45 protein-coding genes and 1 riboswitch (1 of these 46 cut by a window edge) are annotated in these 43485 nt (G+C 72.6%); of the genes, 22 read left to right on the top strand and 23 right to left on the bottom strand.

The window, feature by feature from the left end:
- The first annotated feature begins 204 nt into the window (after nt 1-204).
- Nucleotides 205-486 (top strand): DUF2277 domain-containing protein, encoded by a 282-nt coding sequence (locus C1I92_RS08765; protein WP_111254279.1) that lies wholly within the window; start codon nt 205-207, stop codon nt 484-486.
- A 6-nt stretch (nt 487-492) separates the two neighbouring features.
- On the opposite strand, the gene C1I92_RS08760 is transcribed toward C1I92_RS08765, so the two are convergent.
- The 5 genes from C1I92_RS08760 to C1I92_RS08740 form a co-directional block, all read right to left on the bottom strand.
- Nucleotides 493-915, bottom strand: a complete 423-nt coding sequence (locus C1I92_RS08760; protein WP_111254278.1) for an OsmC family protein — start codon at nt 913-915, stop codon at nt 493-495.
- 12 nt (nt 916-927) lie between these two features.
- A complete protein-coding gene (locus C1I92_RS08755; protein ID WP_146605063.1) occupies nt 928-1926 on the bottom strand; it encodes a helix-turn-helix transcriptional regulator in 999 nt (332 codons plus the stop codon).
- Between the two features lie 3 nt (nt 1927-1929).
- A complete protein-coding gene (locus C1I92_RS08750) occupies nt 1930-2694 on the bottom strand; it encodes a helix-turn-helix transcriptional regulator (protein ID WP_158564050.1) in 765 nt (254 codons plus the stop codon).
- 330 nt (nt 2695-3024) lie between these two features.
- On the bottom strand, nt 3025-4842 hold the full coding sequence (locus tag C1I92_RS08745) for a HelD family protein (protein WP_111254275.1): 1818 nt from the start codon (nt 4840-4842) through the stop codon (nt 3025-3027).
- Nucleotides 4843-4990: 148 nt separating this feature from the next.
- Nucleotides 4991-5740, bottom strand: a complete 750-nt coding sequence (locus C1I92_RS08740) for an 8-oxoguanine DNA glycosylase OGG fold protein (protein WP_111254274.1) — start codon at nt 5738-5740, stop codon at nt 4991-4993.
- 232 nt (nt 5741-5972) lie between these two features.
- Between C1I92_RS08740 and C1I92_RS08735 the strand changes: the two genes are divergently transcribed.
- Nucleotides 5973-7160: an MFS transporter gene (locus tag C1I92_RS08735; RefSeq protein WP_199521077.1), complete on the top strand. Its 1188-nt coding sequence runs from the start codon at nt 5973-5975 to the stop codon at nt 7158-7160.
- A gap of 1 nt (nt 7161) precedes the next feature.
- Here C1I92_RS08735 and C1I92_RS08730 read toward each other — a convergent pair whose 3' ends face one another.
- Nucleotides 7162-7647, bottom strand: coding sequence for a DUF6578 domain-containing protein (locus tag C1I92_RS08730; RefSeq protein WP_111254272.1), 486 nt, complete (start codon nt 7645-7647; stop codon nt 7162-7164).
- A 98-nt stretch (nt 7648-7745) separates the two neighbouring features.
- Here C1I92_RS08730 and C1I92_RS08725 point away from each other — a divergent pair, with 98 nt between their 5' ends.
- Entirely contained in the window at nt 7746-8675 is a 930-nt protein-coding gene (locus C1I92_RS08725; protein ID WP_111254271.1) for a DUF4862 family protein, read from the top strand.
- Between the two features lie 5 nt (nt 8676-8680).
- On the opposite strand, the gene C1I92_RS08720 is transcribed toward C1I92_RS08725, so the two are convergent.
- Nucleotides 8681-9010 carry a nucleotide pyrophosphohydrolase gene (locus C1I92_RS08720; protein ID WP_233506894.1) on the bottom strand — a complete coding sequence of 110 codons (330 nt, stop codon included), beginning with the start codon at nt 9008-9010 and terminating at the stop codon, nt 8681-8683.
- Nucleotides 9011-9020: 10 nt separating this feature from the next.
- On the opposite strand from C1I92_RS08720, the gene C1I92_RS08715 reads away from it, so the two are divergent.
- The 5 genes from C1I92_RS08715 to C1I92_RS08695 all read left to right on the top strand — a co-directional run bounded on the left by C1I92_RS08715 (nt 9021) and on the right by C1I92_RS08695 (nt 14878).
- Nucleotides 9021-9743: a sulfite exporter TauE/SafE family protein gene (locus tag C1I92_RS08715; RefSeq protein ID WP_111254270.1), complete on the top strand. Its 723-nt coding sequence runs from the start codon at nt 9021-9023 to the stop codon at nt 9741-9743.
- 63 nt (nt 9744-9806) lie between these two features.
- Nucleotides 9807-13175 carry a TM0106 family RecB-like putative nuclease gene (locus C1I92_RS08710; RefSeq protein ID WP_111254269.1) on the top strand — a complete coding sequence of 1123 codons (3369 nt, stop codon included), beginning with the start codon at nt 9807-9809 and terminating at the stop codon, nt 13173-13175.
- A gap of 31 nt (nt 13176-13206) precedes the next feature.
- Nucleotides 13207-13827: a nucleotidyltransferase domain-containing protein gene (locus C1I92_RS08705; protein ID WP_111254268.1), complete on the top strand. Its 621-nt coding sequence runs from the start codon at nt 13207-13209 to the stop codon at nt 13825-13827.
- Nucleotides 13824-14213 (top strand): hypothetical protein, encoded by a 390-nt coding sequence (locus C1I92_RS08700; protein ID WP_158564049.1) that lies wholly within the window; start codon nt 13824-13826, stop codon nt 14211-14213. Before C1I92_RS08705 ends, C1I92_RS08700 begins: the two co-directional genes overlap by 4 nt.
- A 17-nt stretch (nt 14214-14230) precedes the next feature.
- Nucleotides 14231-14878 carry a nitroreductase family protein gene (locus C1I92_RS08695; RefSeq protein WP_111254266.1) on the top strand — a complete coding sequence of 216 codons (648 nt, stop codon included), beginning with the start codon at nt 14231-14233 and terminating at the stop codon, nt 14876-14878.
- On the opposite strand, the gene C1I92_RS08690 is transcribed toward C1I92_RS08695, so the two are convergent.
- A complete protein-coding gene (locus tag C1I92_RS08690) occupies nt 14875-15270 on the bottom strand; it encodes a cupin domain-containing protein (RefSeq protein ID WP_111254265.1) in 396 nt (131 codons plus the stop codon). The genes C1I92_RS08695 and C1I92_RS08690 overlap by 4 nt on opposite strands.
- Before the next feature lie 52 nt (nt 15271-15322).
- Here C1I92_RS08690 and C1I92_RS08685 point away from each other — a divergent pair, with 52 nt between their 5' ends.
- The 3 genes from C1I92_RS08685 to C1I92_RS08675 are packed head-to-tail and all read left to right on the top strand — an operon-like array spanning nt 15323 to nt 18554.
- Nucleotides 15323-16312 (top strand): helix-turn-helix domain-containing protein, encoded by a 990-nt coding sequence (locus C1I92_RS08685; RefSeq protein WP_111254264.1) that lies wholly within the window; start codon nt 15323-15325, stop codon nt 16310-16312.
- A 9-nt stretch (nt 16313-16321) separates the two neighbouring features.
- Complete coding sequence (locus C1I92_RS08680) at nt 16322-17788, top strand: NAD-dependent succinate-semialdehyde dehydrogenase (RefSeq protein WP_111254263.1); 1467 nt, start codon at nt 16322-16324, stop codon at nt 17786-17788.
- 28 nt (nt 17789-17816) lie between these two features.
- A complete protein-coding gene (locus tag C1I92_RS08675; protein WP_111254262.1) occupies nt 17817-18554 on the top strand; it encodes an alanyl-tRNA editing protein in 738 nt (245 codons plus the stop codon).
- 3 nt (nt 18555-18557) lie between these two features.
- Here the strand turns inward: C1I92_RS08675 and C1I92_RS08670 are convergent, their stop codons facing one another.
- From C1I92_RS08670 to thiO, 5 genes are all read right to left on the bottom strand, one after another.
- On the bottom strand, nt 18558-19079 hold the full coding sequence (locus C1I92_RS08670) for a DinB family protein (protein WP_111254261.1): 522 nt from the start codon (nt 19077-19079) through the stop codon (nt 18558-18560).
- A 74-nt stretch (nt 19080-19153) separates the two neighbouring features.
- The gene (locus C1I92_RS08665) at nt 19154-19744 is read right to left on the bottom strand and encodes an HAD-IA family hydrolase (RefSeq protein ID WP_111254260.1); all 591 of its coding nucleotides are present in this window, start codon (nt 19742-19744) and stop codon (nt 19154-19156) included.
- A 61-nt stretch (nt 19745-19805) separates the two neighbouring features.
- The gene (locus tag C1I92_RS08660; protein WP_111254259.1) at nt 19806-20591 is read right to left on the bottom strand and encodes a thiazole synthase; all 786 of its coding nucleotides are present in this window, start codon (nt 20589-20591) and stop codon (nt 19806-19808) included.
- A 1-nt stretch (nt 20592) separates the two neighbouring features.
- Nucleotides 20593-20817 (bottom strand): sulfur carrier protein ThiS, encoded by a 225-nt coding sequence (gene thiS / locus C1I92_RS08655; protein WP_111254258.1) that lies wholly within the window; start codon nt 20815-20817, stop codon nt 20593-20595.
- Complete coding sequence (gene thiO, locus C1I92_RS08650; protein WP_199521076.1) at nt 20814-21953, bottom strand: glycine oxidase ThiO; 1140 nt, start codon at nt 21951-21953, stop codon at nt 20814-20816. The genes thiS and thiO overlap by 4 nt, the downstream gene beginning before the upstream one ends.
- A 121-nt stretch (nt 21954-22074) precedes the next feature.
- On the opposite strand from thiO, the gene thiE reads away from it, so the two are divergent.
- A complete protein-coding gene (gene thiE / locus C1I92_RS08645) occupies nt 22075-22719 on the top strand; it encodes a thiamine phosphate synthase (RefSeq protein WP_111254257.1) in 645 nt (214 codons plus the stop codon).
- Here the strand turns inward: thiE and C1I92_RS08640 are convergent.
- Nucleotides 22716-23597 (bottom strand): aminoglycoside phosphotransferase/kinase family protein, encoded by an 882-nt coding sequence (locus tag C1I92_RS08640; protein WP_199521075.1) that lies wholly within the window; start codon nt 23595-23597, stop codon nt 22716-22718. The two genes, thiE and C1I92_RS08640, sit on opposite strands and share 4 nt — an antisense overlap.
- A gap of 38 nt (nt 23598-23635) precedes the next feature.
- Nucleotides 23636-23911, bottom strand: a complete 276-nt coding sequence (locus C1I92_RS08635; protein WP_199521074.1) for a GNAT family N-acetyltransferase — start codon at nt 23909-23911, stop codon at nt 23636-23638.
- Nucleotides 23912-24092: 181 nt separating this feature from the next.
- On the opposite strand from C1I92_RS08635, the gene C1I92_RS08630 reads away from it, so the two are divergent.
- Together C1I92_RS08630 and C1I92_RS08625 are read left to right on the top strand one after the other, a co-directional pair.
- Nucleotides 24093-24728 carry a VOC family protein gene (locus C1I92_RS08630; RefSeq protein ID WP_111254256.1) on the top strand — a complete coding sequence of 212 codons (636 nt, stop codon included), beginning with the start codon at nt 24093-24095 and terminating at the stop codon, nt 24726-24728.
- 3 nt (nt 24729-24731) lie between these two features.
- Nucleotides 24732-25397, top strand: coding sequence for an SIMPL domain-containing protein (locus C1I92_RS08625; RefSeq protein WP_111254255.1), 666 nt, complete (start codon nt 24732-24734; stop codon nt 25395-25397).
- Between the two features lie 9 nt (nt 25398-25406).
- On the opposite strand, the gene C1I92_RS08620 is transcribed toward C1I92_RS08625, so the two are convergent.
- The 6 genes from C1I92_RS08620 to C1I92_RS08595 all read right to left on the bottom strand — a co-directional run bounded on the left by C1I92_RS08620 (nt 25407) and on the right by C1I92_RS08595 (nt 29718).
- On the bottom strand, nt 25407-26186 hold the full coding sequence (locus C1I92_RS08620) for a DUF2705 family protein (RefSeq protein ID WP_111254254.1): 780 nt from the start codon (nt 26184-26186) through the stop codon (nt 25407-25409).
- On the bottom strand, nt 26183-27199 hold the full coding sequence (locus C1I92_RS08615) for an ATP-binding cassette domain-containing protein (RefSeq protein ID WP_111254253.1): 1017 nt from the start codon (nt 27197-27199) through the stop codon (nt 26183-26185). Before C1I92_RS08615 ends, C1I92_RS08620 begins: the two co-directional genes overlap by 4 nt.
- A gap of 121 nt (nt 27200-27320) precedes the next feature.
- Complete coding sequence (locus C1I92_RS08610) at nt 27321-28187, bottom strand: fructosamine kinase family protein (protein ID WP_199521073.1); 867 nt, start codon at nt 28185-28187, stop codon at nt 27321-27323.
- A complete protein-coding gene (locus C1I92_RS08605) occupies nt 28168-28704 on the bottom strand; it encodes a low molecular weight protein-tyrosine-phosphatase (protein WP_111254285.1) in 537 nt (178 codons plus the stop codon). The genes C1I92_RS08610 and C1I92_RS08605 overlap by 20 nt, the downstream gene beginning before the upstream one ends.
- A gap of 11 nt (nt 28705-28715) precedes the next feature.
- Complete coding sequence (locus C1I92_RS08600; RefSeq protein WP_111254252.1) at nt 28716-29147, bottom strand: hypothetical protein; 432 nt, start codon at nt 29145-29147, stop codon at nt 28716-28718.
- Nucleotides 29148-29343: 196 nt separating this feature from the next.
- A complete protein-coding gene (locus C1I92_RS08595; RefSeq protein ID WP_111254251.1) occupies nt 29344-29718 on the bottom strand; it encodes a phage holin family protein in 375 nt (124 codons plus the stop codon).
- Nucleotides 29719-29773: 55 nt separating this feature from the next.
- Here C1I92_RS08595 and hisC point away from each other — a divergent pair, with 55 nt between their 5' ends.
- Together hisC and C1I92_RS08585 are read left to right on the top strand one after the other, a co-directional pair.
- Complete coding sequence (gene hisC, locus C1I92_RS08590; protein ID WP_111254250.1) at nt 29774-30841, top strand: histidinol-phosphate transaminase; 1068 nt, start codon at nt 29774-29776, stop codon at nt 30839-30841.
- Between the two features lie 301 nt (nt 30842-31142).
- Nucleotides 31143-32552, top strand: coding sequence for a helix-turn-helix domain-containing protein (locus C1I92_RS08585; RefSeq protein ID WP_111254249.1), 1410 nt, complete (start codon nt 31143-31145; stop codon nt 32550-32552).
- A 79-nt stretch (nt 32553-32631) separates the two neighbouring features.
- Here the strand turns inward: C1I92_RS08585 and C1I92_RS08580 are convergent, their stop codons facing one another.
- Nucleotides 32632-33597: an EamA family transporter gene (locus C1I92_RS08580; protein ID WP_111254248.1), complete on the bottom strand. Its 966-nt coding sequence runs from the start codon at nt 33595-33597 to the stop codon at nt 32632-32634.
- Nucleotides 33598-33759: 162 nt separating this feature from the next.
- Nucleotides 33760-33992, top strand: a riboswitch (cobalamin riboswitch).
- 162 nt (nt 33993-34154) lie between these two features.
- Here C1I92_RS08580 and C1I92_RS08575 point away from each other — a divergent pair.
- From C1I92_RS08575 to C1I92_RS08565, 3 genes are read left to right on the top strand one after another with little or no spacing between them, the layout of a single operon-like run.
- Nucleotides 34155-36671 (top strand): ribonucleoside-diphosphate reductase subunit alpha, encoded by a 2517-nt coding sequence (locus tag C1I92_RS08575; RefSeq protein ID WP_111254247.1) that lies wholly within the window; start codon nt 34155-34157, stop codon nt 36669-36671.
- Between the two features lie 13 nt (nt 36672-36684).
- Entirely contained in the window at nt 36685-37671 is a 987-nt protein-coding gene (locus C1I92_RS08570; protein WP_111254246.1) for a ribonucleotide-diphosphate reductase subunit beta, read from the top strand.
- A gap of 9 nt (nt 37672-37680) precedes the next feature.
- A complete protein-coding gene (locus C1I92_RS08565) occupies nt 37681-38943 on the top strand; it encodes an Nramp family divalent metal transporter (protein ID WP_111254245.1) in 1263 nt (420 codons plus the stop codon).
- Nucleotides 38944-38946: 3 nt separating this feature from the next.
- Here C1I92_RS08565 and C1I92_RS08560 read toward each other — a convergent pair whose 3' ends face one another.
- Nucleotides 38947-39744 carry a thioesterase family protein gene (locus C1I92_RS08560; RefSeq protein ID WP_111254244.1) on the bottom strand — a complete coding sequence of 266 codons (798 nt, stop codon included), beginning with the start codon at nt 39742-39744 and terminating at the stop codon, nt 38947-38949.
- A 156-nt stretch (nt 39745-39900) separates the two neighbouring features.
- Between C1I92_RS08560 and C1I92_RS08555 the strand changes: the two genes are divergently transcribed.
- From C1I92_RS08555 to C1I92_RS08545, 3 genes are all read left to right on the top strand, one after another.
- Entirely contained in the window at nt 39901-41103 is a 1203-nt protein-coding gene (locus C1I92_RS08555) for a thioester domain-containing protein (protein ID WP_111254243.1), read from the top strand.
- A 351-nt stretch (nt 41104-41454) separates the two neighbouring features.
- Entirely contained in the window at nt 41455-42597 is a 1143-nt protein-coding gene (gene pdhA, locus C1I92_RS08550) for a pyruvate dehydrogenase (acetyl-transferring) E1 component subunit alpha (protein WP_111254242.1), read from the top strand.
- On the top strand, nt 42594-43485 hold the 5' portion of the coding sequence (locus C1I92_RS08545) for an alpha-ketoacid dehydrogenase subunit beta (protein ID WP_111254241.1). The gene runs 86 nt beyond the window's last position; 892 of the gene's 978 nt are visible here — the first part of the coding sequence; it begins with the start codon at nt 42594-42596; the stop codon falls past the right edge of the window. Before pdhA ends, C1I92_RS08545 begins: the two co-directional genes overlap by 4 nt.

Genomic DNA, 43485 nt, shown 5'->3' with positions numbered 1-43485 from the left:
GCGGCTGGGGGATGGGCGACGGGACGATCCGGTGGCGGCTGCTCGAGGACGCCGGCGCCGAGGCCGCGACCGCCGTCGAGCGGGCCGCCGCCGCGCTGGAACCACGGCTCGGAGGCGCGACGATCATCCCGAGCTTCCGGACGCCGCTGGAACGCGAGCTGGCCGCGGGCTGACCCGGGCGCCGTCGCGAATTAGGCTCGGGGTATGTGCCGCAACATCAGACCACTCAACAACCTGGCCCCGCCCGCCACCAACGACGAGGTCTACGACGCCGCGCTGCAGTACGTGCGCAAGCTCGCTGGCACGCGCAACCCGTCGCAGGCCAACCGCGAGGCGTTCGACCGCGCCGTCGAGGAGATCGCACACTCCACCCGGCATCTGCTCGACGCGCTGGTCACCAACGCCCCGGCGCGTGACCGTGAGATCGAGGCGGCCAAGGCGAGGGCTCGCTACGAGGCCCGGATCGCGGCCGGCGCGCCGCGCTGACGCAGGTCAGTCCAGGCTCATCGCGATCGGCGTGCCGATCTCGACGGTCCGGCTCACCGTGCACAGGCGGTCGTGTGACTTCTTGGCGGCGTCGGGCAGCACCGCGCGCGCCGCGTCGCCGTCGTCCCCGGCGGGGAACCGGACCCGGATCGACACCTCGATGTCCTCCAGCCGGTTGCCCTGCTCGTCGCGGATCTTGTTCGCGGTGGTCACCATCTCGAACGACTCGGGCTCGGCGCGGCGGGATGTGATGAGGTCGATGTCGATGGCGGAACACCCGGCGATCGCGGTCAGCAGCAGCTCGACGGGGGTGAAGTCGCCGTCGTCGCCCTGCCCGAACGGCAGCTCGCCGCCGCGGGCGTTCGTGGCGACGTAGCGGCGTTCGCCGACCCGCCGCAAGGAGACCGTGCGTCGTGCGTTCTCAGCCATGCCTTCACCCTGTCACGCGGATGGCGGTGGATCTGCGCTGGCCCCGTGGTGGTGCAGCAGCTCGCGGGCGAGCGTTCGCCCCGCGTCGGCGAGGGCCGGCGGATCGGTGACGAACGCCAGCGGCCCGGCGGTCAGCAGCAGCACGCCGAGCCGGCGGTCGACCGGCGGCAGCAGCCGGATCCGCAGCTTCACCGACTCCGCGTCCTCGGCCAGCAGCTCCGAGCTCTCGGCGAACCGGTCGACGACCCAGCGCGCGTCCTGTGGCACCACCAGCTCGACCCGCTGCTCGAACCGGTAGCCCGACAGCCGGTCGTCGACCTCCGACGGCCGCTGGAACGTCTCGTCCAGCATCGTCGCCTCGCGGATCCCGGTGAGGATGAAGCTGCCGACGACGCGGCCGTCGGCCGACATCCCGGCGTCGACCTCCCAGCCGCGCCGCGTGCGCAGCAGCCGGTACGGCGCGATGCGATGCTCCATGCGGTCGTCGCGCCACACCGGCGTGTAGGAGACGCGCACCCAGCGCCGCAGCCGGATCGCGTCGATGAGGGTGCCGGCCAGCTCGGCCTTCCAGTGGTCGTCGACCGGGCGCAGGCCGGGCAGCATGGTGTCGCCGAGCGTGCGCAGCGCGCCGTCGAGCACGTCGTTGTCCGGCTCCAGCGACAGCAGCGCCTGACCGGCCCGGTAGATGTGGGCGAGCTCGGCCGGCGACGTGTGCCGCACGCCGATCTCGGTGGCCGGCAGGTCCGTCGCCGCGCGCACGACCTCGGCCACGGCCGGGTCGACGTCGTCGGTCTCGCCGCCGGCGTCGAGGAACTCGATGCCGACCTGCCGCTGCGGTCCGCTGTCGGCGCAGTAGTAGGCGACCAGCTCCTCCCGCAGCGTCGGCTCGGCGACGTCGAGCTCGGCCGCGAGCCGGCCGACCGGGACACCGCCGGGATGCATGGTGAGGACGCGGAGCGCGTTCGCCACCCGTTCGAAGCGGCGGAGGAACACGGGTTGAGGAAGGCTCATGGGTCAGTCCAGAAGTGATTCCAGCTCCCGGAGGAGCTCGCTGCGGATGCTCTCGGGCCCCAGCACGCGGACGCGCGGGCCGAGCTCGTAGACGCGGTTGCGGAACGCCGCCCGGTGCGTCACCCGGATGGTCAGCCGGACCACGTCGTCGTCGACCTCGTGGTACGACGGCGTGCCCAGCAGCGTCTCGACCTGGTTGCGGTGCGCGGGTGTCGTCTCGACCGTGACGTCGACCGCCTCGTCGATCGTCCACGCCAGCGGGTCCAGCTCGTCGCGGTACGGCTCGTGCCGCGCGTCGGCCGTCCGCGGCAGGTCGACCCGCACGTCGGACATGCGGTCGGTGACGAACTGCTTGGTCCTGTCGCTGCCCTGCTCGTGGCCGACCAGATGCCAGCCCGCCGTGCCCGGATAGACGAAGTGCGGGTGCACGACCCGCGGCCGGCGCTTATAGACGAAGCGCAGCCGGCAGTGCCGCTCCAGCGCGTAGAGGACCTTGTCGAGAGCGTCGTCGTGCCCGGACGGCGGGACGGTGCGCAGCTCCGGCACCGGCGGCACGTCGCCGTCGCCCTCGAGGCCGGCCCGCTCGGCGAACGCAGTATCGCCGGCGATCAGCGCGGCACGGCTCAGCTCGGCCTGCTGCTCCGGCGTCAGCGCCAGCCGCAGCCGGTTGTCGCCGGCGAACACGCGATAGACCGCGGTCTGCCCGGCCGGCGCTTCGTTGCGAATGTCCCAGCCCGCGCCGTTGAGATCTTCGATCAGCCGTTTCAACTGACGAACGTGGTGTTCTTCGCCCCCTCCGAACGCCGCGATACTCAACAATCGCGGCGTCGGTATGCCCTTCGGCTCGGCCGCGACCAGCGCGGCGAGCACACGTGTCACCCTTTCCAACGGACCGAGTTGGTCCCGCCCACCTGCCATGGCGCCCCTCCACAGCGACATCGGACGATCATGCTATGCCCGGGTCATGAAAAAGGCCAGAGTAGTTGGTCCTTTCTCATTTTGGGGGAAATCACAGAGTGTAGATTGCGGCAAATACCCCTAGAACGCTTGGAATACGTTAGGCACTAGGTGTGGATAGTTTCATTCAGTAAAACTGAGTCAGTCCTCGCGTTCGAGGGAGTCGCGCAGCAGCCGGCGGATCAGCACCTCGACGAGCATGCGGTCGTCGTCGCGCAGGAGCTTGAAGAGGTCGACGAGGTCCTCGGTGCGGGCCGGGCGCGGACGGTGCTCGACCTCGGGCTCGCGCGGCTCCGCGGGGCGCTCCAGGTGCTCCATGCCGGCCGGCAGCGCAGTGGCGTGGAAGATCGCCAGCGACTGCGTGCAGCGGGTCATCGCGACGTAGAGCAGCCGCCGGCCGAGCTCCGTCCCGTCGCCGATCTCGGCCGGCTCGACCAGCGCGACCGCGTCGAACTCCAGCCCGTTGACGAGGTCGGCCGGCAGCAGCGTGACCGCCTGGCCGAGGTCGCCCTCGCGGCCGTCGCCGGCCTTGATGCCGGCCGACTGGCAGTACCGCAGCGTCTCGTCGTACCGCGACGGCGCGACCACGACGCCGACCTTGAACCCGGTGCCGGCGGCCGCCTCGCCCGCGGAGATCGCGACGGCCGCCTCGTCGCCCGGATCGACCCGGCGCACCAGCGGCGTGCCCAGCCCGTCGCGCAGCGAGTCCGCGACCTCGAGCACGCCGCCGCCGGCCAGCTGGCGCCGCGACAGCTCGACCACCGGGCGCGGGACGCGGTAGCCGAGGCTGAGTGTGACCTCCCGCGACTCGGAGCCGAAGTAGCCGGTCAGCTCGCTCCAGTCGTCGTGCTTGCCGGGACCGGTGGAGCAGTCGAGGTCGCCGGCGAGCGTGACGTCGCGGCTGCGCCGGGCGATCGCGCGTGCCTGCATCGGCGACAGGTTCTGCGCCTCGTCGACGACGGCGTGCCCGTAGCGCCGCGCCGGGCGGCCGAGCAGATGCGCCAGCTCGTCCAGCAGCACGAGGTCGTCGACGGTCCACGGCTCGTCGTCGGCGGACCCGGCCGGCTCGCGGTACAGCACGTCGCGCTGGCCGGCCTTGAGCAGGTCGTCGGCGAGCCGCTCCAGCAGCGCCGGGTCGCCGTACAGGCCGCGCAGCAGCTCCTCCGGCGTCTCGCCGGGCCGGTCCGCGGACTCGACCAGCCGGCGCAGCACCATCGCCATGACGGCCGAGCCCTTGACCCGGGCCGCCTCCGGCCTGGCGTCGCGGCCGCGCAGCTGGGCCGGGCCCTCGTACAGCGAGGCGACGTCGGCGGTGACGGCGGCGGCGCCGAGCCGCGGCAGCACGTCGCCGACGTAGGCGCGCAGCGTGGCGTTCGGCACGACGACCAGCAGGCCGCCGGCCCGCGCGCCGTCGTCGTTGGCGGCCAGCCAGGCGGCGCGGTGCAAAGCGGTGATGGTCTTGCCAGTGCCGGGCCCACCCTGGATGACGAGGATGCCGGGCCCGGGCTCGCGGATGATCGCGTACTGCTCGGGCCGCAGGGTCGCGGTCGCGTCGGCGATGGCGCCGGTACGGAACTGCTCCAGCGCGGCGACGACGACCTTGCCGACGACCGGCCGCTGGTCGCGGGACGGGCTGACGTCGCCGGCGGCGCCGCCGGCGATCTCGTCGTGCAGGGCGATGACCTGGCGGCCGCTGACGGTGACGACCCGCTTGAGCGTGACGCCGCCCGGGTCGGTGGCGCAGGCCTGGTAGAACGCGCCGGCCTCGGGAGCGTGCCAGGCGACGACGACGGTGTCGCCGTCCTCGTCGCGGACGTCGGCGCGACCCACGTAGCGCGAGCCGCCGGCGTCGTCGACCCGGCCGAACAGCGGCGGCAGGTCCGGCGCGTCGTCGCTCAGGAAGGCGTACGAGCGGTCGAGCTGCTGCTGCTCGTCGTCGAGAGCAGGGTGTGTCGTCACGTCCGTCCCTCCATCACCACGGTGTGCCGGGATCGACGTCGACAGCTGCGACCTACCCCGCGGAACCTCCCGCGCCGTTGCGGTATTTGACCATGATTGCGCAGATCCCCGTCCAGGTCAGGCGAACGATCGGAAAGATACCTTCCAGTTATGTCAAGGGGGCGCCGCCGTTGTGGTGGAACAGCACGAACTCGATCCGCGCGGCGTCGACATCGACGCCGGCGACCTGCAGTTCGACGGCCCAGCGGTGGACCGTCTCGACGTAGGCGCGGTAGCGGTCGGCCCGCCGGCGCGATCCGGCCAGCCGGGCGGTGCCGCCGATGCGCAGCGTGTCGTTGAGCGTCGCGTACACCCGTTCGTCGAGGGTGAGCGGCTGCCAGTCGCGGCCCGGTGCGTGGCCGGCCAGCGCCCACCATCGGCTGGCGTAGGACTGCCCGACGCCGGGCAGCGACCACCAGCGATGCACCTCCTCCAGCGCGCCGTCGTGCAGTGAGCCGGCGTGCCGCAGCGCCTTCGCCGAGTCGCTGAGCACGCGGAACGCCCGCGCCGGGTCGAGGATCGCCTTGGCGGTGTTGGCCTGGTAGCGGCCGCCGGTCAGCCCGGACGCCCAGGCCATCGTCAGCACGAACGTGCGCAGCACCTCTCTCGTGTCGTCGACGTTCATGGCCGCGCACGCCCGGCGCACCCCGTCGCGGCTCACCGTGCGGTCGTGCGTCTTCGACCCGGGGACGGCGCTGGTGAAGCGGCGGCCGGTCAGTAGTACGCCGGCCGCCAGCGACTCGGGCACCCGGATCAGCGCGTTCTGCCAGGTGCTCGGCCGCAGCCGGGCCGGCGGTTCGCGCACGTCGGCGTAGCGGTCCAGCAGATCGCGCAGCACCGGGGGCGGCGACGTGCTCATGGCGCTCACGCTACGCGGCGGCACCGACAGGATCGGCTTGCGTCGAGGACCCGGCGGCTACAATATCCACGGCCGCTGCAGGACTCCGGCCGACCTGCCCGCACCCCCAAGCCGAGCAGGTCGACCAGAGCGAGAGGACGGTACGACACACCCCGGACAGAACGAGCGCCACGGACCCGGCCGAGCCGGCCGGCGCCCCGAGGACGGAGGCTGCCGCAGTGCAGAACCGGCGTTGACGCCCCGCCAGCAGACCGGCATCTGGTCGATCGGTCCCTCGGTGTACCTCCCGTCGCTGCTGTTCGGCATCGGCCAGGGCGCGATCGCGCCGGTGATCCCACTGTCGGCGCGCGAGCTCGGCGGCTCGGTCGCGGCCGCGGGCCTGGTCGTCGCGCTGCTGGGGGTCGGCAAGATCGCCGGTGACCTGCCGGCCGGCCTGCTCGCGGTCCGGCTGGGCGAGCGGCGGGCGATGCTGCTCGCGCTCGGTGTCGTGCTGGCGGGGCTGGCCGCCTGCCTGGCGGCGCCGTCGGTGCCGGTGCTGGCGGCGGCGGTGGTGCTGATCGGCATCGCGTCGTCGGTGTTCGGGCTGGCCCGGCACGCGTACGTCACCGAGGCGATCCCGTTCGCGCTGCGCGGGCGGGCGCTGTCGACGCTGGGCGGGACGCAGCGGATCGGGCTGTTCGCCGGGCCGTTCCTGGGCGCGGCGGTGATGAGCCGGCTGGGCCTGGCCGGCGCGTACTGGGTGCACGTCGTGGTCGCGGTCGCGGCGGTGGTCGTCCTGCTGGTCGTGCCGGAGCCACCGGTGGCCGGCCGGGCCGCGGTCCCCGCGGGGGCGGGGCGGCCGGACGGCACGGCCCGGATCATCCGGCGGCACCTGCCGGTATTGCGCACGCTGGGTGTCGGCGCGCTGCTGGTCGGGGCCGCCCGGGCCGCGCGGCAGGTGGCGATCCCGCTGTGGGGCGAGCACATCGGCCTCGACCCGGCGACGGTGAGCCTGCTGTTCGGCCTGTCCGGCGCGATGGAGATGCTGATGTTCTATCCGGCCGGCTATGCGATGGACCGCCTCGGCCGCCGCTGGGTCGTCGTGCCGTCGATGCTGCTGCTCGGCCTCTCCCTCGTCCTGCTGCCGCTGACCGGCGGCGTCGGCGCCTACACGGCGGTCGCGCTGCTGATGGGCCTCGGCAACGGGCTGGGCAGCGGCATCATCATGACGATCGGCTCGGACGTCTCGCCGGACGTGAGCCGCGCGACGTTCCTGGGGGCGTGGCGGCTGTTCGCCGACCTCGGGATCGGCGCCGGGCCGGTCCTGGTGAGCGTCGTGACGGCGATGGCGACGCTCGGCGCCGCCATCGCGACCGCCGGCGCCGTCGCGTTCGTCGCCGCCGTCCTGATGGGCCGCTGGGTGCCGCGGCACGGCGGCTGAGTCAGCCGGCGAGCTGCAGATCGACGAGGAACAACGGGCCGCCGGTCCCGTCGACGAACCCGCGCACGTCCTGGAGCCGCCACGTCGACGGGTCGGGGACGAGGGCGTCGCCGTGCTGAACGTATTCCACCACGGCCTCGCGGACCCGGGTGATGCGGCCCGAGGTGAGCGGGACCTCATCGGGGAGAAGACCGTGGTGGTCGTGGGCGAATCGCCCGGTCAGCGGGACGGGGCCGCCGACGGGCAACGCGGGGCCGAACGCCGTCACCCCGGCGAAGGGCCCGCCCTGGACGGTGAGCAGCGCGCCCTCGCGGCCGTGGTCGCTCCCGACCCGCTCACCGGTCACGACGTCGACAGTCACCAGCGCGTCGGGCACCGAGTGGTCGTCCTCGGCCACCGAGAGCCGCCAGTGCACCAGGTCGCCGACGGCGAACGGATCGCCGCAGCAGGCGAATTGCCACTCCTCGACCAGCACCGGCAGAGTCATGCGTCCATCATGCCCGGGGCGGACCCGGCACATCGTTCCATGTTGGCCCGACCTACGCTGAGCGCGACTCGGTCCCACCAGCCAGCGAGGAGATCGGCATGCCCTTCATCGTCGGTGCGTACGCGGCGGCCCCACGCGGCCTCGAACCCGGCACCCCGTTCCGGACCTTCGTCGACGACGTGCTGGCGGTGCCGGCCGTCGACGGGCTGGAGGTGCCGTTCCTGGAGAACGGCTCGCCCTGGAGCGACCCGTCCTACCTGCACGCGACGAGCGCGGCGAGTCAGCACGTGCTGACGATGATCCCGGCGACGATGATGGCGCTGGCCGCGTCGCCGGGCCAGGGCCTCGCGTCGTCCGACGACGGCGGCCGCAAGCAGGCGGTCGAGCAGCTGCGCCGCGCGTACGAGTTCGTCGCCGCAGCGAACGCGGGGCCGGGCGGGCGGTTCGCCGCCGTCGAGGTGCATCCGGCGCCGCGGCACCCGTACACGTCCGCCGATGCGTTCCGGTCGTCGCTGGACGAGGCGCTGACCTGGGACTGGGACGGCGTGCGGCTGCTGATCGAGCACTCCGACGCGCACACCGACACCTACCCGCCGTCGAAGGGGTTCCTGCCGCTGGCCGACGAGCTGGACGTCGCCGACGAGCGTGGGATCGGCGTCGTCGTGAACTGGGCCCGCTCGGTCATCGAGACCCGCGACGCCCACGGGGCGCGCGAGCACATCGCCGCAGCGGTGGCGCGCGGCCGGCTCGGCGGCCTGGTGTTCTCCGGCGTCTCCGACGCGGCCACGCTGGACGGCCCGGCGTGGGCCGACCTGCACCTGCCGATCCGCGACTGGTCCGACGAGCCGGTCGCCGCCGACGCCGCGACCAGCCTGCTCACCGTCGACGAGGTGACGGCGTGCGTGGCCGCGGCCGGCGCGCCGGAGTTCGTCGGCGTCAAGATCACCTCACCGAGCAACGCCACGCCGGCCGAGTGCCGCGACCTGGTGCGGGCGCACGTCGCGATCGTCGCCGCCGCCGTCGGGTGACGCCGTCAGAGCGGCGGGTAGCGAACCTCGACCTCGTCCAGCTTGTGGTGCGCGTTGGCGACGAGGTCGACGTCCAGCGCCATCGCGAGGTGGACGAGGTAGGTGGTGACGTCGGCCAGCTCGGACCGGATCCGCGCGGCCGCCTCCGGGTCCGCCGTCACCACGGCGGCGGACTCCTCCGGCGTCAGCCACTGGAACTCGGCCAGCAGCTCGCCGACCTCGCCGGCCAGCGCCATCGCGAGGTTCTTCGGGGTGTGGAAGGACTCCCACTGACGGTCGGCGACGAAGCGCGTCAGCCGCTCCCGCAGGCCGTCCAGGGTCGAGGTGTCGGTCACGATGGTCATGATGCCGCCCATTGACGTTCTCCTCGTGCTCGCGGTCGCCGTGTTCCTCGGCGCCGCCGTCCAGGGCGCGATCGGGCTCGGCCTCGGCCTGCTCGCCGCGCCGGTGGCGACGCTGCTCGCGCCGGAGCTGATGCCCGGCACGATGTTGTGGCTGTCGATGCTGCTGCCGGTGTTCTCGCTGGCCCGCGAATGGGCGCACGTGGACTGGTGGGGGCTGCGCTGGGCGTTCCTCGGCCGGGTCCCGGCGACGGTGCTGGGCGCGTGGATCGTCTCGGTCAGCTCGCCGCGGCTGCTCAGCGTGCTCGTGGGGCTGGTGATCCTGATCGCGGTCGTGCTGACCGTGCGGACGGTCCGGCTGCCGATGCGCGCCGGCGTGCTGGTGGGCGCGGGTGCGGTGTCGGGCATCTCCGGCACGGCGACGTCGATCGGCGGGCCGCCGCTGGCGCTGGTCTACCAGGGCGAGCTGGGGCCGCGGGTGCGCGCGACGCTGGCGATGTACTTCCTGATCGGCGCCGGGTTCTCGCTGCTGGCGCTGGCCGTCGTGGGCGAGCTGACGATGGAGCAGACGACGGCGGCGCTCTGGCTGGCGCCGGTGCTGGTGGTGGGGTTCGCCGCGGCGTCGGGGCTGCGCAGGTTCGTCGACGGCGGCCGGCTGCGGTACGCGGTGATGGTCGTGTGCGCGCTGTCGGCGGTGACGCTGATCGTGCGGGCGCTGGCCGGGTGATGTCGCGCGCCGATTCTGTCGGAGGCATGCGGCAGGCTAGGGCGTGACGAGAGGAGGGCGCCGATGTACGTCACCGACGGCCGGCTGGTGCTCAGCCCGACCGACCTGGTCGGTCACCTGGAGTGCGCCCACCTCACCACGCTCAACCGCGAGGTGGCGCTCGGGCTGCGGCGGCGGCCGGCCGCCGACGATCCGGGCGCCGACGTCGTCCGCCGTCGCGGCGACGAGCACGAGGCGGCCGTCCTGGCCGAGATGGCCGCCGCGTACCGCGTCGTCGAGATCGCCCGTGGCAGCGGCCCGGCCGACGCCGAGGACCGCACGCTCGCGGCCATGAAGGACGGCGCCGACCGCATCTTCCAGGCGACGTTCTACGACGGCCGCTGGCTCGGGTACGCCGACTTCCTGATCCGCAACGACTCGCGGCCGTCGGATCTGGGCCCCTGGTCCTACGACATCGCCGACACGAAGCTGGCGCGGCACGTCAAGGCGGCGGCGCTGCTGCAGATGGCGGTCTACGCCCAGCGGCTGGAGGAGCTGCAGGGCGTGCCGCCGCAGACGCTCACCGTCATCCTGGGCGACCGGCAGCAGGTCGCCGTCCCGTACGTCGACGTCGCGGCGTACGCACGGCACGCGATGCGCCGGTACGGGCAGTGGCTGGCCGAGCCGCCGCCGACGTACCCGATCCGGGTGAGTCACTGCGCGATCTGCCCGTGGAAGGAGACCTGCGCCGGGCAGTGGCGCGACGACGACGATCTGGTGCTGGTGCCGTTCCTGCGGCGCGACCAGCGCGACGCGCTGCACGCGGCCGGCATCGACACCGTCGAGCAGCTGGCCGCCGCCACGCCGGGCGAGCTGGACGCCGTCGCGCGGGTCGGCGGCGGCACGAAGCGCAAGCTGGCCACCCAGGCCAGGCTGCAGGTCGGCGCGCGGTCGCAGCCGCTGCCGCCGTACGAGCTGGTCACGCCGGTCGAGATCCGCCGCGGCCTGGCGCTGCTGCCCGAGCCCGACGCGGGCGACCTGTTCCTCGACCTCGAGGGCGACCCGTTCTTCGGCGACCACGGGCTGGAGTACCTGTGGGGCATCTCCGACGCCGGCGACGGGTTCACGTCCTGGTGGGCGCACGACCCGCCGGCCGAGCGGCTGGCGTTCGAGCGCGTCGTCGACCACATCATGGCCGCCTGGCGGGCCCGCCCCGGCATGCACGTCTACCACTACGCGCCCTACGAGCCGGCCGTGCTCAAGCGGCTGTCGCAGCGCTACGGCACCCGCATCGACGAGGTCGACGCGCTGCTGCGGGGCGAGCGGCTGGTCGACCTCTACGCCGTCGTCAAGCAGGGGCTGCTGATCGGGACGGAGTCGTACTCGATCAAGGCGCTGGAGCGGTTCTACTCGCCGGACGGCCGGGCCGGCGCCGCGGTCAAGGACGCCGGGGCCAGCATCGTCGAGTACGAGCGCTGGCTGGCCGAGCGCGACCAGCGGATCCTCGACGACATCGAGTCCTACAACCGCGACGACTGCGTCAGCACCCGGCAGCTGCGCGACTGGCTGGAGGACCGCCGGGCCGAGGCGCTGGCCGCCGGGCACGCCGTACCGCGCCCCGACGACGTCGACGACCAGGCCGAGCACCTCAAGGATCGCGACCCCGAGCTGGTCGCGATCGAGGCGCGGCTGCTCGACGGCGTGCCGGCCGACCCGGCCGCGCGGACGCCGCGGCAGCGGGCCAACGCGCTGCTGGCCGGGCTGCTGGAGTGGCACCGGCGGGAGAACCGGGCCGAGTGGTGGGAGTACTTCCGGGTCCGCCGGCTGCTCGTCGACGAGCTGGTCGACGACCCGGCGACGCTCGGCGGGCTGCACTCGCCGGAACTGCTGCGCACCGAGAACCGGTCCGGCGTGTGGCGCTACGCGGTGCCGGCGCAGGAGAGCCGGCTGCGCCCCGGCGACCAGTGCGGGCACGCCGGTCCCGACGGCGGCACCAGCAAGATCGTCCGCCTGGACCTCGAGAACGGCGTCGTCGAGCTGAAGCGGGCGCTGGCCAAGGAGCAGCCGCACCCGGTGGCGCTGCTGCCGCCCGCTCCGATCCCGGCCGGGATGCAGGAGCAGGCGCTGGTCCGGGTCGGCAGCTGGGTGGCCGAGCACGGCTTCGCCGGCGACGGGCCGTTCCGGGGCGTGCGCGACCTGCTGTCCGGTGCGGTCCCGCGGCTGGACGACGGGGTGCCGCTGCGGCTGGCCGGCGAGTCCGGCGCCGACGCGCTGCGCAGGGTCGCGCCGTCGCTGGCCGGCGCGCTGCCGGTGCAGGGCCCGCCGGGCGCGGGCAAGACGTACGCCGGCTCGCACGCCGTCGTCGAACTGCTGCGGGCCGGCCGGACGGTCGGCATCACCGCTCTCAGTCACCGGGTCATCACGCACCTGCTCGACGCCGTCCTGGCCGCCGACGGCTCGGGGCTGGTGCGGGCGGTTCAGAAGGCCGACGACGGCAACGCCAGCCGGCACCCGTCGGTCCGCGTCACGACGGACAACGGCGAGGTCGAGGCGGCGATCGCGGCCGGCGCCGTCAACCTCGTCGCCGGGACCGGCTGGCTGTTCGCCCGCCCCGACGTCCACGTCGACGTGCTGGTGGTCGACGAGGCCGGGCAGTTCTCGCTGGCCAACACGGTCGCCGCCGGGGCGGCCGCCGACTCCGTCATCCTGCTCGGCGATCCACGGCAGCTGCCGCAGCCGGCCAAGGGCAACCATCCCGACGGCGCCGGCGTGTCCGCGCTCGACCACGTGCTGGGCGAGCACGACACCGTCCCGCCGGAGCGCGGCCTGTTCCTCGACACGACCTGGCGGATGCACCCCGACGTGTGCGCGCCGGTGTCCGAGCTGTCCTACGACTCGCTGCTGGTGCCGCGGACCGGGCTGTCGGCGCAGCTCGTCGGTGGGTCCGACGCGCTGGCCGGCGCCGGGGTGCGCTGGGTGCCGGTCGAGCACGCCGGCTGCTCCGTCCGCAGCGACGCCGAGGTGACCGTGGTCGCCGGACTGGTCGCGTCGCTGACCGGGCGCCCCTGGACGGCCGCCGACGGCTCGACGCGTCCCCTCGGCCCCGACGACATCCTGGTCGTCGCGCCGTACAACGCGCAGGTCGGCCAGCTGCTCGGCGCGCTCGACGGCCGGGCCCGCGTCGGCACCGTCGACAAGTTCCAGGGCCAGGAGGCCCCCGTCGTCATCGTCTCCCTCACCACGTCGTCCGCGGCCGACGCCCCCCGCGGCGTCGACTTCGTCGCCAACCGCAACCGCCTCAACGTCGCCGTCTCGCGGGCCCGGTCGCTGGCGGTGCTGGTCGGCAGCCCGGCGCTGCTGAGCGCCCCGGTCCGCAGCCTCGACCAGGTCCAGGGCATCAACACCCTGTGCCGCCTGGTCGAGTACGGCCAACGGCGGGCAAGTAACAGTTGACACATGGCTACACATCATTGACATTAGATCCATGGACATGTCCGAGCCGGCGACTGTGGCCATGCCTCGCGGCAAGATCGCGGTCCTGCGGGTGCTCGCGGGAGCGGACCATCCCTTCACCATTCGTGAGCTGGGCCGATTGGCCGGGGTGACGCACGAGCGAGCGGCGCAGGTGGTTCGTGAGCTCTCCGGCCACGGCGTCGTCACAGTCGAGCCTTACGGCAGGGCGCGACTGTGCCGCCTCAACCGGGAGCACCTGGCGGCAGCTCCCTTGATCGCGCTCGTGACGCTGCGGCAGCGGCTGATCGAGCTGCTGCGCGAGCGGCTCTCCGGGTGGTCCGAGCCCTCGCTGCACGCCTCGCTCTTCGGATCCGTGGCCCGGGGCGACGGTGACGAGGCCAGCGACATCGACGTGCTCGTCGTCCGCCCCGCGGGCCGGGAGCCCGACGACGAGCCCTGGCTCACCCAGCTCCACGAGACGGCCGCGACCGCACATCGGGCTACTGGCAACTCGCTCGCGTGGTTCGAGCTCTCTGCTGACGAGATCGCGCGGGCCGTACGCGCGCGGGAGCCGATCATCGCCGAGTGGCAGCGCGACGGCGTGCACCTGGCCGGCGTTCGTCTCCCGGAGCTGATACGGGATGCGGTGTGAGCAGGGAAGCGGCCTGCACCGCAGCCGATGCGCGCCAACGGGCGCGGACTGCGCGTGCCTACCTGGATCTGGCCGAGTTGGCCTTCGCCGGGGAGATCCCAGAGGCGAACAACGTGGCGGCCGGCAACGCGGTCCTTGCCGCGGTGGCGGCATCCGACGCGCTGTGCTGCCGTCGCCTCGGCCGGCTTTCCCGCGGACAGGACCACGCGCTGGCCGCACAGCTCCTGGCCCGGATCGATCCGCGGCTCGCGCGGCACCTCACCGCGGCGCTCGCCGTGAAGGACGCCGCACACTATGGTGCGGCCTTTCTCACTGACGCGCGCACGAAGGCCGCGCTGCGAGGCGCCGCCGCGCTGGTCGAGGCGGCTGAGGACGCGGTGCGCTGAGACGTAGTGGAGTGAAGATGGACACCGCCGTCACCGATCACCTGCTGAGCACGACCCGCGCGGTCCGGCGCAAGCTCGACCTCGACCGCGAGGTGGAGCCGGAGGTGATCGCCGAGTGCCTGCGGCTGGCCGTGCAGGCGCCCACCCCGGGCGCGGCGCAGAGCTGGCGCTGGCTGGTGGTCCGCGACCAGGAGCTGCGCAATCAGCTCGGCGCCATCTTCCGCGAGGTCGGCTCGGAGTACATGCGCCGGCGTCGCGAGGCGGCCGGCCCCGCGGCCGACGAGCAGCCGATGAAGCGGATCCTGGCGTCCGGCCAGTACCTCGTCGACGTCATCGAGCGGGTGCCGGTGTTCGTGATCCCGTGCCTGCAGGGCCGCCCGCACGGCAACAACGCCGCCGACTCCGTCTTCTACGGCGGCATCTTCCCGGCCGTGTGGAGCTTCCAGCTGGCGCTGCGCTCCCGCGGCCTCGGCTCCACCCTGACGTCGTACCACCTGGTCAAGGAGGCCGAGGCGGCCCGCATCCTCGGCATCCCCGACGACGTCACGCAGGTGGGGCTGCTGCCGGTCGCCTACACGACCACCCAGGACTTCAAGCCCGGCACCCGCCAGCCGGTCGAGGAGCTCAGCTACCTCGACCACTGGGGCGAGCCGCTGATGTCCTAGCCAGCCAGCGCGCTGCCGGTCGTGCGGGTGATGTGCTCGGGCACGTCGCCCTCGTGGTCGCCGGTGTTGACCGTGCCGGTGGGTTCGAACATCAGGATCGAGGCGCCCTCCGACGACGGGCGGTGCTCGACACCCCGGGGGACGACGTAGACGTCGCCGCGGCGGAGGGTGACCGCGGTCTCCGGGCCGGACGCGGGGCGCAGGCCGATGGTCAGCTCGCCGTCGAGCACGAGGAAGAACTCGTCGGTGTCGTCGTGGGCGTGCCAGACGAACTCGCCAGCCACCTTGGCGATCCGGACGTCGTAGTCGTTGACCCGCGTGACGATGCGCGGGCTCCACAGGTCGTCGAACGAGGCGAGGGCGGCGTCGAGGTTGATGGCGTCGTGGCTCATGACGCCAGCCTCGCCCGGCGACGGGCACAGCGGCGAGTAGTAGAAATGGCGTATGTCGCAAGGATCCTCGCACCGCGTCGCGCAGGTCGTCGCGCCGGGGTCGAACCCGTTCGAGATGGCCATCGGCATGGAGCTGTTCGGCATCACCCGGCCGGAGCTGGACGTCGACTGGTACGACTTCGTCGCCTGCTCGACCGGTGACGACCTGACGGTGCGTGAGGGGCTGTTCACCATGCACTGCCCCGGCACGCTCGACGACGTCGCGACGGCGGACACGGTGATCGCGCCGAACCGGCCCGACCCGGAGGCCGGCTACGGCGACGAGGTCATCGAGGCGTTGCGCGCGGCCGCGGCCAGGGGCGCCCGGATGGTCAGCTTCTGCACCGGCGCGTTCGCGCTGGCCGACGCCGGTCTGCTGGACGGGCGCACCGTCACGACGCACTGGCGCTGGGCCGACCGGTTCCGCCGCCGCTACCCGGACGTCGACCTGCGGCCGAACGTGCTCTTCGTCGACGACGGCCAGGTGCTGACGGCGGCCGGCAGCGCGGCGGCGATCGACCTGGGCCTGCACATCATCCGCACCGACCACGGCGCCGCCGTCGCCAACGCCGTCAGCCGCCGGCTGGTCTTCCCCGCGCACCGCGAGGGTGGCCAGCAGCAGTTCATCGAGCGGCCGGCGCCGCAGGCCGGCGAGGCCACGCTGTCCGGGGTGATGGAGTGGGCCACCGCGCACCTGGACCACCCGCTCACCGTCGCCGAGCTGGCCGGCCGCGCGGCGATGAGCCCGAGCACGTTCCACCGCCGCTTCCTCGCCGAGACCGGCACGACACCGCTGCGCTGGCTGCACCACGAGCGCATCGACCACGCCCGGTCGCTGCTGGAGACCACCGCCCTCGACGTCGGCGAGGTCGCCCGCGCGGCCGGCTTCGGGACCGCGGCCAACCTGCGCCAGCACTTCCGCCGGCACACCGGCGTCACGCCTACGGCGTACCGCGAGTCGCATGCACCGGCCCCGTCGACTCCGGGACGCTCGCCGGGGTAGGAATGGAGCATGAGTGCGGACAGGGAACGTGCCGTGGTCGACGGGGTGCCGACCGACCTGCTGATCGGCGGGCAGTGGCGGCCCGCGTCGTCCGGTGAGCGGTTCGACGTCGAGGACCCGGCCACCGGCGAGGTCGTCACCACCGTGGCCGACGCGACCGTCGACGACGGGCTGGCGGCGCTGGCCGCGGCCGCCGAGGCGCAGGCGTCGTGGGCCGCGACGCCGCCGCGGGAACGGGGCGAGCTGCTGCGCCGCGCGTTCGAGGCCGTCACCGCCCGGTCCGACGACCTCGCGCTGCTCATGACGCTCGAGATGGGCAAGGCGGTCAAGGAGTCCAAGGCCGAGATCGCCTACGCCGCGGAGTTCCTGCGCTGGTTCTCCGAGGAGGCCGTGCGCGTCAGCGGCGCCTACTCGGTCGCGCCCGGCGGCGGCAGCCGGCTACTCACGATGAAGCAGCCGGTCGGGCCGTCGTTCTTCATCACGCCGTGGAACTTCCCGATGGCCATGGGCACCCGCAAGATCGCCCCGGCGATCGCGGCGGGCTGCACGATGGTGGTGAAGCCGGCGCACGAGACGCCACTGTCGATGCTGGCGCTGGCCCGCATCCTGCGCGACGTGGGCCTGCCCGACGGCGTGCTCAACGTCATCCCGACGTCCTCGAGCGGCGCGGTGTCCGAGCCGATCATCCGCGACCCACGGCTGCGCAAGCTGTCGTTCACCGGCTCGACTGCGGTCGGCCGGAAGCTGATCGAGCAGTCCGCGCAGCAGGTGCTCCGCGTCTCGATGGAGCTGGGAGGCAACGCGCCGTTCCTCGTCTTCGCCGACGCCGACCTCGACGCCGCCGTCGACGGCGCCATGCTGGCCAAGATGCGCAACGTCGGCGAGGCGTGCACGGCGGCCAACCGCTTCCACGTCCACGAGTCCGTCGCCGCCAAGTTCACCGAGAAGCTGGCCGAGCGGATGGCGGCGCTACGGGTCGGCCGCGGCACCGACGACGGCGTCGACGTCGGCCCGCTGGTCAGCGAGAAGCAGCGCGGCACCGTCGAGGAGCTCGTCGCCGACGCCGTCGACCGGGGCGCGAAGGTCGTCACCGGCGGCGGACGCACCGGCGACGCCGGCTACTTCTACCAGCCCACCGTCCTCGCCGGCGTCACCGACGACGCCCGGCTGCTGACCGAGGAGATCTTCGGCCCGGTCGCCCCCGTCACCACGTTCGCCACCGACGACGAGGCCGTGGCCCGCGCCAACGCCACCGAGTACGGCCTCGTCGCCTACGTCTTCACCCGCGACCTGCAGCGGGCGCTGCGGGTCAGCGAGCGGCTGGAGGCCGGGATGGTCGGCCTCAACGCGGGCATCGTCTCCAACCCGGCGGCGCCGTTCGGCGGCGTCAAGGCCAGCGGCTTCGGCCGTGAGGGCGGCGCCGAGGGGATCGAGGAGTATCTGGAGACCAAGTACGTGGCGATCAACCTTCCCTGACGTCCGAGCCGCGAGTACGGTCGCGTAGGTGCGACACGACCATCACGGGCGAACGCATCGCCTCGAGCTCGACGACCAGTCGCTGCGGACCTGGGACTGCACGGTGCTCGCGTCCGACCCGGAGGAGGGCCTGGTCCTGGACCGGTCCGCGTTCTATCCGGGCGGCGGCGGCCAGCCGCCGGACCACGGCGTCCTGCTCTGGGGCGGCGTCACCACCCGCATCGTCGGCGTCCGGCCGCGCGACGACCTGTGGCTGGTGCCGGACCCGGACGACCCGCTGCCGCCCGTCGGTACGCAGGTCCGCGGCGCCCTCGACGACGAGCGGCGCGGCCTGCTGATGCGCACCCACTCCGGGCTGCACGTGCTCTGCGGCGTGATGGCCCGCGACTTCGGCGTCCCGGTGACCGGCGGCAACATGGAGCCCGGCGTCGCCCGGCTGGACTTCGACCTCGCCGAGGTCCCGTCCGGGTTCAAGGACGATCTGACGGAGAAGCTCAACGCCGAGATCGCCGCCGACCGCGTCATCGACGTCCGGGTGCTGCCGCGGGCCGAGGCGTACGCGCTCGGCCCGATCGTCAAGACCGCGACCGACCTGCTGCCGCCGGACCTCGAGGACATCCGGCTGGTCGACATCCGCGGCCTGGACCTGCAGGCCGACGGCGGCACCCACGTGGCCTCGACGAAGCAGATCGGGCGGATCGAGGTCGCGAAGGTCGAGAACAAGGGCCGCGGCTTCCGGCGCATCCGGCTGAGGCTCACCGGCTGACGGTCAATCGCCGGCGGCGCCGTCGATGGCCTCGCGCAGCAGGTCGAGGTGGCCGCAGTGCCGCCCGGTCTCCTCGATGAGGTGGATGACGGCGTGGCGCAGGTCGAACTCCATGCCCTCGCCGCGGGCCACCTCGTCGAGAGAGTGCGCGGCGATGATCTCGTTGGAGCGGGCGCACTCGGCCAGGTAGGACCGGACGACGGAGGCCAGCGTCTCGCCGGGCACCAGCTCGAAGCCGCCGGCGTCGTGCTCGCCCCATGGCTCCGGCACGTCCGGCAGCGCGGCGAAGTCCAGCGCGAACCACCATCGCTCGACGCACATGAGGTGGCGGACGATGCCGGCCGGGGTGAGCGCGCTGGGCGGGACGGAAGCCGTGGTGGCCTGCTCCGTCGTCAGCCCGGCCACCTTGTTGACGACGGTCTCGCGGAGGAAGTCCAGCCGCAGCACCAGCGCGTCCTTCTCGCCCGCCCGCTCCGGCGGCACGACGCGCTCCAGCGGGACCACCGAGTCGGCGGCGTCGGTCATCGGCCTCACCTCGTGGGACCGACCGTAGCGGACACCGCCGACAGAACACCGGCGAACCGCTGCGCGCGATCCGGTCAGAGCAGCCGGTAGGTCTTGCAAGCGTCGGTGAGATCGCTCGCCGACGTGAACAGGTGCGCCCGCATGCCCATCGCCGACGCGCCGCGGACGTTCGCCGCGGCGTCGTCGAGGAACAGCACCGACGAGCGCGGCACGTCCAGCATCCGCAGCACGTGCATGAACACCCGCAGGTCCGGCTTCGCGACGCCGATCTCGGCCGAGTTGAACACGACGTCGAAGTCGCCGGCGATGCGCAGCTCGGCCAGTTCCGCCGCGGTGCGGTCGGTGCCGTTGGTGAGCAGGCCCACCCGGATCCCGGCGGTCCGCAGCCGCCGCACCGTCGCGAGCACCGCGCGGTCGACGGACGGGCGCTGCGTCGCCCAGGCGGTGGCGGCGACCGGCCCGACGGTCTCGGCGACGCGGTCCACCCACTGCGCCCGGGTGATGGCGCCCGTGACGACGGACTGCAGCAGCCGCGGCTCGAACGCCGTCTCGAGCAGCCGGCCCGGCGGCAGCCCGGAGCCCTTCTCGATCGCCTCCGCCGCCGCCGGATCGTAGTGGCGCACCACGCCGTCGAGGTCGAGCAGAAGGACGTCGATCAGACCCATGAGGACGAATCGTGCCAGGAACGATCATCCGGCGACAGTCGGACGTCGACACCCGGGACGGTCACATCGCCAGGTCCAGGTTGACCCGCCCGTCGACCGGCGACGACGCCAGCGCGTCCTCGCGGCGCGGGATCCGCCCGGCGAGCGCGGCGTCCCGTCCGGCCTCGACCGCCAGCCGCATCGCCCGGGCCATCCGGACCGGGTCGGCTGCGCGGGTGACGGCGGTGGCGAGCAGCACGCCGTCGCAGCCCAGCTCCATCGCCAGGGCGGCATCGGAGGCCGTGCCGATGCCGGCGTCGAGGATCACCGGCACCGACGCGTCGGCGACGATCGCGGCGATGTTGCGCGGGTTCAGGATGCCCAGCCCGGTGCCGATCGGCGCGCCCAGCGGCATGACGGCGGCACACCCGGCGTCGGCCAGCTTGCGCGCCAGGATCGGGTCGTCGTTGGTGTACGGCAGCACGGTGAAGCCGTCGTCGACGAGCTGCCGGGCGGCCGTCACCAGCTCGACCGGGTCCGGCAGCAGCGTGACGTCGTCGGCGATGACCTCCAGCTTCACCCAGTCGGTCTCGCACGCCTCGCGGCCCAGCTTCGCCGTCAGCACCGCCTCGGCGGCGGAGAAGCAGCCGGCGGTGTTCGGCAGCGCCCGGATGCCGTTGCGCTGCAGCAGCTCCCACACCGACCCCTCGCCCCCGGCCTGCACGCGGCGCAGCGCGACCGTCGTCAGCTCCGTGCCCGACGCCAGCAGCGCCGCCTCCAGCCCGAGCAGGCTGGGCGCGCCGCCGGTACCCATGATCAGCCGCGACGACAGCGGCACCCCGGCGATGACGAGCGGGTCGTCGGACACGTCAGCCTCCCTGGACGGCGGTGATGATCTCGATCTTGTCGTCGGGCCGTAGCGGCGTCGCCGCCCAGTCCGTGCGCGGCACGACGATCTGGTTGACGGCGACGGCGATGCCGCGGTCGCTGAACGTGCCGTCGGGCTTGGTCATGGTGCGCAGCACGACATCGCCGAGCGTCGCGTCGGCGTCGAACGCGACGACGTCGCCGTTGATCGTCACCACAGTGGTCATCTGGGTCCTCCCGTGAAGGTCGCGGCGAACCGTCGTGGGTCCGCGGCCGCGGCCCACTCCGGGGCCGTTCCCGCACGGTATCGAGCGGCGAGGGCCGACGCGGTGAGCGGCGCGAGCAGGATGCCGTTGCGGTGGTGACCGGTCGCCAGCAGCAGGCCCGGAATGCCGGATTCGCCGATCATCGGCACGTTGTCGGGGCTGCCCGGCCGGGCTCGCGCGGTCAGCTCGGCCAGCGGCAGCTCGTCGATGCCGGGGATCAGCGCGCGGGCGTCGCGCAGGATCGCGTACGCCCCGCCGGCCGTCACCTGCCGGTCGTCGGGCTGCTCCTCGCTGGTCGCGCCGACGACGACCTCGCCGTCCTGCCGCGGCACCAGGTAGACGGCGCGCGACTGGACGAAGCCGCGGACCACCCGGCCCAGCGCGAACCCCGGCTGCGCCGACGCGTCCAGTCGCAGCAACTGCCCCTTGACCGGCCGCGTCGGCACGCCGGCCAGCTCGCGGCTGGCCCAGCCCGCGGCCAGCACGACGGACCCGGCCGGGTGCCGCTCGCCCGCTGCGTCGAGCACCCCGTCGACGGTCCCCGACGGCGACCGGCTCAGCTCCGCGACCCGCCGGCGCACGACCGCCACCCCACGGCCGGCCAGCACCTTCAGCAGCGCCGCGTGCACCCGGCGCGGGTCCACCTGGTGCTCGTCCGGTGTCCACGTGGCGCCGGCGAGCCGGGGGCCGAGCAGCGGCTCCAGCCGTCGTGCCTCGTCGACGGAGACCTCCTCGACCGGCAGCCCGAGGCCGCGGCGCAGCGTCAGCAGCCGGCGCAGCTGCTGGCGGTCGCCGGAGTCGTAGGCGACGGTGAGCGTGCCGGTGCGCCGGAAGGCCAGGTCGGCGCCGCCCGCGGCGGACGACAGCTCGGCGGCGAACGCCGGCCACTCCCGCGCCGACGCGACGTTGAGCGCCGTCAGGTGGTCCTCGCCGAACTCGGCCTCGGTGACGTCGGCCAGCATGCCTGCCGCCGCGTGCGTGGCACCGTCGCCGGGCGCGGGGTCGAACGCCGCGACCGTCAGGCCCAGCTGCGACAGCCGCCAGGCGACGGCGGCGCCGATGATGCCGCAGCCGACGACGGCCACGTCCACACTCACGATGCTCCCTCCGCTGGCATGACCCAGTTCAGGTTCGACGGTCGGCCCGCTGGCCCTCTCAGCCCTGCCGCCAGGGCTCCCGTGCCCTTCCACCGTACCTCGCCCATGACAGACTCCGGCTGTGACCTCCGACCCGAGACGGCGGCTGGCCGAGGCCCGGCTGTACCTGTGCACCGACGCCCGGCGCGACCGCGGCGACTTGGAGCGGTTCCTGCACGCGGCGCTGTCCGGCGGCGTCGACATCGTCCAGTTGCGCGACAAGACGCTGGACGCGCGCACCGAGCTGGAGCTGCAGCCACTCGTGGCCCGGGTCGCCGCTGAGCACGGCGCGCTGGTCGCCGTCAACGACCGGGCCGACCTCGCCGAGCTGGCCGGCGCGGCGATCCTGCACACCGGCCAGGAGGACCTGCCGGTCGAGGCGAGCCGCCGGCTGCTCGGCCCGGACGTGCTGCTCGGTCGCTCGACGCATTCCGTCGAACAGGCCGCGGTGGCCGAGGCCGACCCCGACGTCGACTACTTCTGCGTCGGCCCGGTCTGGCCGACGCCGACCAAGCAGGGCCGGCCCGCGGTCGGCGTCGACACCGTCCGGGCCGTCGCGACGACCGAGCCGGCCACGCCGTGGTTCGCCATCGGCGGGATCGACGAGCGCAGCGTCGCCGAGGTGGTCGACGCGGGGGCCCGCCGGGTGGTCGTCGTCCGGGCCATCACCGACGCGGACGACCCGGCGGCCGCCGCCCGCAGGCTGCGGGCGGCACTGGGGGACTAGCCGGCGCCGGCACGACGGAGGCGCTCACGGGCCTCCTGCTCCGACAGCGCGGTGACGGGCTGCCCGGCCGCGTGCTGGTCCTTGGCGTCGTAGGCCCTGGTCCAGACGCCGGCCGCCCACGACCGTTCGAGCTCGTCGGCGCTGAGCTCCCGGCCACGCGCGTGGCCGTAGGCGATCAGGAACCGCTCGGTGTCCTCGACGGTGGCCAGCCGATCCGGCTCGACGGTCGAGTACAGCGCGGCGGCGAAGCCGGCCAGGACGGCTTCGTCGTCGACGACCATGCTGTCCCAGTCGTGCACCACCAGCAGCGCGTCCCCGCTCCAGCGCAGGTTGCCGGCGAGCCAGTCGCAGTGGCCGATCACGGCCTCGGACTCGCCGCCTCGCAGCAGCCGGTCACGAGCACGGCGTCCGGCGTCGTCGGTCCACTCCGGACCGGCCACCTCATTGAGGTCGATCTCGGCGCCTTCCGGGCGGGGCCACGGCCCGTCCTCGGTGTGTCTCCACGCCGCCCACGACGGCGGCGGGTCGAGCGTGAACACCTCGCCCGGCCGCGGGGCCAGCCCGACCAGCCGCGCGAACGCCTCGGCGAAGGCCTCGGCCGCCCGGCCCGCGCTCGGGAGCACGGCTCCGCCGGGGACGTAGGCCTCCGCGGTCGCGACATCCTCGCCGAAGGGGACGGCGCCCGTGAGCGGCTGGGGGCACGGATAACCGGCCTGGAACAGGCGGCGCTGGACCTCGACGCACCCCGCGATCCGCGCGGAGTCCGGGCGGATCTTGACCACCACCTCGCGGTCGTCGGCGAGCCGGAGCCCGACGACCGTGGAGAGGTGGCCGGAACGGAAGATCTCGTCCGACGGCGGGCTGCCCAGGTGCTCCACGCACCACCGGGCCAGGCGGCGCGGATCGACCGGGGCCACTAGCCGGCGCGCAGGTCGGCGTACTCCGGGTGCTTGTCGAGGAAGCCTGCCACGAACGGACACTGCGGAACGACCTTCAGGTCGCCTTCGCGGGCGTCGTCGAGCAGGGCCCGGGCCAGCGCGCCGCCGACCCCCTTGCCCTCGGCTGCCTCCTCGACGACGGTGTGCAGCGCCACGATCTCGTCGTCGCGGCGGGCGTAGGTGAGTTCGCCGACCCGGATCCCGTCCAGGTAGGCGGCATAGCTGCGGGCGGTCCTGGTGATCTCGATGCTCACGCGCAGTCGCCTCCAGGGTTGCTGGATCGATGCCACAGATGGTGCATGATCATTTCTACCGGTGCGGGTGACCGTTCGTACCGATCTTCCCGATTCGCAGTGATCAACGTTAACGCACCCCGGCCGCCCGGCCGGCGCTGCCGGTTCGCCAAACCGGTCCGGAGCCTGCCACGATGCACGAATGCGTCTCGATCACGTCTCGTACGCAGCCGGTCCGGAGGGACTCGACGCCACGGCGGAGCGGCTGGCCGGTGAGCTCGGCGTCGAGCTCGTCGACGGCGGCCTGCACCCGCGGTTCGGCACCCGCAACCGGGTGCTGCCGCTGGCCGGCGGCCACTACCTCGAGGTGGTGGCGGCGCTGGACCATCCGGCCGCCGACAAGGTCCCGTTCGGCCAGGCGGTGAAGGCCCGGTCCGCGGCCGGTGGCGGCTGGCTCGGCTGGGTGGTCGCGGTCGACGACCTCGCGCCGATCGAGGAGCGGCTGGGCCGTCCCGCCGTCGGCGGCCACCGGCTGCGGCCCGACGGCTTCGACCTGGTGTGGCGGCAGATCGGCGTGATGGGCCTGATGAACGACCCGCAGCTGCCGTTCTTCGTGCACTGGGAGTCCGACCCGGCCGAGCACCCGTCCAAGGGCGGCCACGACGTCGAGCTGGTCAGCCTCGACATCGCCGGCGACCCGCACTTCGTCACCGCGTGGCTGGGCGAGCCCGAGGACCATCCGCTCGACGATGTCGACGTGCGCTGGCTGCCGCCGAACGGCGGCCCGGGCGTGCGCTCGGTGCGGTTCCGCACCGGCCACGGAGAGGTCACGGTCTGAGCCATGGTCACCATCACCGTCGCCGGGACGGCGCAGCGCTTCGTGCCGGCCGAGCGCGGCACCGTCCACCTGCGCGCCACCCGCGAGGCACGCCGGTCCGCCGACGTCGTCCCGTTCGTCGCCGACCTGCACGCCCGCCTCTCCGCCGACGCCGAACGGCACGTGACGGCGGGCGCGGCCAGCCGGTGGTCGGCCGACCAGCTGTATGTCTCGACCGTCCAGCGCTACGTCCGAGACTCCGACGTCAGCGAGACGTTCCAGGTCGCGGCCGCCGGCGTGGCGGTCCGGTTCACCGACTTCGGCGCGCTGTCCGGCTGGATCACCGAGGTCGGCACGATCGACGGCGTGGTCGTCGACGGCGTCGAGTGGGAGCTCACCGACGCGCGCCGCAAGGACGTGGAGCGCGAGGTGCGGGCCGAGGCGGTCCGCGACGCCCAGGAGCGGGCGGCCACCTACGCCGCCGCGCTCGGCCTCACCGTCGGCGCCGTCGGCGCGCTGTACGAGCCGGGCCTGCGGCCGCACACCCAGCCCGGCTTCGACGGGGGCGGCCCGGTCCGCTACGCGCGGATGGCCGCCGCCGACCTGGCCGGCGGCGGCCCCGTGGTCTCGCTGCGCCCGGAGCAGATCGAGGTGACGGCGACGCTCAGCGCCGACTTCACCGCGTCCTGACCCGGACGGTCAGGCGTCGCGCTTCTTGAAGAAGTACCAGGCGACGGCCAGGATGATCGCCACGAACGCGGCGAACACGCCGCCGGAGGCCCAGCGGTCGAAGAAGTCGAACTCCGGGCCGCCGTCGGCCTCGTACGGCGTGGTCGCGATGAGCCGGCCACCCGCGCTGAACGGCAGGAACTTCAGCGCCGGCTGCAGGAAGTCCAGCGCCGACCACATCGACAGCCCGGCGATCAGCGTCTCCACGATCAGCGGCGTCACCAGCAGGATGACCAGCGCCGACGGCACGCCGCGGAACAGCTGGGCGAGCGCGACGCCGAGCACCGCGTACAGCACCACGAAGACGACGTAGCCCGGGATCACCTCGTTCAGCGGTGCCTCGGCGAGGTCCGGCCCGGAGCCCCAGTACAGGCTGCCCAGCCCGATGTTGATCGCCATCGAGATGACGGCCATCACCGCGGCGGTCACCGCCACCATGATCACCTTGGCCAGGAGCAGCCGGCTGCGCTGCGGGATGGCGGTGAGCGTCGGCTGGATGGTGCCGTGCCGGTACTCGTGGCCGGTGGCGAAGATGCCGATGATGGCGAGGAAGATCGCCAGGAACGGCGCCAGCTCGGCGCCGCCGGTGATGATGATGCCGGCGTCCTCGGCGTTGACGGTGTCGTTGCGGGTGGCGAACGCCACGCCGAACGCGATGGCCGCCGTCAGCAGCAGGCCGAGGCCGATCAGCCAATAGGTCGAGCGCAGGGTGCGCAGCCGCACCCACTCGAAGCGCAGGGCGCTGCTCACGCGGCACCTCCGGGGGTGGTGTCGCCGGGCTGGGACGGTGGCACGGGCGGTGCCGCGGGCGGCCCGCCCGGCGGCGGCGTGGCCGTCCCGGGCGGAGCGAGGATCTCGCGCGCGACGTACTCCTCGGAGTCGCCGGTGGCGGACATGAACGCGGCCTCCAGCGACGCCGTCTGGGTGGCCAGCTCGTGCAGCATGACGTTGTGCTGGAAGGCCAGCTCGCCGACGGCGGCGGTCTCGATGCCCGACACCTGCAGCGTGCCCGGCTGCTGCGCCACCTCCGTGACGGTGGCGCCGTCGACCCGGCGCAGCGCCTCGGCCAGCTGGGCCGCCTGCGGGCTGCGCACCAGCACGCTGGACTGGGTGAACTGCCGGACGAAGCCGTCGACGTCGCCGTTGTAGATCATGTGGCCGCGGCCGATGACGACCAGCTGGTCGGCCATCAGCGACATCTCCGACAGCAGGTGGCTGGAGACGAAGATCGTGCGGCCCTCGCGGGCCAGCGACTTGAGCACGTCGCGCAGCCAGTGGATGCCGTGCGGGTCCAGCCCGTTGGCCGGCTCGTCGAGGATCAGCGTCTGCGGGTTGCCCAGCAGCGCCTGCGCCAGGCCGAGGCGCTGCGCCATGCCGAGGGAGAAGCTCTTCGGCTTCTTGTTCTTCACCTCGGCCAGGCCGACGAAGTCGAGGACCTCGTCGGCGCGCGAGAACGGGATGCCGCTGCCGGCGGCCAGCATCCGCAGGTGGTTGCGCGCGGTCCGGGTCGGGTGGAAGGCCTTCGCCTCCAGCACCGCCCCGATCTCGCGCATCGGGTGCTTGATGGTGCCGAACTTGCGTCCGTCGAACAGCGTCTCGCCGCCGCCGTTGTCGAGGTCGAGCATCAGCCGCATCGTGGTGGACTTGCCCGCGCCGTTGGGCCCGAGGAAGCCGGTCACCATGCCGGGACGCACCTCGAACGACAGGTGATCGACGGCGGTCTTCGCGCCGTATCGCTTGTGTAGCTGCTGGGCCGTGATCATGCCTCTCCCGATGTCGGTCGGTCGCAGCGAACCTATCGGGTCGAGGTGCCCCAGCAGCTCATTCACGCTGCCGATGGTGCGTGTCCGACCTCAGGAGGAGTGCAACTAGGGGCGAACCGGGTCAGGCGATGCGCAGCGCCTGCCGGGCCAGCCGGCCGGCCTGCGCGCCGTACGAGCCGCCGAACAGGACGGCGTGGACGAGCACGGGGTGCAGCTGGTGCAGCGCCAGCCGCTCCCGCCAGCCGGCGGCCAGTGGCCAGGCCTCGTCGTAGGCGGCGAGGACGTGGTCCAGGTGCGGCAGCCCGAACAGCGTGAGCATGGCCAGGTCGGTCTCGCGATGCCCTCCGTGCGCCGCCGGGTCGACGAGGGTCGCGCCGGTCTCGGTCCACAGCACGTTGCCGGCCCAGAGGTCGCCGTGGATCAGCGCCGGCGGCTCGTCCGGGCCGGCCAGCCGGGGCAGCTCGGCGATGACCTTCTCGACGTCGGCGGCGGTGCGCTTGTCGACGGCGCCGCTCTTGCGGGCCGCGCGCAGATACGGCTCCAGCCGCCCGTACGCCCACAGGTCCGGCCACGACTTCCACGGACCGGGCGGCAGGTCGAGGCTGCCGATCCAGCCGGGCCCGTCGGCCGATCCGAACACGTCGGCGCCGTGGCGGTGCGTCGCGGCCAGCGCCCGGCCGAACCGCTCGGCCGCCGCGGCGGACGGCACGCCCGTCGTCACCCACTCCAGGACGAGGCAGCGCTCGTCGTGCGCGAGCACCCGCGGCACCGGCACGCCGTCGCGGGCCGCCGCCAGCTTGGCCAGGCCCAGCGCCTCGGCCCGGAAGAAGCCGGGCGGTGCGCCGGCCCGGGTCTTGACGAAGACGGTGCGGCCGTCGCCGAGCCGGGCCCGGCGGGCCTCGCAGATGGAGCCGCCGCCGACCGGGGTGAGCGATTCGACGGCGGTGCCCAGCAGGTCGTGCAGATGCTCACTGTCGACTGGGCTCACCGCCAGGCACGTCCAGCTCGATCTCGTCGCGCACGGCGGTCACGAACCCGTCGGCGGCCCGCTCGATCATCAGCAGCACGTGCTCGAACGCCGCCGCGTCGCCGTAGTAGGGGTCCGGCACGTCGGTGTCGTCGCCGGCCATGGCGTCGGCGTCGTAGCTGCGCAGCAGCTGCACCTTGGCGCGGGCGTCGTCGTCGGGGGCGAGCGCGCTGAGGTCGGCGAAGTTCTCCCGGTCCAGGGCCAGCACGAGGTCGACGTCGTCGAACCAGTCGCGCAGGAACTGGCGGGCCCGGTGGCTGCCGCCGTCGTACCCGTGGTCGAGCAGCGCGGCGAGGGCGCGCGGGTCGGCCTGCTGGCCCGCGTGCCAGCCGCCGGTGCCGGCCGAGTCGACGGTGACGAGGTCATCCAGGCCGGCCTCCTCGAGGCGGCGGCGCAGCACGAACTCGGCGATGGGGGACCGGCAGATGTTGCCGGCGCAGACGACGCAGACGCGGTACGGGGTGCTCGGGTCGGTCACGGCCACGCGCCTCAGCGGCGCTGGCGCGCGAGCTCCCCGACGGCCAACGCGAGCTCGGTGGCCAGATCGAAGGACCGCTCGTGGTTGGGGTTGCTGCGCATCCACAGGCAGATCGTCTGCACGACGGCCCCGGACCAGGCCGGGTCGCGGCGCAGCGCATGCCGCACCGACACCGGCCGCGGCGCGAACGACGTGACGTCGAACCACTGGCCGTCGGCGAAGGCGAGCATGGGATTGCCCTGCGGATCGTCGTAGACGACCTCGTAGACCATGGAGCCGACCAGCGCGTGCCGGTTGGTGTCCGGTTCCGGGTAGCCCGGCGGAGTGGTGACCGCCAGCGGAACCGGCCGCGACGTACCGCGGTCCGGCTGCCGGGCGCGCTGATGGCCCGAAGGTGGTTGCTCGGTCAGGACCGAACCGACGGGGCCGTAGCCGATCGTCATATGTTCACCATGCCCACACTGAGTTCAGGGCACAACGAACCCCCGTTGACGCCTTCGACCGGCGCCTATCCGTCGTGCAAGAGGATGCTAGGCCAAAGGTACGTCAAACATCGGCCCAGCGGAAGAAGGGTCGTATCAAGTTGACGTTAAGGCCCAGAGCGCGACGACGGATGGACGACCGGCACTGCGCCGTTCGTCAACTCGGCAACAACAGATTCAGGATCCAGCTGACGAACGACACCACGAGCGCGCCCAGCACGGCCGACCAGAAGAAGTCGTCGACGTGGAAGGGCACGTCCAGGCCATCGGCGATCCACGAGGTCAGCCAGAACATCAGCGCGTTGACGATCAACGTGAACAGGCCGAGCGTCAGGATCAGCAGTGGCAATGACAAGAGTTGGACCAGTGGTTTGATGAAGGCGTTGACCAGACCGAAGATCAACGCCACGACAAGCAAGGTCAGGACCTCGCTTGACGTGCTGTCAGAGCTGATGGTCACGCCGTCGACGATCCGGGTCGCCACCCACAGGGCGAAGCCGTTGACGAGCAGGCGAATGATGAAGGACGTCACGGCTGCCGAGCGTACACATCCGGGACCCTCCGCGGGAGCGGCTATCGTGCCGAGCATGGTGCGCATTCGCAAGGCTCTCGACGGCCTGCCCTCGTACCGGCCGGGCCGGCCGGCCGCGCCGCGGGCCGGCGCCGAGCAGGCCTACAAGGTGTCGTCCAACGAGAACCCGTACCCGCCGCTGCCGGGGGTGCTCGAAGCCGTCATGGCGACCGCGGAGTCGATGAACCGCTACCCGGACATGTTCGCCACGGGCCTGGTCGCGGCGCTGGCCGACCGCTTCGGGGTGCCCCCGGAGCACGTGGCGACGGGCACCGGCAGCGTCGGCGTGCTGCAGCAGATCGTGCAGGCCACCGCCACCGAGGGCGACGAGGTCGTCTACGCGTGGCGCTCGTTCGAGGCGTACCCGATCGTGGTCGGCATCTCCGGCGCGACGGCGGTAGAGGTCCCGCTGGCGGCCGGCGCGCGGCACGACCTGACGGCGATGGCCGACGCGATCACCGACCGCACCCGCGCGGTGTTCGTCTGCACGCCGAACAACCCGACCGGCCCGGTGGTCGGCCGCGACGACCTGGCCGCGTTCCTGCGCCGCGTGCCCGAAGACGTGCTGGTCGTCGTCGACGAGGCGTACCGCGAGTTCGTCCGCGACCCCGAGGCCGCCGACGGCGTCGAGTTCTACCGCGAGCACCCCAACGTGTGCGTGCTGCGCACCTTCTCCAAGGCGTACGGGCTGGCGGGGCTCCGGGTCGGCTTCGCGATCGCGCACGAGGAGGTGGCCGACGCGCTGCGCAAGACCGCGGTGCCGTTCGGCGTCTCCGGCATCGCCCAGCGGGCCGCCGTCGAGTCGCTGGCCCGCGAGGCCGAGCTGCTGGAGCGGGTCGACGCGCTGGTCGCGGAGCGGACCCGGGTACGCGACGCGCTGGTCGCGCAGGGATGGGAGATTCCTCACACCGAGGCGAACTTCGTGTGGCTGGAGCTGGGCGAGAAGACCCTCGACTTCGCCCGCTTCTGCGAGGACGCGGGCCTGGTCGTCCGGCCGTTCGCCGGCGACGGGTGCCGGGTCACGATCGCCGAGCCGGAGGCCAATGACAAGCTCATTCGACTGGCCGGTGACTGGGCAGGCTGACGCCGAGCCTCATGTTCCGGTACCCATCAACAGGACGAACGAGCACGGACGGCGTCCTGCGTTCGGGGGGCGAGACGCCGGACGCCGTCCGTGCGGTCTATGGCTGCTGCGTCAGCAGCAGAAGTCACCAGGGCTTGCGGCAGGCGCGAACGCGGCGACCGCGGGTGTGCTCACCGTGAACATGAGTGCGAACGATGCGACAACCGCGATCACAACTCGCTTGGCACGCCCCATCTAGATCGAACTCCTAAAGTCGGCATTTGGACTGGCAAAATGTGACTGGCTGTAGTCCAATACTGTCATGACAGAAGACCAGCCAGCAACAGTGGACGAGGCGCCGCTCCCGACGCCCGTCGGGCAGCGTATCCGATCCCGCCGGTTGGAGCTCGGCCTCTCTCAGGCCGAGATCGCAGAGGGCATGCTGTCCCCCAGCTACGTCTCCCTCGTCGAGAGCGGCCGCCGTCAGCCGGCCTCCTCGGCGCTCGCTCACATCGCCGAGCGGCTGCGCATCGATGTCGAGTATCTGCGCGACGGTGTCGACGCCTCCGTGCGCACCAAGGCCCGGCTCGCCCTGGGCCGCGCCGAGATGGCGCTGCGCGAGGGTCGCGCCGACGAGGCGTACGAGCAGTTCACCGAGCTGGTCGGGGATCCCGGTCTGAACGACGAGCAGAGCCGCGCCGCCCGGCTGGGCCGGGCGCTGTCGCGCGAGCGCGTCGGCGACCTCGAGGGCGCCATCGAGATCCTCAGCGAGCTGGCCGACGAGGCGCGGCAGACGCCCGCGGTGCAGTCCTGGCTGGACGTCGCCATCGCGCTGACCCGGTGCTACGACCGGGCCGGCGACTACGACATGGCGATCCAGGTCGGCGAGGAGGCCCGGCGCGCGGCCTACGACATCGGGCTGGAGAGCACCGACGAGTACATCCGCCTCGGCTGCACGGTCCTCGGCGCCTACTCCGGCCGCGGCGACCTGGTGCGCTCGAAGGCGCTGGCGGCCGAGCTGGTGGCCGCCGCCGACCGCATCGGCACCCCGCACACCCGCGGCGCGGCGTACTGGAACGCCTCGCTGATCGCGGAGTCGCGCGGCGAGCTGGCGCTGGCGCTGAACCTGGTCGACCGCGCGCTGGCGATGTTCGGCGAGGGCGACGACCTGCGCAACCTGGCCCGGCTGCGGCTGGCGCACGCCTGGCTGCTGCTGCAGGGCAGCGAGCCGCGGCCGCAGGAGGCGCTGGCCATCCTCGACGGCGTCGAGGCGGCCATCCGCCAGCACGGCAGTGCCACCGACATCGCGAGCTTCGCCACCAAGCGGGCCGAGGCGCTGCTGCGGCTCGGCCGGCTCGACGAGGCCCGCTCGGCCGCCGAGATGGCGCTGCAGGAGCTGGGCGACCAGCCGTGGATGGGCGGGGCGCTGGCCCGGCTCACCCTCGCCCGGGTGCTGCGGGCCCAGGGCGACGTCGAGCACAGCATCCGCGAGGCCGCGCTGGCCGCGTCCGCGCTGGAGTCCATGGGCGCCTCGCGGGTCGCGGCGCTGGCCTGGCGCGAGCTGGCCGACCTCTACCGCGACCTCGGCCGCACCGACGCCGCGCTGGACGCCTACGACAACGCGCTGCGGTCGGTGCGGGTGGTCCCGCACGTCGCCGCGGGGCTGGCCGACGAGGCCGTGAGCGGCGGCCTCGACGACCGGCTGGGCTTCGCCTCCTCGACGGCGGGCTGACGCCGCCCGGCGAGCACGCACGACGCACCGATGCCCCGGCGCCACCCGGCGCCGGGGCATCGTCAGGTTCGGCGCCGGGTCAGACGACCGCCTGGTCCGCCGCGCGGTCCGCGGCCGGGTCCGCCGGCGGCGACTGCACCGACGTCCGCCGCTCGCCGTTCACCACCAGCACGACACCGCCGACCACGAGCGCGCCGCCGATCAGCACGATCGACGTGACCGGCTCGGACAGGATCGCCCAGCCGAGCAGCACGGCGACCACCGGGTTCACGTAGGCATAGGTCCCGACGAGCGACAGCGGCGCGGCCGACAGCAGGTACGCGTACGCCGTATAGCCCAGCAGCGAGCCCAGCACGACCAGGTACGCCAGCGCCAGCCAGCCCTTCGCCGGCACCGCCGCCGCGTCCAGGTCGGCCAGCTCGCCGGACGCGGCCGACACGATCAGTAGCAGCACGCCGCCGGCCAGCATCTCGTACGCCGACGCCACCAGCGCGTTGCGAGGCAGCCCGAGGCGAGGCGAGAAGTAGGACCCGAACGCCCACGAGACGGTGCCGAACAGCAGGACGCCGATGCCCCACGCCTCGACGCCCTCGATGCCGCCACGGGGCACGCAGATGACCGCGACGCCGGCCAGGCCCACCAGCACGCCGACCCAGGTGAGCCACGGCGGCCGCTGCCCACCGGCCACCTGCAGCAGCACGAACCAGAGCGAGATCGCCGCGACGACCAGGGCGGCCAGCCCGCTCGGCACCGTCTGCTCGGCGACGGCGACCATCGCGTTGCCGAGGACGAGCAGCAGCAGGCCCATGACGGCGGCGCCGCGCAGCTCGCGTGGGGTCACCCGCAGCCGATCCCGGCCGTGCCGCAGCCACAGATAGCCGAGCATCACCAGGCCGGCGATCGTGAAGCGCAGCCCCATGCCGAGGAACGGCGGGATGTCGGCCTCGACCAGCACGCGGATGGCCAGATAGGTCGAGCCCCACACGACGTAGACGACGATCAGCGCGGCCCAGATCATGGCCGGCCGCGCGGGCGCCTGAGTCATCAGCGTCTCCCTCTAACAGTGCTGTCGGCGCTCATTGTGACGGATCGCCGGCCAGGAGCGACAGCGAGTTTCGGCCATGTCGCTGCGATATCTGGACAACCTCCGAAGACCGGCAATCGCGACACTAGATGTAGGTGACTTGCATCTGTGTAACTACCAGATAGTGTGTCTTCTGCAGCTGGTTCCACCGGTCAGCCAGAGCGGTGGAGGCAACAGGGAACCCGGTGTGAGTCCGGGACTGCCCCGCAGCGGTGAACGGGAACGACCGCCGTCAACGAAGCACTGGGCCCTCCGCGAGAGGGCCTGGGAAGCGACGGCCAGTAGATGGAGACGCCACCGGCCAGGTGGCCTCCGTGCCCGTGAGTCCGAAGACCTGCCAGCGCGCCGCACGCGCCATGCGTGCGGTGGTCCGCGGCTCCCGAGGGAGGAGCCAGGGGACGATACGGCGACGTACTCACGCGCCGGACCGGCAGCCGCCGGCCGGCGCCGGCGACGCATCTCTCCGACTCCTGCCTCAGTGCCGCGGGCCGAGCCAGCCGAGCTCGCGAGGAGAGAGCATGAGCGTCAACGTCGTGAAGCGCGACGGGTCGGTGGAGCCCTATGACGGCTACAAGATCGCCCGCGCCATCGAGGCCGCCAGCGTCGGCCTGGACAACCAGGTCGCGCGGGTCACCCAGCTGCAGTCCGAACTCGAGATCACCCTGTTCGACGGCATCACCAGCCAGCAGCTGGACGAGGCCGTCGTCCAGGTCGCGCTGCAGAACGTGCGCGACGACCCGGCCTTCGACACCGTGGCGGCCCGGGTGCTGCTGAAGACGGTCTACAAGCGCGTCCTGGGCGACTACGAGTCCCCGGACCAGCTCGCCGAGCTGCACCGGCAGAGGTTCCCCGGCTACGTGGCGGAGGGCGTGGCCGCCGGACTCCTCGACGCACGGCTCGCGACCCACTTCGACCTGGACCGGCTGGCCGCCGCGCTCGACCCGTCGCGCGACGACCTGCTGCGCTACATCGGCGCGGTCACCATGAGCAACCGCTACATGATCAACGACCGCGACGGCCACCGGCTGGAGGTGCCGCAGTTCTTCTGGATGCGCGTCTCGATGGGGCTGTCGCTGAACGAGGCCGACCCGACCGGCGCGGCCGTCGAGTTCTACCGCAAGATGTCCCGGCTGGACTACCTGGCGGCCGGGTCGACGCTGGTCAACGCCGGTACGGCGTACTCGCAGCTGTCCAACTGCTTCGTCATGGAGATGCAGGACGACATCGAGCACATCGCGAAGAGCGTGCGCGACGTCATGTGGCTGACGAAGGGCACCGGCGGCATCGGGCTGTCGGTGACGAAGCTGCGCGCCGAGGGCTCGCCGATCCGTAGCAACAACACCGTCTCCACCGGCCCGATCCCGTTCATGCACACGATCGACTCCACGCTGCGGGCGGTGTCGCGCGGCGGCAAGAAGTTCGGCGCGCTGGCGTTCTACATCGAGAACTGGCACCTCGACTTCGCCCAGTTCCTCGACCTCAAGCAGAACGCCGGCGACCCGTACCGGCGGCTACGCACCGCGAACACCGCGGTCTGGATCTCCGACGAGTTCATGACCCGGGTCGCGAACGACGACGACTGGTACCTGTTCGACCCGCTCGAGGTGGCCGACCTGCCGGAGCTGTACGGCGCCGCGTTCAGCAAGCGGTACGCCGAGTACGTCGCCGCCGCCGAGGCCGGTGAGTTGCGCACGTTCACCAAGCTCAAGGCGCGCGAGCAGTACCGGGCGATCCTGGTGACCCTGCAGACCACGTCGCACCCGTGGCTGACCTGGAAGGACACCGTCAACACCCGGGCGCTCAACGACAACACCGGGACCATCCACCTGTCCAACCTGTGCACCGAGATCACGCTGCCGCAGGACCGTGACAACATCGCCGTCTGCAACCTGGCCTCGATCAACCTGTCCACGCACCTCGTCGACGGCCGGATGGACTGGGACCGGCTGCGCGAGAGCGCCCGGCTGGCCGTCCGTCAGCTCGACAACCTCATCGACATCACCATCTCGTCGGTGCCCGAGTCCGAGCGCTCCAACGAGCTCAACCGAGCCGTCGGCCTGGGCGTCATGGGCTTCACCGACGTCGTCGAGCGGCTGGGCCGGTCGTACGAGAGCGAGCAGGCCTACGACCTGATCGACCAGGTCATGGAGTTCATCAGCTACCACGCCATCGACGAGAGCGCGGACCTCGCCCGGGAGCGCGGCGCGTACCCGAACTTCGACGGCTCGGGCTGGAGCCGCGGCCTGGTGCCGATCGACACACTGGAGCGGGCCGAGCGGGAGCGCGGCGTGCCGATCACCGTCTCGCGGGCCAGCCGGCTGGACTGGGACGTGCTGCGCGAGAAGGTGCGCGGCGGCATGCGCAACGCGACGTTGATGGCGATCGCGCCGACGGCGTCCATCGGCCTGGTCGCCGGCACCACGCCGGGCCTGGACCCGCAGTTCTCCCAGTTGTTCAGCCGGGCCACCAGCTCGGGCAAGTTCCTCGAGGTCAACCGCAACCTGGTGGCCGACCTCAAGGAGCGCGGGCTGTGGGAGCAGGTGCGCGAGGACCTGCTGAGGGCGCAGGGCGACGTGTCCGCGCTGGACGCCGTCCCGGCCGACCTCAAGGCGATCTACCAGACCTCGTTCCAGCTCTCGCCGTACGCGTTCATCGAGGTCGCGGCCCGGGCGCAGAAGTGGATCGACCAGGCCATCAGCCGGAACATGTACCTCGAGACGCGCGACGTCGGCGACATGGCCGAGATCTACGCCGCGGCCTGGGCGAAAGGCGTCAAGACCACCTACTACCTGCACGTCAAGCCGCGGCACACCGCCGAGCAGAGCACCGTCCGCGTCAACAAGGCCGAATCGCTGAGCGGCGCCGGATCCACGCCGAGCGGTCAGCGACGCGGGTTCGGTGCGGCCCGGACCGCGGTGCGCCCGGCGCCGGCCGAGCCGCTGCCCGTCGAACCGCTGCCCGTCCTGACCGAGCCGGAGGCGGACGCGTGCCCGATCGATCCGCAGGAACGCCTGCAGTGCGAGTCCTGCCAGTGAAGGGGAACCGACGATGAGCATTCTCGGCACCGGCATCCAGGAGGGCCTGCTGCTCAAGCCGGTCCGCTACCCCTGGGCCTACGAGCTGTACAACCAGGCCGTCGCGAACACGTGGTTCCCGCACGAGGTCCAGCTCGGCGAGGACATGGCCGACTTCAAGAAGATGTCCGACGAGGAGCGGCACGCGCTGACGTTCCTGATGAGCTACTTCAACCCCAACGAGCTCCTGGTGAACAAGGCGCTGGCGTTCGGCGTCTACCCCTACCTGAGCGCGGCCGAGGCGCACCTGTACCTCGCCAAGCAGATGTGGGAGGAGGCCAACCACGTGATGGCCTTCGAGTACGTGCTCGAGACGTTCCCCATCGACCGCGAGCAGGCCTACGCCGCGCACGTCAGCATCCCGTCGATGGTGGCGAAGGAGGAGTTCGAGGTCCGCTACATCAGGCGGATGACCGAGCAGACGCTCGACATCACCACTGTCGAGGGCAAGCAGGACTTCATCCGGAACCTCGTCGCCTACAACATCGTGCTGGAGGGCATCTGGTTCTACAGCGGGTTCATGGTCGCGCTGAGCTTCCGGCAGCGGAACCTGCTGCGCAACTTCGCCTCGCTGATCGACTGGATCGTGCGCGACGAGAGCCTGCACCTGAAGTTCGGCATCAACCTCGTCCTCACCGTGCTGGACGAGAACCCGGAACTGCAGACGCCGGAGTTCGCCGCCGAGATCGAGCAGATGATCATCGACGGCGTCGCGATGGAGGAGCAGTACAACCGCGACCTGCTGCCGACCGGCATCCTGGGGATGAACGCCGACTACATCAACCAGTACGTCAAGTACCTGGCCGACCGGCGGCTGGAGGAGCTGGGGTTCGAGCCGCACTACAAGGTCGCCAATCCCGCGAAGTGGATGGCGACTGCCAATGACACGCTGCAACTGGTGAACTTCTTCGAGTCCATCAACACCAGCTACGAGGTCGACGCCCGAGCCGGCGGAGGATAGGAAAGCCTCATGTACGTACGGGTGCGGCGGCGCCGCCCGGATCGACTGGACGGGACGCCGACCCGGCTGCCCGGCGCGGGGCTGGGCCTGCTCGGTCCCGCGTTCGTGGCGGCCATCGCCTACGTCGACCCGGGCAACGTCGCCACGAACATCTCGGCCGGCTCCAGCTACGGCTACCTGCTCGTGTGGGTGCTGGTCACGGCGACGGCGATGGCCGGGCTGGTGCAGTACCTGTCCGCGAAGCTCGGTGTCGTCACCGGGTCGTCGCTGCCTGAGGTGCTGCGCGACCGGCTGTCGCGCGGGGGCCGGCTGGCCTACTGGCTGCAGGCCGAGGTGGTCGCGATGGCCACCGACATCGCCGAGGTGGTCGGCGGCGCGATCGCGCTGAACCTGCTGTTCGGGCTGCCGCTGTGGCTCGGCGGCGTGATCACCGGCATCGCGTCGATGGCGCTGCTGACGGTGCAGAACGGCCGTGGCCAGCGCGCCTTCGAGCGGGTCGTGACGACGGCGCTGCTGGTCATCGCGGCCGGGTTCGTGGCCGGGCTGTTCGTCCAGCCGCCGTCGCCGTCGGGCATCGTCGGCGGGCTGGCGCCGCGGTTCGACGGCACCGAGACGGTGCTGCTGGCGGCCGGCATGTTCGGCGCGACCGTCATGCCGCACGTCGTCTACCTGCACTCGGCGCTGGCCCGCGACCGGTTCGGCGTCAGCCCGGAGCCGGGGCTGGTCGGCCGGCTGCTGTCGGCCACCCGCCTGGACGTCGGCCTCGCCATGGTGGTGGCCGGCAGCGTGAACATCGCGCTGCTGCTGGTCGCGGCCGCGTCGCTGCGTGGCGTCGACGGCACCGACACGATCGCCGGCGCCCACGCGGCGGTCGAGTCCGGGCTGGGCATGGCGATCGGCGCGCTGTTCGCCGTCGGGCTGCTGGTCTCCGGCCTGGCCTCGACGTCGGTGGGCTGCTACGCCGGCGCGGTGATCATGGAAGGGCTGCTGCTGCGCCGGATCCCGCTGCTGCTCCGGCGGCTGGTCACGCTGGTGCCGGCGGTGCTGATCCTGACGACGGGCGCGGAGCCGACGTGGCTGCTGGTGCTCTCGCAGGTGGTGCTGTCCTTCGGCATCCCGTTCGCGATCATCCCGCTGGTCGCCGTCACGGCGAAGTCGTCGGTGATGGGTCGCTGGGCCAACTCGCGGCTGACGACCGTCCTCGCGGCCGGGGTCGCCGTCGTCGTGGTCAGCCTGAACGTCGCGCTGCTGACCCTGACGATCCTCGGCTAGGGCTCAGGTCACCCGGATCCGGGCGAGCTGGCGCGACTGCGCGACGAGGGCGCCGTCGGCGTCGTAGACCTCGGCCTCCTCGTCGAACCAGCCGTCGCGGACCAGCCGGCCGCGCAGGTGCACCGTCAGCCAGCCCGGCGCCGGCAGGCTGCGGGTGAGCAGCGACAGCTGGACGGTGGGCGCCCAGCCCAGGCGGCCCAGGCCGAACACCGTCGGCGGCAGCGAGTCGACCGCCAGGGCCAGCACCACTGGGTCGGGCTGGCTGCCGTCGGCCAGCCGGACGTGCCCGCGCATGGACAACTGCCCGGCCGGGCGGCCGGAGAACCAGCCCAGCGTCTGCGGGTCAAGCCGCAGGTCGACGTGTTCGAGCAGGCCGACGTGCGTGCCGTCGGGCAGGTCGACGACCGCCGGGATGCACTCGTCGACCGGCGCCACGGGTTCCGGCGGCGGGCCGACCCACTCGACCGGCGACGTGCGCGACAGCGTGCTGGTGGTGACCGTGGCCTCGACCCGCGGCTCGTCGTCCTGGATCAGGGTGGCCCGAAGCGTCTCGATGGTCCGGCCGGTCCGCACGACGTCGACGTGCACCCGGGCCGGCCCGCCGGTCGGCGGGGCGACGAAGTGCGCGTTGGTGCTCACCGGATGCGGATGGGTGGACTCGGCGAGGACGGCGCGCAGCACCAGCGCCAGCAGGTAGCCGCCGTTGGGCACACCGCCGATCGACCAGGTCCCGTCGATGTCGACGTCGTGCCGCCCGGGCGACACCTGGCGCGTGGCCGACGCTTCGTCGAAGTCAGGCACGGATCAAGACCCTATGCGACTCCGCGCGGCGCCGACAGGGCCAGTTGTGGGCCGCCGGAGTTGTCCCTGTTGAGGCGGGTCTCTTTCGATTCGCGCTGATATCCGATAGCCTGCGGCGGTTTTCGGGGGAGTGTACATATCCGCAAAGGAGATCTCTTGTCCACCCATCTCCGCCGGCGCATCGTCAGCGCCGGCGTCACGGCCGCGCTCGGCGCGGCCGTTCTGCTTCCCGGGTCCGCGACCGCAGCCGACGTCGATACAGCTGACGCCGAGGCGAAGGCCGGCCTGCACCCTGAAGGCAACGTTCCCGGCTATGCCGTGAACCTGTCCAGCGGCAATGCCAGCACCGTGCTCATCGGGCTGATCGCCGACGACGAAGCCGAACTGAAGACCTACTGCGTCGAGCTGACCGTCGGCATCGACGGCGACGCCGAGATGATCGAGGTCCCGTGGGACGAGTACCCGGTGGCCGACGCCCCGTTCGCGACGAACGCCGAGTTCATCCTGTGGGTGCTGCAGCACTCGTACCCGGTGCTCTCGACCGGCGAGATCGAGGCCGAGCTCGGTGACGTCGCCTTCAACGGCGGCCTCGACGAGCGGGAGGCCATCACCGCGACCCAGCTCGCCGTCTGGTTCTACAGCGACGAGGCCGAGCCGAACCTCGACGACATCACCCAGGAGGGCGACGACGTCGACGAGGACGTCCTGGCGCTGTTCCAGTACCTCACCGGCGAGGACAACGTGGGCATCGGCGAGCAGCCGACGCCGGCGCTGCTGCTGGAGCCGTCGTCCGTCTCCGGCGAGGCCGGCACCGTCCTCGGGCCGTTCACCGTCAGCACCAACGCCGAGACCGCCGACGTCAGCGCGGACCTGCCCGAGGGCGTCACGCTGGTCGACGGCGAGGGCGCCCCGCTGGGCGACCAGGTGGGCGACGGCGACACGATCGGCGTCGACGTCCCGGCCGACGCGGCCGCTGGCGACGGCACCGTGACGCTGAACGCCGAGGCGAACCTGAACGTCGGCCGGCTGTTCGTCAGCGACACCGACGAGCTGCGCAGCCAGTCGCTGATCCTCGCCCAGTCGGAGAAGACCCAGCTCACGGTCGAGGGCACGGTCGACTGGACGGCCGCGCCGGAGGAGACGCCGACGCCCACGCCGACGCCGACCCCGTCGGACACCCCGTCCGAGACGCCGAGCGAGACCCCGTCCGAGACGCCCACGCCGACGCCGAGCGACACGCCGGACGAGGACCTGCCCGACACCGGCGCCTCGCCCACGCTGCTGCTGACCATCGGCCTCGGCCTGGTCACCGCGGCCGCGTTCCTGCTCCGCCGCCGCTTCACCGGGGCCGCTGAGTAGCACCAGCACCACCACGAGTCGTCTGTCGTCCGCATTACTCGGACGACAGACGACTTGTGCGTTCAGTGACGGGTCCGGGCGACGAAGTTTGTCGGGAACGACGAGCCTCCGCGGCCACCCCAGCGGGCAGGCTGACATCAGGTGCTGCAGGATGGAGCCCCACCTGCCGCCTCGGTGCACCCGTCCGACCCCGGATCTGGGTACCGTGGCGGTAGCGAGGTCGTGACTCCGGTCACGGTCATGCACCGCGGCGAGGGCGGGGACCCACCCGTAGTCCCCCCACGCCGACGGTGGTCACGAGGAGCAGGCTCCCGCGGCAATCCTGCGGAGCCCACGACGTGAAGGAGACACATGACTGTCGAGACGGCGGCCGGGGCGAGTCAGCCCGAACCCGAGCTCGTCCAGCTGCTCACCCCCGAGGGTCAGCGGGTTCCGCACGATCATTACGACGCTCTGATCGCCGACATCACCGGCGACGACGTCCGGTCCCTGTACCGCGACCTGGTGCTCGGCCGCCGCGTCGACGGCGAGGCCGTCGCGCTGCAGCGGCAGGGCGAGCTGGGCCTGTGGGCCAGCCTGCTGGGCCAGGAGGCCGCCCAGGTCGGCTCCGCCCGCGCGCTGCGCGCCCAGGACCACATCTTCCCGACCTACCGCGAGCACGCGGTCGCGCTGTGCCGCGGCGTCGACCCGGTCCGGCTGCTGGCGCTGTTCCGCGGCGTCGACCAGGGCAGCTGGGACCCGGTCGAGACGAACTTCCACCTGTACACGATCGTCATCGGCGCGCAGACGCTGCACGCCACCGGCTACGCCATGGGCGTCCAGCGCGACGGCGCCATCGGCACCGGCGACCCGGACCGCGACGCCGCCGTCATCGCCTACTTCGGCGACGGCGCCACCAGCCAGGGCGACGTCAACGAGGCGTTCATCTGGGCCAGCGTCGTCAACGCGCCGGTGGTGTTCTTCTGCCAGAACAACCAGTGGGCCATCTCCGAGCCGCTGGAGCGGCAGACCCGGGTGCCGCTGTACCGCCGCGCCGCCGGGTTCGGCTTCCCCGGCGTCCGCGTCGACGGCAACGACGTGCTCGCCTGCCTGGCCGTCACCCGCGAGGCGCTGCAGCGGGCCCGCGACGGCGAGGGCCCGACGCTGGTCGAGGCGTTCACCTACCGCATGGGCGCGCACACCACCACCGACGACCCGACCCGGTACCGCCTCAACGCCGAGCTGGAGCACTGGAAGCTGAAGGACCCGATCGAGCGGGTCAAGGCGTACATGGTCCGCGGCGACCTCGCCGACCAGGACTTCTTCGACGCCGTCGAGGAGGAGGCCGAGGAGCTGGCCGTGCACCTGCGGGCGGCCTGCCGGGCGCTGCCCGACCCCACGCCGACGTCGATCTTCGACCACGTCTACGTCGAGCCGACGCCGGACCTCCTCGCCCAGCGTGAGGCGATGACGACCTATCTGGACAGCCTCGCCGAGGAGGAGGTGGCCCGATGACCTCGCTGAACATCATCAAGGCGATCAACATCGGGCTGCGCCGGTCGCTGGAGCGTGACGACAAGGTCCTGATCATGGGCGAGGACGTCGGCAAGCTCGGCGGCGTCTTCCGGGTCACCGACGGTCTGCAGAAGGACTTCGGCGAGGACCGCGTCATCGACACCCCGCTGGCCGAGTCGGGCATCATCGGCACCGCCGTCGGCCTGGCGCTGCGCGGCTACCGGCCGGTCTGCGAGATCCAGTTCGACGGGTTCGTGTTCCCCGGCTACGACCAGATCGTCAGCCAGGTCGCGAAGATGCACTTCCGCTCCGGCGGCCGGCTGCGGCTGCCGATCGTCATCCGCATCCCGTACGGCGGCCGGATCGGCGCCGTCGAGCACCACAGCGAGAGCCCCGAGGCGTACTTCGCGCACACCCCCGGCCTCAAGGTCGTCACCTGCTCCAACCCCCTGGACGCGTACTGGATGATCCAGCAGGCCATCGAGCTGGACGACCCGGTGGTGTTCTTCGAGCCCAAGGGCCGCTACTACACGAAGGGCGAGGTCGACGTGGACGGCGAGCCGGAGCTGCCGCTGGAGTCGGCACGGGTCGCGCTGCCCGGCGCCGACGCCACGGTGGTGGCGTACGGCCCGTCGGTGAAGACCTGCCTCGACGCCGCCGCGGCCGCCGCCGACGACGGCCGGTCGCTGGAGGTCATCGACCTGCGCTCGCTCTCGCCGCTGGACCTGCGCGCGGTGTACGACTCGGTCCGGCGCACCGGCCGGCTGGTCGTGGTGCACGAGGCGCAGCGCTCGCTCGGCATCGGCGCCGAGGTGGCCGCCCGGGTCACCGAGGAGTGCTTCTACTCGCTGGAGGCGCCGGTCCAGCGGGTCACCGGCTATGACACGC

Source organism: Jiangella anatolica, assembly GCF_003236295.1.
GTDB classification, from domain to species: Bacteria; Actinomycetota; Actinomycetes; order Jiangellales; family Jiangellaceae; genus Jiangella; species Jiangella anatolica.
The sequence above is the reverse complement of the archived record's forward strand: the minus strand, read 5'-3'. Positions and strand labels throughout refer to the sequence as shown.

Bases quoted from the DNA above. Each gene is read 5' to 3' on its own strand.
- C1I92_RS08585 (WP_111254249.1), top strand. From the start codon at position 31,143: ATGACAGAAGACCAGCCAGCAACAGTGGACGAGGCGCCGCTCCCGACG.
- C1I92_RS08565 (WP_111254245.1), top strand. From the start codon at position 37,681: ATGTACGTACGGGTGCGGCGGCGCCGCCCGGATCGACTGGACGGGACG.
- C1I92_RS08685 (WP_111254264.1), top strand. From the start codon at position 15,323: ATGTCGCAAGGATCCTCGCACCGCGTCGCGCAGGTCGTCGCGCCGGGG.
- C1I92_RS08765 (WP_111254279.1), top strand. From the start codon at position 205: ATGTGCCGCAACATCAGACCACTCAACAACCTGGCCCCGCCCGCCACC.
- C1I92_RS08600 (WP_111254252.1), bottom strand. From the start codon at position 29,147: ATGACGATCGGCTACGGCCCCGTCGGTTCGGTCCTGACCGAGCAACCA.
- C1I92_RS08680 (WP_111254263.1), top strand. From the start codon at position 16,322: ATGAGTGCGGACAGGGAACGTGCCGTGGTCGACGGGGTGCCGACCGAC.
- C1I92_RS08705 (WP_111254268.1), top strand. From the start codon at position 13,207: ATGGACATGTCCGAGCCGGCGACTGTGGCCATGCCTCGCGGCAAGATC.
- C1I92_RS08740 (WP_111254274.1), bottom strand. From the start codon at position 5,740: ATGAGCACGTCGCCGCCCCCGGTGCTGCGCGATCTGCTGGACCGCTAC.
- C1I92_RS08690 (WP_111254265.1), bottom strand. From the start codon at position 15,270: ATGAGCCACGACGCCATCAACCTCGACGCCGCCCTCGCCTCGTTCGAC.
- C1I92_RS08710 (WP_111254269.1), top strand. From the start codon at position 9,807: ATGTACGTCACCGACGGCCGGCTGGTGCTCAGCCCGACCGACCTGGTC.
- C1I92_RS08665 (WP_111254260.1), bottom strand. From the start codon at position 19,744: ATGGGTCTGATCGACGTCCTTCTGCTCGACCTCGACGGCGTGGTGCGC.
- C1I92_RS08725 (WP_111254271.1), top strand. From the start codon at position 7,746: ATGCCCTTCATCGTCGGTGCGTACGCGGCGGCCCCACGCGGCCTCGAA.
- C1I92_RS08695 (WP_111254266.1), top strand. From the start codon at position 14,231: ATGGACACCGCCGTCACCGATCACCTGCTGAGCACGACCCGCGCGGTC.
- C1I92_RS08575 (WP_111254247.1), top strand. From the start codon at position 34,155: ATGAGCGTCAACGTCGTGAAGCGCGACGGGTCGGTGGAGCCCTATGAC.
- thiS (WP_111254258.1), bottom strand. From the start codon at position 20,817: ATGACCACTGTGGTGACGATCAACGGCGACGTCGTCGCGTTCGACGCC.
- C1I92_RS08760 (WP_111254278.1), bottom strand. From the start codon at position 915: ATGGCTGAGAACGCACGACGCACGGTCTCCTTGCGGCGGGTCGGCGAA.
- C1I92_RS08730 (WP_111254272.1), bottom strand. From the start codon at position 7,647: ATGACTCTGCCGGTGCTGGTCGAGGAGTGGCAATTCGCCTGCTGCGGC.
- C1I92_RS08755 (WP_146605063.1), bottom strand. From the start codon at position 1,926: ATGAGCCTTCCTCAACCCGTGTTCCTCCGCCGCTTCGAACGGGTGGCG.
- C1I92_RS08615 (WP_111254253.1), bottom strand. From the start codon at position 27,199: ATGATCACGGCCCAGCAGCTACACAAGCGATACGGCGCGAAGACCGCC.
- C1I92_RS08580 (WP_111254248.1), bottom strand. From the start codon at position 33,597: ATGACTCAGGCGCCCGCGCGGCCGGCCATGATCTGGGCCGCGCTGATC.
- C1I92_RS08715 (WP_111254270.1), top strand. From the start codon at position 9,021: ATGCCGCCCATTGACGTTCTCCTCGTGCTCGCGGTCGCCGTGTTCCTC.
- C1I92_RS08670 (WP_111254261.1), bottom strand. From the start codon at position 19,079: ATGACCGACGCCGCCGACTCGGTGGTCCCGCTGGAGCGCGTCGTGCCG.
- hisC (WP_111254250.1), top strand. From the start codon at position 29,774: ATGGTGCGCATTCGCAAGGCTCTCGACGGCCTGCCCTCGTACCGGCCG.
- C1I92_RS08630 (WP_111254256.1), top strand. From the start codon at position 24,093: ATGCGTCTCGATCACGTCTCGTACGCAGCCGGTCCGGAGGGACTCGAC.
- pdhA (WP_111254242.1), top strand. From the start codon at position 41,455: ATGACTGTCGAGACGGCGGCCGGGGCGAGTCAGCCCGAACCCGAGCTC.
- C1I92_RS08570 (WP_111254246.1), top strand. From the start codon at position 36,685: ATGAGCATTCTCGGCACCGGCATCCAGGAGGGCCTGCTGCTCAAGCCG.
- C1I92_RS08625 (WP_111254255.1), top strand. From the start codon at position 24,732: ATGGTCACCATCACCGTCGCCGGGACGGCGCAGCGCTTCGTGCCGGCC.